Source organism: Pseudomonas sp. CAN1, from assembly GCF_030462585.1.
Lineage (GTDB): Bacteria > Pseudomonadota > Gammaproteobacteria > Pseudomonadales > Pseudomonadaceae > Pseudomonas.
Map to the genome: position 1 here is coordinate 1 of NZ_JASMRU010000003.1, position 55,324 is coordinate 55,324.

62 protein-coding genes, 1 tRNA gene and 1 riboswitch (1 of these 64 cut by a window edge) are annotated in these 55,324 nt (G+C 62.5%); of the genes, 52 read left to right on the forward strand and 11 right to left on the reverse strand.

Features of this window, described 5'->3' with window-relative positions; genetic code table 11:
- From QO207_RS05470 to bfr, 44 genes are all read left to right on the forward strand, one after another.
- Positions 1-198, forward strand: a 198-nt coding sequence (locus tag QO207_RS05470; RefSeq protein WP_301531539.1) for an elongation factor Tu, incomplete at its 5' end; no start/stop codon positions are given.
- Positions 199-251: 53 nt separating this feature from the next.
- Positions 252-327, forward strand: a tRNA-Trp gene (locus tag QO207_RS05475).
- Between the two features lie 44 nt (positions 328-371).
- Entirely contained in the window at positions 372-740 is a 369-nt protein-coding gene (gene secE, locus QO207_RS05480; RefSeq protein ID WP_184593952.1) for a preprotein translocase subunit SecE, read from the forward strand.
- Positions 741-749: 9 nt separating this feature from the next.
- Complete coding sequence (nusG, locus tag QO207_RS05485) at positions 750-1,283, forward strand: transcription termination/antitermination protein NusG (protein WP_081520875.1); 534 nt, start codon at positions 750-752, stop codon at positions 1,281-1,283.
- 119 nt (positions 1,284-1,402) lie between these two features.
- Positions 1,403-1,834 (forward strand): 50S ribosomal protein L11, encoded by a 432-nt coding sequence (rplK, locus tag QO207_RS05490; protein WP_253454221.1) that lies wholly within the window; start codon positions 1,403-1,405, stop codon positions 1,832-1,834.
- The gene (rplA, locus tag QO207_RS05495) at positions 1,834-2,529 is read left to right on the forward strand and encodes a 50S ribosomal protein L1 (RefSeq protein ID WP_015475312.1); all 696 of its coding nucleotides are present in this window, start codon (positions 1,834-1,836) and stop codon (positions 2,527-2,529) included. The genes rplK and rplA overlap by 1 nt, the downstream gene beginning before the upstream one ends.
- A 202-nt stretch (positions 2,530-2,731) precedes the next feature.
- Positions 2,732-3,232 carry a 50S ribosomal protein L10 gene (rplJ, locus tag QO207_RS05500; RefSeq protein WP_017516429.1) on the forward strand — a complete coding sequence of 167 codons (501 nt, stop codon included), beginning with the start codon at positions 2,732-2,734 and terminating at the stop codon, positions 3,230-3,232.
- 76 nt (positions 3,233-3,308) lie between these two features.
- On the forward strand, positions 3,309-3,677 hold the full coding sequence (gene rplL / locus QO207_RS05505; protein WP_017516430.1) for a 50S ribosomal protein L7/L12: 369 nt from the start codon (positions 3,309-3,311) through the stop codon (positions 3,675-3,677).
- Between the two features lie 223 nt (positions 3,678-3,900).
- Positions 3,901-7,974, forward strand: a complete 4,074-nt coding sequence (rpoB, locus tag QO207_RS05510) for a DNA-directed RNA polymerase subunit beta (RefSeq protein WP_192296375.1) — start codon at positions 3,901-3,903, stop codon at positions 7,972-7,974.
- Between the two features lie 66 nt (positions 7,975-8,040).
- On the forward strand, positions 8,041-12,240 hold the full coding sequence (gene rpoC / locus QO207_RS05515; RefSeq protein WP_054910990.1) for a DNA-directed RNA polymerase subunit beta': 4,200 nt from the start codon (positions 8,041-8,043) through the stop codon (positions 12,238-12,240).
- A 154-nt stretch (positions 12,241-12,394) separates the two neighbouring features.
- Entirely contained in the window at positions 12,395-12,766 is a 372-nt protein-coding gene (gene rpsL / locus QO207_RS05520; RefSeq protein ID WP_015475317.1) for a 30S ribosomal protein S12, read from the forward strand.
- An 85-nt stretch (positions 12,767-12,851) separates the two neighbouring features.
- Positions 12,852-13,322, forward strand: a complete 471-nt coding sequence (rpsG, locus tag QO207_RS05525) for a 30S ribosomal protein S7 (protein ID WP_015475318.1) — start codon at positions 12,852-12,854, stop codon at positions 13,320-13,322.
- Between the two features lie 30 nt (positions 13,323-13,352).
- Positions 13,353-15,488, forward strand: a complete 2,136-nt coding sequence (gene fusA / locus QO207_RS05530) for an elongation factor G (protein ID WP_301531540.1) — start codon at positions 13,353-13,355, stop codon at positions 15,486-15,488.
- 29 nt (positions 15,489-15,517) lie between these two features.
- Positions 15,518-16,711 (forward strand): elongation factor Tu, encoded by a 1,194-nt coding sequence (gene tuf / locus QO207_RS05535; RefSeq protein WP_054910987.1) that lies wholly within the window; start codon positions 15,518-15,520, stop codon positions 16,709-16,711.
- Between the two features lie 155 nt (positions 16,712-16,866).
- Positions 16,867-17,178, forward strand: a complete 312-nt coding sequence (rpsJ, locus tag QO207_RS05540; RefSeq protein ID WP_003243886.1) for a 30S ribosomal protein S10 — start codon at positions 16,867-16,869, stop codon at positions 17,176-17,178.
- An 82-nt stretch (positions 17,179-17,260) separates the two neighbouring features.
- On the forward strand, positions 17,261-17,896 hold the full coding sequence (gene rplC / locus QO207_RS05545) for a 50S ribosomal protein L3 (protein WP_024767389.1): 636 nt from the start codon (positions 17,261-17,263) through the stop codon (positions 17,894-17,896).
- Between the two features lie 14 nt (positions 17,897-17,910).
- Positions 17,911-18,513: a 50S ribosomal protein L4 gene (rplD, locus tag QO207_RS05550; RefSeq protein WP_017521904.1), complete on the forward strand. Its 603-nt coding sequence runs from the start codon at positions 17,911-17,913 to the stop codon at positions 18,511-18,513.
- Positions 18,510-18,809 (forward strand): 50S ribosomal protein L23, encoded by a 300-nt coding sequence (gene rplW / locus QO207_RS05555; protein WP_015475322.1) that lies wholly within the window; start codon positions 18,510-18,512, stop codon positions 18,807-18,809. Before rplD ends, rplW begins: the two co-directional genes overlap by 4 nt.
- A gap of 11 nt (positions 18,810-18,820) precedes the next feature.
- Positions 18,821-19,642 carry a 50S ribosomal protein L2 gene (rplB, locus tag QO207_RS05560; RefSeq protein ID WP_024767388.1) on the forward strand — a complete coding sequence of 274 codons (822 nt, stop codon included), beginning with the start codon at positions 18,821-18,823 and terminating at the stop codon, positions 19,640-19,642.
- A gap of 16 nt (positions 19,643-19,658) precedes the next feature.
- A complete protein-coding gene (gene rpsS, locus QO207_RS05565) occupies positions 19,659-19,934 on the forward strand; it encodes a 30S ribosomal protein S19 (protein ID WP_017521902.1) in 276 nt (91 codons plus the stop codon).
- A gap of 12 nt (positions 19,935-19,946) precedes the next feature.
- A complete protein-coding gene (rplV, locus tag QO207_RS05570) occupies positions 19,947-20,279 on the forward strand; it encodes a 50S ribosomal protein L22 (RefSeq protein ID WP_015475325.1) in 333 nt (110 codons plus the stop codon).
- 13 nt (positions 20,280-20,292) lie between these two features.
- The gene (gene rpsC / locus QO207_RS05575) at positions 20,293-20,979 is read left to right on the forward strand and encodes a 30S ribosomal protein S3 (protein ID WP_015475326.1); all 687 of its coding nucleotides are present in this window, start codon (positions 20,293-20,295) and stop codon (positions 20,977-20,979) included.
- Positions 20,980-20,990: 11 nt separating this feature from the next.
- Positions 20,991-21,404 carry a 50S ribosomal protein L16 gene (gene rplP / locus QO207_RS05580; protein ID WP_009617163.1) on the forward strand — a complete coding sequence of 138 codons (414 nt, stop codon included), beginning with the start codon at positions 20,991-20,993 and terminating at the stop codon, positions 21,402-21,404.
- Positions 21,404-21,595 carry a 50S ribosomal protein L29 gene (gene rpmC / locus QO207_RS05585; RefSeq protein ID WP_003093720.1) on the forward strand — a complete coding sequence of 64 codons (192 nt, stop codon included), beginning with the start codon at positions 21,404-21,406 and terminating at the stop codon, positions 21,593-21,595. Before rplP ends, rpmC begins: the two co-directional genes overlap by 1 nt.
- 2 nt (positions 21,596-21,597) lie before the next feature.
- Positions 21,598-21,864 carry a 30S ribosomal protein S17 gene (gene rpsQ, locus QO207_RS05590; RefSeq protein ID WP_009617165.1) on the forward strand — a complete coding sequence of 89 codons (267 nt, stop codon included), beginning with the start codon at positions 21,598-21,600 and terminating at the stop codon, positions 21,862-21,864.
- Between the two features lie 16 nt (positions 21,865-21,880).
- A complete protein-coding gene (rplN, locus tag QO207_RS05595) occupies positions 21,881-22,249 on the forward strand; it encodes a 50S ribosomal protein L14 (RefSeq protein ID WP_017521901.1) in 369 nt (122 codons plus the stop codon).
- Between the two features lie 12 nt (positions 22,250-22,261).
- Positions 22,262-22,576 carry a 50S ribosomal protein L24 gene (rplX, locus tag QO207_RS05600; RefSeq protein ID WP_045215317.1) on the forward strand — a complete coding sequence of 105 codons (315 nt, stop codon included), beginning with the start codon at positions 22,262-22,264 and terminating at the stop codon, positions 22,574-22,576.
- A gap of 19 nt (positions 22,577-22,595) precedes the next feature.
- Positions 22,596-23,135, forward strand: a complete 540-nt coding sequence (rplE, locus tag QO207_RS05605) for a 50S ribosomal protein L5 (RefSeq protein WP_017521899.1) — start codon at positions 22,596-22,598, stop codon at positions 23,133-23,135.
- A gap of 13 nt (positions 23,136-23,148) precedes the next feature.
- Positions 23,149-23,454 carry a 30S ribosomal protein S14 gene (gene rpsN / locus QO207_RS05610; protein WP_045215313.1) on the forward strand — a complete coding sequence of 102 codons (306 nt, stop codon included), beginning with the start codon at positions 23,149-23,151 and terminating at the stop codon, positions 23,452-23,454.
- 189 nt (positions 23,455-23,643) lie between these two features.
- Positions 23,644-24,036 (forward strand): 30S ribosomal protein S8, encoded by a 393-nt coding sequence (rpsH, locus tag QO207_RS05615; protein ID WP_015475331.1) that lies wholly within the window; start codon positions 23,644-23,646, stop codon positions 24,034-24,036.
- An 11-nt stretch (positions 24,037-24,047) separates the two neighbouring features.
- Positions 24,048-24,581 (forward strand): 50S ribosomal protein L6, encoded by a 534-nt coding sequence (rplF, locus tag QO207_RS05620; protein ID WP_015475332.1) that lies wholly within the window; start codon positions 24,048-24,050, stop codon positions 24,579-24,581.
- Between the two features lie 10 nt (positions 24,582-24,591).
- Positions 24,592-24,942, forward strand: a complete 351-nt coding sequence (gene rplR / locus QO207_RS05625) for a 50S ribosomal protein L18 (RefSeq protein WP_017521897.1) — start codon at positions 24,592-24,594, stop codon at positions 24,940-24,942.
- Positions 24,943-24,945: 3 nt separating this feature from the next.
- Positions 24,946-25,446 (forward strand): 30S ribosomal protein S5, encoded by a 501-nt coding sequence (gene rpsE, locus QO207_RS05630; protein ID WP_009617173.1) that lies wholly within the window; start codon positions 24,946-24,948, stop codon positions 25,444-25,446.
- A 2-nt stretch (positions 25,447-25,448) separates the two neighbouring features.
- Positions 25,449-25,625: a 50S ribosomal protein L30 gene (gene rpmD, locus QO207_RS05635; RefSeq protein ID WP_009617174.1), complete on the forward strand. Its 177-nt coding sequence runs from the start codon at positions 25,449-25,451 to the stop codon at positions 25,623-25,625.
- 3 nt (positions 25,626-25,628) lie between these two features.
- A complete protein-coding gene (rplO, locus tag QO207_RS05640; protein ID WP_045215310.1) occupies positions 25,629-26,063 on the forward strand; it encodes a 50S ribosomal protein L15 in 435 nt (144 codons plus the stop codon).
- Positions 26,064-27,395 carry a preprotein translocase subunit SecY gene (gene secY, locus QO207_RS05645; RefSeq protein ID WP_024767080.1) on the forward strand — a complete coding sequence of 444 codons (1,332 nt, stop codon included), beginning with the start codon at positions 26,064-26,066 and terminating at the stop codon, positions 27,393-27,395.
- A 24-nt stretch (positions 27,396-27,419) separates the two neighbouring features.
- Positions 27,420-27,536, forward strand: a complete 117-nt coding sequence (gene rpmJ / locus QO207_RS05650; protein WP_045215308.1) for a 50S ribosomal protein L36 — start codon at positions 27,420-27,422, stop codon at positions 27,534-27,536.
- Positions 27,537-27,666: 130 nt separating this feature from the next.
- On the forward strand, positions 27,667-28,023 hold the full coding sequence (gene rpsM / locus QO207_RS05655) for a 30S ribosomal protein S13 (RefSeq protein ID WP_024767079.1): 357 nt from the start codon (positions 27,667-27,669) through the stop codon (positions 28,021-28,023).
- An 18-nt stretch (positions 28,024-28,041) separates the two neighbouring features.
- Positions 28,042-28,431: a 30S ribosomal protein S11 gene (gene rpsK, locus QO207_RS05660; protein ID WP_003093689.1), complete on the forward strand. Its 390-nt coding sequence runs from the start codon at positions 28,042-28,044 to the stop codon at positions 28,429-28,431.
- Positions 28,432-28,447: 16 nt separating this feature from the next.
- On the forward strand, positions 28,448-29,068 hold the full coding sequence (rpsD, locus tag QO207_RS05665) for a 30S ribosomal protein S4 (RefSeq protein ID WP_054906702.1): 621 nt from the start codon (positions 28,448-28,450) through the stop codon (positions 29,066-29,068).
- 22 nt (positions 29,069-29,090) lie between these two features.
- Complete coding sequence (rpoA, locus tag QO207_RS05670; RefSeq protein WP_009617182.1) at positions 29,091-30,092, forward strand: DNA-directed RNA polymerase subunit alpha; 1,002 nt, start codon at positions 29,091-29,093, stop codon at positions 30,090-30,092.
- Positions 30,093-30,135: 43 nt separating this feature from the next.
- The gene (gene rplQ / locus QO207_RS05675; RefSeq protein WP_015475338.1) at positions 30,136-30,525 is read left to right on the forward strand and encodes a 50S ribosomal protein L17; all 390 of its coding nucleotides are present in this window, start codon (positions 30,136-30,138) and stop codon (positions 30,523-30,525) included.
- Positions 30,526-30,801: 276 nt separating this feature from the next.
- Positions 30,802-32,250: a catalase KatA gene (gene katA, locus QO207_RS05680; RefSeq protein ID WP_301531541.1), complete on the forward strand. Its 1,449-nt coding sequence runs from the start codon at positions 30,802-30,804 to the stop codon at positions 32,248-32,250.
- A gap of 125 nt (positions 32,251-32,375) precedes the next feature.
- Positions 32,376-32,840: a bacterioferritin gene (gene bfr, locus QO207_RS05685; protein WP_015475340.1), complete on the forward strand. Its 465-nt coding sequence runs from the start codon at positions 32,376-32,378 to the stop codon at positions 32,838-32,840.
- A gap of 217 nt (positions 32,841-33,057) precedes the next feature.
- Here bfr and uvrA read toward each other — a convergent pair whose 3' ends face one another.
- Positions 33,058-35,892 carry an excinuclease ABC subunit UvrA gene (gene uvrA, locus QO207_RS05690; RefSeq protein ID WP_301531542.1) on the reverse strand — a complete coding sequence of 945 codons (2,835 nt, stop codon included), beginning with the start codon at positions 35,890-35,892 and terminating at the stop codon, positions 33,058-33,060.
- 213 nt (positions 35,893-36,105) lie between these two features.
- On the opposite strand from uvrA, the gene QO207_RS05695 reads away from it, so the two are divergent.
- The 3 genes from QO207_RS05695 to QO207_RS05705 all read left to right on the forward strand — a co-directional run bounded on the left by QO207_RS05695 (position 36,106) and on the right by QO207_RS05705 (position 38,377).
- A complete protein-coding gene (locus tag QO207_RS05695) occupies positions 36,106-37,494 on the forward strand; it encodes an MFS transporter (protein ID WP_301531543.1) in 1,389 nt (462 codons plus the stop codon).
- An 18-nt stretch (positions 37,495-37,512) separates the two neighbouring features.
- A complete protein-coding gene (ssb, locus tag QO207_RS05700) occupies positions 37,513-38,013 on the forward strand; it encodes a single-stranded DNA-binding protein (protein ID WP_081517086.1) in 501 nt (166 codons plus the stop codon).
- 175 nt (positions 38,014-38,188) lie between these two features.
- Complete coding sequence (locus QO207_RS05705) at positions 38,189-38,377, forward strand: hypothetical protein (protein ID WP_301531544.1); 189 nt, start codon at positions 38,189-38,191, stop codon at positions 38,375-38,377.
- A 200-nt stretch (positions 38,378-38,577) separates the two neighbouring features.
- On the opposite strand, the gene QO207_RS05710 is transcribed toward QO207_RS05705, so the two are convergent.
- The 7 genes from QO207_RS05710 to cobG form a co-directional block, all read right to left on the reverse strand.
- Positions 38,578-41,022 carry a TonB-dependent siderophore receptor gene (locus QO207_RS05710; protein WP_301531545.1) on the reverse strand — a complete coding sequence of 815 codons (2,445 nt, stop codon included), beginning with the start codon at positions 41,020-41,022 and terminating at the stop codon, positions 38,578-38,580.
- 177 nt (positions 41,023-41,199) lie between these two features.
- Positions 41,200-42,174, reverse strand: a complete 975-nt coding sequence (locus QO207_RS05715) for a FecR domain-containing protein (protein WP_301531546.1) — start codon at positions 42,172-42,174, stop codon at positions 41,200-41,202.
- Positions 42,171-42,668: a sigma-70 family RNA polymerase sigma factor gene (locus QO207_RS05720; RefSeq protein WP_301531547.1), complete on the reverse strand. Its 498-nt coding sequence runs from the start codon at positions 42,666-42,668 to the stop codon at positions 42,171-42,173. Before QO207_RS05720 ends, QO207_RS05715 begins: the two co-directional genes overlap by 4 nt.
- A gap of 226 nt (positions 42,669-42,894) precedes the next feature.
- On the reverse strand, positions 42,895-44,556 hold the full coding sequence (gene cobJ / locus QO207_RS05725) for a precorrin-3B C(17)-methyltransferase (RefSeq protein ID WP_301531548.1): 1,662 nt from the start codon (positions 44,554-44,556) through the stop codon (positions 42,895-42,897).
- Positions 44,556-45,296 carry a precorrin-2 C(20)-methyltransferase gene (locus tag QO207_RS05730; protein ID WP_301531549.1) on the reverse strand — a complete coding sequence of 247 codons (741 nt, stop codon included), beginning with the start codon at positions 45,294-45,296 and terminating at the stop codon, positions 44,556-44,558. The genes cobJ and QO207_RS05730 overlap by 1 nt, the downstream gene beginning before the upstream one ends.
- The gene (locus tag QO207_RS05735) at positions 45,296-45,922 is read right to left on the reverse strand and encodes a precorrin-8X methylmutase (protein ID WP_301531550.1); all 627 of its coding nucleotides are present in this window, start codon (positions 45,920-45,922) and stop codon (positions 45,296-45,298) included. Before QO207_RS05735 ends, QO207_RS05730 begins: the two co-directional genes overlap by 1 nt.
- A complete protein-coding gene (cobG, locus tag QO207_RS05740) occupies positions 45,915-47,261 on the reverse strand; it encodes a precorrin-3B synthase (protein ID WP_301531551.1) in 1,347 nt (448 codons plus the stop codon). Before cobG ends, QO207_RS05735 begins: the two co-directional genes overlap by 8 nt.
- A gap of 88 nt (positions 47,262-47,349) precedes the next feature.
- A riboswitch (cobalamin riboswitch) is annotated at positions 47,350-47,590 on the reverse strand.
- A 68-nt stretch (positions 47,591-47,658) separates the two neighbouring features.
- Here cobG and cbiE point away from each other — a divergent pair.
- The 4 genes from cbiE (at position 47,659) to QO207_RS05760 (ending at position 51,455) form a co-directional block, all read left to right on the forward strand.
- Entirely contained in the window at positions 47,659-48,870 is a 1,212-nt protein-coding gene (cbiE, locus tag QO207_RS05745) for a precorrin-6y C5,15-methyltransferase (decarboxylating) subunit CbiE (protein WP_301531552.1), read from the forward strand.
- Positions 48,871-48,872: 2 nt separating this feature from the next.
- Entirely contained in the window at positions 48,873-49,970 is a 1,098-nt protein-coding gene (locus QO207_RS05750) for a cobalt-precorrin-5B (C(1))-methyltransferase (protein WP_301531553.1), read from the forward strand.
- Positions 49,967-50,695, forward strand: coding sequence for a cobalt-precorrin-6A reductase (locus QO207_RS05755; protein ID WP_301531554.1), 729 nt, complete (start codon positions 49,967-49,969; stop codon positions 50,693-50,695). Before QO207_RS05750 ends, QO207_RS05755 begins: the two co-directional genes overlap by 4 nt.
- A 136-nt stretch (positions 50,696-50,831) precedes the next feature.
- Positions 50,832-51,455, forward strand: coding sequence for a glutathione S-transferase family protein (locus QO207_RS05760; protein WP_301531555.1), 624 nt, complete (start codon positions 50,832-50,834; stop codon positions 51,453-51,455).
- 11 nt (positions 51,456-51,466) lie between these two features.
- Here QO207_RS05760 and QO207_RS05765 read toward each other — a convergent pair whose 3' ends face one another.
- The 3 genes from QO207_RS05765 to QO207_RS05775 form a co-directional block, all read right to left on the reverse strand.
- Positions 51,467-52,192, reverse strand: coding sequence for an NYN domain-containing protein (locus QO207_RS05765; RefSeq protein ID WP_301531556.1), 726 nt, complete (start codon positions 52,190-52,192; stop codon positions 51,467-51,469).
- Positions 52,193-52,374: 182 nt separating this feature from the next.
- Complete coding sequence (locus QO207_RS05770) at positions 52,375-53,049, reverse strand: VWA domain-containing protein (RefSeq protein WP_301531812.1); 675 nt, start codon at positions 53,047-53,049, stop codon at positions 52,375-52,377.
- Positions 53,031-54,038, reverse strand: coding sequence for an ATP-binding protein (locus QO207_RS05775; protein WP_301531557.1), 1,008 nt, complete (start codon positions 54,036-54,038; stop codon positions 53,031-53,033). Before QO207_RS05775 ends, QO207_RS05770 begins: the two co-directional genes overlap by 19 nt.
- 589 nt (positions 54,039-54,627) lie before the next feature.
- Here QO207_RS05775 and QO207_RS05780 point away from each other — a divergent pair.
- Positions 54,628-55,324 carry the 5' portion of a 3-deoxy-7-phosphoheptulonate synthase gene (locus QO207_RS05780; protein ID WP_301531558.1) on the forward strand. The gene runs 401 nt beyond the window's last position, so 697 of the gene's 1,098 nt are visible here — the first part of the coding sequence; it begins with the start codon at positions 54,628-54,630; its stop codon lies beyond the right edge, outside the window.

Below are 55,324 nucleotides of genomic sequence, written 5' to 3' on the forward strand. Positions count from 1 at the left end.
CAGTTCTACTTCCGTACCACCGACGTAACCGGCAACTGCGAACTGCCGGAAGGCGTTGAGATGGTAATGCCGGGCGACAACGTGAAAATGGTTGTCACCCTGATCGCTCCGATCGCCATGGAAGATGGCCTGCGCTTCGCGATCCGCGAAGGCGGCCGTACCGTTGGCGCCGGTGTGGTTGCCAAGATCATCGAATAATCGATTGATCTTTCCCTATCAGGCCGGCATAATGGTCGGCCTGACTTTGTTCTAGGCCAGTAGCTCAATTGGCAGAGCGGCGGTCTCCAAAACCGCAGGTTGGGGGTTCGATTCCCTCCTGGCCTGCCAGATTCCTCAAGATCTGGCACTTCTTTAAACGGGATTCCTAGCAGATGAATGCGAAGGTAGAAGCCAAAGAGTCGCGTCTTGATCTCTTGAAGTGGCTTGTGGTTGCAGTGCTGGTGGTGGTGGCTGTGGTTGCCAACCAGTATTATTCCGCGCAACCGATCTTCTATCGCGTTCTCGGTATCCTCGTCATGGCGGCTGCCGCAGGCTTTATCGCGCTGCAGACCGTCAAGGGGCGTGCGTTCTTTACTCTGGCTAAAGAAGCTCGCGCCGAGATTCGCAAGGTTGTATGGCCGTCTCGTCAAGAGACAACTCAGACCACGCTGATCGTAGTGGCAGTAGTGCTGGTAATGGCGCTGGTGCTTTGGGGGCTCGACTCCCTGCTGGGTTGGCTGGTTTCCATGATCGTAGGTTAAGGGTGTTCCGTGGCTAAGCGTTGGTACGTTGTGCATGCCTACTCGGGTTACGAGAAGCATGTCATGCGCTCGCTGATCGAGCGGGTCAAACTGGCCGGCATGGAAGACGGGTTTGGTGAGATTCTGGTCCCCACCGAAGAAGTGGTGGAGATGCGGAACGGCCAGAAACGCAAGAGCGAGCGCAAATTCTTCCCGGGCTATGTCCTGGTGCAGATGGATATGAACGAGGGTACCTGGCACCTGGTCAAGGATACTCCTCGCGTCATGGGTTTCATTGGTGGTACTGCCGACAAGCCGGCGCCGATCACCGATAAAGAAGCTGATGCTATCCTGCGTCGCGTTGCCGATAGCGGCGACAAACCGAAGCCGAAGACTCTGTTCGAGCCGGGCGAAACCGTCCGTGTCATCGATGGTCCGTTCGCTGACTTCAATGGCGTCGTCGAAGAAGTTAACTACGAAAAGAGCCGCATCCAGGTCGCTGTGCTCATTTTCGGTCGCTCTACTCCGGTAGAGCTGGAGTTCAGCCAGGTAGAGAAAGTCTAACCGGCACAATGAATCCCCCACCCCGCAGCCATAGGCTGCGGGGTTTTGTCGTCATTGGGATAAACGCGATAGCAACCGGGGAGCCCGAAAGGGCGCTTGACCCGCATTTGGAGTAGCAAATGGCTAAGAAAATCACGGCTTATATCAAGCTGCAAGTTAAGGCCGGCCAGGCCAACCCGTCGCCGCCCGTAGGCCCTGCTCTGGGTCAGCACGGCGTGAACATCATGGAATTCTGCAAGGCGTTCAACGCCAAGACCCAAGGCCAAGAGCCGGGTCTGCCGACTCCTGTGATCATCACCGTTTACAGCGACCGTAGCTTCACCTTCGAAACCAAGAGCACCCCGGCTGCCGTCCTGCTGAAAAAAGCAGCTGGCATCACCAGCGGTTCCGCTCGTCCTAACTCTCAGAAAGTCGGCACTGTTACCCGTGCTCAGCTGGAAGAGATCGCCAAGGCGAAGCAGGCTGACCTGACCGCTGCTGACATGGACGCTGCCGTACGCACCATCGCTGGCTCCGCGCGCAGCATGGGCCTGAACGTGGAGGGTGTGTAATGGCTAAGCTGACCAAGCGTCAAAAGGCTATCGCCGAGAAGATCGAAGCAGGCAAGCAATACGGCTTCGAAGATGCCGCCAAGCTGCTGGCTGAGCTGTCGACCATCAAGTTCAAGGAATCCGTAGACATCGCCATCAATCTGGGCGTTGATCCGCGTAAATCCGATCAGGTCGTACGTGGCGCCACCGTTCTGCCGAACGGTACCGGCAAATCCGTACGCGTTGCCGTCTTCACCCAGGGTCCTGGTGTTGAAGCTGCCCTGGCTGCTGGTGCAGACAAGGTTGGCATGGACGAGCTGGCTGCCGAAATGAAAGCCGGCGACCTGAACTACGACGTCGTCATCGCTTCCCCGGACGCCATGCGTGTTGTTGGCCAGTTGGGCCAGGTACTGGGCCCGCGCGGTCTGATGCCGAACCCGAAAGTCGGCACCGTGACTCCGGACGTCGCTACCGCTGTCAAGAACGCCAAGGCCGGTCAGGTACGTTTCCGTACCGACAAGAACGGCATCATCCACGCCTCCGTTGGCAAGATCGACTTCGAGCCGGTCAAGCTGAAGCAGAACGTGGAAGCGCTGCTGAGCGATCTGAAGCGCCTGAAGCCGTCCTCCTCGAAGGGCGTGTACGTTCAGCGCGTAACCCTGAGCACCACCATGGGCCCGGGTCTGCAGATCGATCAGGCTTCGCTGGAAGGCTGATGAACTAAGTCGAGCAGTGGGTTCGCCCGCTGCTCGCAGGTATTGGGGTCCCTGCCTGGCGGGGGCTATCCAAGACCGTAGGCGGCGCAAGCCTTAAACCTCAAGCCTACGCAGATGGTGCTCCCGATTCGTTTACCGAATCAGACACCAAAACGCCGTCCGGCTCCGGCTGGACGAATCGGTAACATCCAGGAGTAAACCCGTGGCAATTAAACTCGAAGACAAGAAGGCCATCGTCGCTGAAGTCAACGAGGCTGCCAAAGCCGGTCTGTCCGCTGTCGTGGTTGATGCACGCGGCGTGACTGTCGGCGCTATGACCGGACTCCGTAAAGAGGCCCGCGCAGCTGGTGTGTACGTGAAAGTCGTACGTAACACCCTGCTCAAGCGCGCCGTTGAAGGCACTCAGTTTGAAGTGCTCAACGACACGTTCAAGGGCCCGACCCTGATTGCTTTCTCCAACGAACATCCGGGCGCTGCCGCTCGTATCTTCAAGGAGTTTGCCAAGGGTCAGGACAAGTTCGAGATCAAGGCGGCCGCGTTCGAGGGTCAGTTCCTCGCAGCCAATCAGATCGACGTGCTGGCGACCCTGCCGACCTACAACGAAGCTGTTGCACAGCTGATGAGCGTGATCCAAGGCGCTACCAGCAAGCTGGCTCGTACTCTGGCGGCAATTCGCGATCAGAAAGAAGCTACCGCAGCCTAAGGCTCGGCAACTCCTTTCAACCTTTTTTGTTTAATTCGATGGCCTTAGGCCGTCACCCAATACAGGAATTAGAGTCATGGCTCTGACCAACGAAGACATCATCTCCGCCGTATCCGAAATGTCCGTCATGCAGATCGTTGAACTGATCAAGGCGATGGAAGAGAAGTTCGGCGTTACCGCTGCTGCCGCTACCGTTGCTGCTGCCGGCCCGGCTGCTGCCGCTGCTGAAGAGCAGACCGAGTTCACCATCGTCCTGGCCGAAGCTGGCGACAAGAAAGTGAACGTGATCAAGGTCGTTCGTGAACTGACCGGCCTGGGCCTGAAAGAAGCCAAGGCTGTCGTTGACGGCGCCCCGGGCGTGGTCAAGGAAGGCGCTTCGAAAGAAGAAGCCGAAGCTGCCAAGAAAGCCCTGGAAGAAGCAGGCGCCAAGGTCGAGCTCAAGTAAGTTCGTACCTTGCGTCGACAGCCCGAGCGTTAAGCGACAGGCTGATGGCTGGTGGCAATTGCCACCGGCCTTTTTCCGTTCTGGGTGGGGTGCCGTAGGTGCCTCCCAGGACGTGAAAATCCCGCCACGAGTGGCGGCGCAAACCTAGGGTTTGCACGATTTTTGGGCTGCTCCCCTGTGCGGGAGAGGCCAAACAAGCAGGTGACCAAGCTGGGGAACGCTGATGGCTTACTCATACACTGAGAAAAAACGTATCCGCAAGGACTTTAGCAAGTTGCCGGACGTCATGGATGTGCCGTATTTGCTGGCCATCCAGCTGGATTCCTATCGCGAATTCCTGCAGGCCGGCGCGAGCAAGGACCAGGTTCGAGACATCGGCCTGCATGCGGCCTTCAAGTCCGTTTTCCCGATTATCAGCTATTCCGGCAATGCTGCCCTGGAATACGTCGGCTACCGTCTGGGCGAGCCGGCCTTTGATGTCAAGGAATGCGTGCTGCGCGGTGTGACCTTCGCGGTCCCGCTGCGTGTGAAAGTGCGCCTGATCATTTTCGACAAGGAATCGTCGAACAAAGCGATCAAGGACATCAAGGAACAAGAAGTCTACATGGGGGAAATCCCCCTGATGACCGAGAACGGTACCTTCATCATCAACGGTACCGAGCGCGTCATCGTTTCCCAGCTGCACCGCTCCCCGGGTGTGTTCTTCGACCACGACCGTGGCAAGACTCACAGCTCCGGCAAGCTGCTGTACTCCGCTCGCATCATTCCTTACCGCGGTTCCTGGCTCGACTTCGAGTTCGACCCGAAGGACTGCGTGTTCGTTCGTATCGACCGTCGCCGCAAGCTGCCGGCCTCGGTACTGCTGCGTGCGCTTAACTACAGCACCGAGGAAATCCTCAACGCGTTCTATGACACCAACGTCTACGAGATCAAGGGCGAGACCCTGAATCTGGAGCTGGTGCCGTCGCGTCTGCGTGGCGAGATCGCCAGCTTCGACATCAAGGATGCTGCCGGCAAGGTCATCGTTGAAGCGGGCCGCCGTATCACCGCGCGTCACATCAACCAGCTCGAGAAGGCCGGCATCAGCCAGCTGGAAGTGCCGTTCGACTACCTGATTGGCCGTACCGTGGCCAAGGCTGTCGTGCACCCGGCTACCGGCGAGATCATCGCCGAGTGCAACACCGAGCTGACCGTCGATGCCCTGGCGAAGATCGCCAAGGCCCAGGTTGCCCGCCTGGAAACCCTGTACACCAACGACATCGACTGCGGTCCGTTCATCTCCGACACGCTGAAGATCGACTCCACCAGCAACCAACTGGAAGCGCTGGTCGAGATCTATCGCATGATGCGTCCCGGCGAGCCGCCGACCAAGGAAGCTGCCGAGACCCTGTTCGGCAACCTGTTCTTCAGCGCCGAGCGTTACGACCTGTCCGCCGTTGGCCGCATGAAGTTCAACCGTCGTATCGGTCGTACCGAGATCGAAGGCGCTGGCGTCCTGAGCAAGGAAGACATCGTCGAGGTCCTCAAGACCCTCGTTGCCATCCGTAACGGCAAAGGCATCGTCGACGACATCGACCACCTGGGTAACCGTCGCGTCCGTTGCGTCGGCGAGATGGCCGAGAACCAGTTCCGTGTTGGCCTGGTGCGTGTAGAGCGCGCGGTCAAGGAACGTCTGTCGATGGCCGAAAGCGAAGGCTTGATGCCGCAGGACCTGATCAACGCCAAGCCGGTGGCTGCCGCGATCAAGGAGTTCTTCGGTTCCAGCCAGCTGTCGCAGTTCATGGACCAGAACAACCCGCTCTCCGAGATCACCCACAAGCGCCGCGTCTCCGCACTCGGCCCGGGCGGTCTGACCCGTGAGCGCGCGGGCTTCGAGGTTCGTGACGTACACCCGACCCACTACGGCCGCGTGTGCCCGATCGAAACCCCTGAAGGTCCGAACATCGGTCTGATCAACTCCCTGGCCACCTACGCCCGCACCAACAAGTACGGCTTCCTCGAAAGCCCGTACCGCGTGGTGAAGGAAGGTCTGGTCAGCGACGACATCGTCTTCCTGTCCGCGATCGAAGAAGCTGATCACGTGATCGCCCAGGCTTCGGCAACCCTGAACGAAAAGGGCGAGCTGATCGACGAACTGGTAGCCGTACGTCACCTGAACGAATTCACCGTGAAGGCGCCGGAAGACGTCACCCTCATGGACGTGTCGCCGAAGCAGGTCGTTTCCGTCGCTGCCTCGCTGATTCCGTTCCTCGAGCACGACGACGCCAACCGTGCGCTCATGGGTTCGAACATGCAGCGTCAGGCTGTTCCGACCCTGCGCGCCGACAAGCCGCTGGTAGGTACCGGCATGGAGCGCAACGTCGCCCGTGACTCCGGTGTCTGCGTGGTTGCCCGTCGTGGTGGCGTGATCGACTCCGTCGATGCCAGCCGTATCGTGGTTCGTGTGAACGACGACGAAGTCGAGACTGGCGAAGCCGGTGTCGACATCTACAACCTGACCAAGTACACCCGTTCGAACCAGAACACCTGCATCAACCAGCGTCCGCTGGTGCAGAAGGGTGACCAGGTTTCGCGCAGCGACATCCTGGCCGACGGCCCGTCCACCGACATGGGTGAACTGGCTCTGGGTCAGAACATGCGCGTAGCGTTCATGCCCTGGAACGGCTTCAACTTCGAAGACTCCATCTGCCTGTCCGAGCGCGTGGTCCAGGAAGATCGTTTCACCACGATCCACATCCAGGAACTGACCTGCGTTGCCCGTGACACCAAGCTCGGCCCAGAGGAAATCACCGCGGACATCCCGAACGTGGGTGAAGCTGCGCTGAACAAGCTGGACGAAGCCGGCATCGTCTACGTCGGCGCCGAAGTACAGGCTGGCGACATCCTGGTCGGCAAGGTCACCCCGAAAGGCGAGACCCAGCTGACTCCGGAAGAGAAGTTGCTGCGCGCGATCTTCGGTGAGAAGGCGTCCGACGTGAAGGACACCTCCCTGCGCGTGCCGACCGGCACCAAGGGCACCGTCATCGACGTACAGGTCTTCACCCGCGATGGCGTAGAGCGCGACAGCCGTGCCCTGTCCATCGAGAAGATGCAGCTGGACGAGATCCGCAAGGACCTGAACGAAGAGTTCCGCATCGTCGAAGGCGCAACCTTCGAGCGTCTGCGTTCCGCTCTGGTCGGTGCCAAGGCCGACGGCGGTCCTGCCCTGAAGAAAGGCGCAGAGATCACCGACGAGTACCTGGACGGCCTCGAGCGCGGCCAGTGGTTCAAGCTGCGCATGGCGGAAGATCCTCTGAACGAGCAGCTGGAGAAGGCCCAGGCCTACATCAGCGATCGCCGTCAGATGCTCGACGACAAGTTCGAAGACAAGAAGCGCAAGCTGCAGCAGGGCGATGACCTGGCGCCGGGCGTACTGAAGATCGTCAAGGTCTACCTCGCTATCAAGCGCCGCATCCAGCCGGGCGACAAGATGGCAGGCCGCCACGGTAACAAGGGTGTGGTCTCGGTGATCATGCCGGTCGAAGACATGCCGCACGACGTGCATGGCACTCCGGTCGACATCGTTCTGAACCCGCTGGGCGTACCTTCGCGCATGAACGTCGGTCAGATCCTCGAAACCCACCTGGGCCTCGCGGCCAAGGGCCTGGGCGAGAAGATCAACCGCATGCTCGAAGAGCAGCGCAAGATCGCCGAGCTGCGTGTGTTCCTGAACGAGATCTACAACGAGATCGGCGGCCGCCAGGAAAGCCTGGACGAGCTGAACGATAACGAGATCCTCGCTCTGGCCAACAACCTCAAGGGCGGCGTGCCCATGGCTACCCCGGTGTTCGACGGTGCCAAGGAGCGCGAGATCAAGGCCATGCTGAAGCTGGCTGATCTGCCGGAGAGCGGTCAGATGCGTCTGTATGACGGCCGCACCGGCAACCAGTTCGAGCGTACGACCACTGTTGGTTACATGTACATGCTCAAGCTGAACCACCTGGTCGATGACAAGATGCACGCACGTTCCACCGGCTCTTACAGCCTGGTTACCCAGCAGCCGCTGGGTGGTAAGGCGCAGTTCGGTGGCCAGCGTTTCGGGGAGATGGAGGTCTGGGCGCTGGAAGCCTACGGTGCCGCCTACACCCTGCAGGAAATGCTGACCGTGAAGTCGGACGACGTGAACGGCCGTACCAAGATGTACAAGAACATCGTGGACGGGGATCACCGCATGGAGGCCGGCATGCCCGAGTCCTTCAACGTGCTGATCAAAGAGATCCGCTCGCTCGGCATCGATATCGAACTGGAAACCGAATAACACGTGACGTCAGAACGGTGCGGCTGGTCAAGGCCGGTCGCACCGGGTCCGTGAGGAGGAAAGGCCTTGAAAGACTTGCTTAATCTGTTGAAAAACCAGGGTCAGATCGAAGAGTTCGATGCCATCCGTATTGGCCTGGCCTCGCCCGAGATGATCCGTTCCTGGTCCTTCGGCGAAGTCAAGAAGCCGGAGACCATCAACTACCGTACCTTCAAGCCGGAGCGCGATGGCCTGTTCTGCGCCAAGATCTTCGGCCCGGTGAAGGACTACGAGTGCCTGTGCGGTAAGTACAAGCGCCTGAAGCACCGCGGTGTGATCTGCGAGAAGTGCGGCGTGGAAGTCGCTCTGGCCAAGGTGCGCCGTGAGCGCATGGGCCACATCGAGCTGGCCTCGCCGGTCGCCCACATCTGGTTCCTGAAGTCCCTGCCGTCCCGTATCGGCCTGCTGCTGGACATGACCCTGCGTGACATCGAACGCGTGCTCTACTTCGAGAGCTACGTGGTGATCGATCCGGGCATGACCACCCTCGAGAAGGGTCAGCTGCTGAACGACGAGCAGTACTTCGAAGCCCTCGAAGAGTTCGGTGACGACTTCGACGCCCGCATGGGTGCGGAAGCCGTTCGCGAGCTGCTCAACGCTATCGATCTGGAACACGAGATTGGCCGCCTGCGCGAAGAGATTCCGCAGACCAACTCGGAAACCAAGATCAAGAAGCTGTCCAAGCGCCTGAAGCTGATGGAAGCCTTCCAGGGCTCCGGCAACCATCCCGAGTGGATGGTGCTGACCGTCCTGCCGGTGCTGCCGCCGGACCTGCGTCCGCTGGTTCCGCTCGATGGCGGCCGCTTCGCGACTTCGGATCTGAACGATCTGTATCGCCGCGTGATCAACCGTAACAACCGTCTGAAGCGCCTGCTCGACCTGGCCGCTCCGGACATCATCGTGCGCAACGAAAAGCGCATGCTGCAGGAAGCCGTCGATGCCCTGCTGGACAACGGCCGTCGCGGCCGTGCCATCACCGGCTCGAACAAGCGCCCGCTGAAGTCCCTGGCCGACATGATCAAGGGCAAGCAGGGTCGCTTCCGTCAGAACCTGCTCGGCAAGCGCGTGGACTACTCCGGCCGTTCGGTAATTACCGTAGGTCCGACCCTGCGTCTGCACCAGTGCGGTCTGCCGAAGAAAATGGCCCTGGAGCTGTTCAAGCCGTTCATATTCGGCAAGCTGGAAGGTCGTGGCATGGCCACCACCATCAAGGCCGCCAAGAAGATGGTCGAGCGCGAGCTGCCGGAAGTGTGGGACGTTCTCGCTGAAGTGATCCGCGAACACCCCGTACTGCTGAACCGTGCGCCGACCCTGCACCGTCTGGGCATCCAGGCGTTCGAACCGGTACTGATCGAAGGTAAAGCCATCCAGCTGCACCCGCTGGTCTGCGCCGCGTACAACGCCGACTTCGACGGTGACCAGATGGCCGTGCACGTCCCGCTGACCCTTGAGGCCCAGCTGGAAGCGCGCGCGCTGATGATGTCGACCAACAACATCCTGTCGCCCGCCAACGGCGAGCCGATCATCGTTCCGTCGCAGGACGTGGTAATGGGTCTGTACTACATGACCCGTGAAGCGATCAATGCGAAGGGCGAGGGCATGGCTTTCGCAGACCTGCAGGAAGTTGACCGCGCCTACCGCAGCGGCCAGGTATCCCTGCACGCCCGCGTAAAAGTGCGCATCAACGAGAAGATCAAGAACGAAGACGGCAGTCTGACCGCCAACACTCGTATCGTCGATTCCACCGTCGGCCGTGCGCTGCTGTTCCAGGTTGTACCCGCAGGTCTGCCGTACGACGTGGTCAACCAGTCGATGAAGAAGAAGGCGATCTCCAAGCTGATCAACCACTGCTACCGCGTGGTGGGTCTGAAGGACACCGTCATCTTCGCTGACCAGCTGATGTACACCGGCTTCGCCTACTCGACCATCTCCGGTGTGTCGATCGGCGTGAACGACTTCGTCATCCCGGACGAAAAGGCTCGCATCATCGATGCCGCCACCGAGGAAGTGAAGGAGATCGAGAGCCAGTACGCCTCCGGCCTGGTAACCCAGGGCGAGAAGTACAACAAGGTGATCGACCTCTGGTCCAAGGCCAACGACGAAGTCTCCAAGGCGATGATGGCCAACCTCTCGAAAGAGAAGGTGACCGATCGCGAAGGCAAGCAGGTCGACCAGGAGTCCTTCAACTCCATGTACATGATGGCGGACTCCGGTGCGCGGGGTTCCGCGGCCCAGATCCGTCAGCTGGCCGGTATGCGTGGCCTGATGGCCAAGCCAGATGGCTCCATCATCGAGACCCCGATCACCGCGAACTTCCGTGAAGGCCTGAACGTACTCCAGTACTTCATCTCCACTCACGGTGCTCGTAAAGGTCTGGCGGATACCGCACTGAAGACCGCGAACTCCGGTTACCTGACTCGTCGTCTCGTCGACGTGGCCCAGGACCTGGTAGTGACCGAGATCGATTGCGGCACCGACCGTGGCCTGTTCATGTCCCCGCACATCGAAGGCGGCGACGTGGTTGAGCCGCTGGGCGAGCGTGTACTCGGCCGCGTGATGGCTCGCGACGTGCTCAAGCCGGGCAGCGACGACGTGATCGTCGAAGCCGGTACCCTGATCGACGAGAAGTGGGTCGATTTCCTCGAGCAGATGAGCGTCGACGAAGTCGTTGTGCGTTCGCCGATCACCTGCGAAACCCGTCACGGCATCTGCGCCATGTGCTACGGCCGCGATCTGGCCCGTGGTCACCGCGTGAACATCGGTGAGGCTGTCGGCGTTATCGCTGCCCAGTCGATCGGTGAGCCGGGTACCCAGCTGACCATGCGTACCTTCCACATCGGTGGTGCGGCCAGCCGTACTTCTGCCGTGGACAACGTACAGGTCAAGAACGGCGGCACCATTCGCCTGCACAACCTGAAGCACGTAGAGCGTGCCGACGGCGCCCTGGTAGCGGTTTCCCGTTCCGGTGAGCTGGCGGTAGCCGACGACTTCGGTCGTGAGCGCGAGCGCTACAAGCTGCCGTACGGTGCGGTGATTTCCGTGAAGGAAGGTGACAAGGTCGATCCGGGCGCCATCGTCGCCAAGTGGGACCCGCACACCCACCCGATCGTCACCGAGATGGACGGCACCGTGGCCTTCGTGGGCATGGAAGAGGGCATCACCATCAAGCGCCAGACCGACGAACTGACCGGTCTGACCAACATTGAAGTGATGGATCCGAAGGATCGTCCGGCTGCCGGCAAGGACATTCGTCCGGCCGTGAAGCTGATCGACGCCGCAGGCAAGGATCTGCTGCTGCCGGGTACCGACGTACCGGCCCAGTACTTCCTGCCGGCGAACGCCCTGGTCAACCTCAACGATGGCGCGAAAGTGCGTATCGGTGACGTTATCGCGCGTATCCCGCAGGAAACCTCGAAGACCCGCGACATCACCGGTGGTCTGCCGCGCGTTGCCGACCTGTTCGAAGCTCGTCGTCCGAAAGAGCCTTCGATCCTGGCGGAAATCAGCGGCACCATTTCCTTCGGCAAGGAAACCAAGGGCAAGCGTCGCCTGGTCATCACTCCCACCGACGGTAGCGATCCGTACGAGGAGCTGATTCCGAAGTGGCGTCACCTGAACGTGTTCGAAGGTGAACAGGTAAGCCGTGGTGAAGTGATCTCCGACGGCCCGAGCAACCCGCACGACATCCTCCGTCTGCTGGGCGTCAGCTCGCTGGCCAAGTACATCGTCAACGAGATCCAGGACGTTTACCGTCTGCAGGGCGTGAAGATCAACGACAAGCACATCGAGACCATCCTGCGCCAGATGCTGCGCAAGGTCGAAGTGGCCGAGTCGGGCGATTCGTCCTTCATCAAGGGCGACCAGGTCGAACTGGTTCACGTGCTGGAAGAGAACGAAGTACTGGGCACCCAGGACAAGTTCCCGGCCAAGTACGAGCGCGTTCTGCTGGGTATCACCAAGGCCTCGCTGTCCACCGAGTCGTTCATCTCGGCTGCATCCTTCCAGGAGACCACCCGTGTCCTCACCGAGGCGGCGGTCACCGGCAAGCGCGACTTCCTGCGCGGCCTGAAGGAGAACGTGGTCGTGGGTCGTCTGATCCCGGCGGGTACCGGTCTGGCTTACCACAGCGAGCGCAAGCGTCAGCGCGAACTCGGCAAACCGCAGCGTGTGAGCGCGAGCGAGGCCGAAGCAGCACTGGCCGAAGCGCTCAATCTGAGCGGTAACTAAGCCTCAAACGAAGCCCCGGTTGTCTTGACAACCGGGGCTTTGTCTTGACTGGAATCCGTAAGCTCTTTAGTATCTTGTACCCCGAAAATTGGCAGGGCGCATGCTCTGCCCATTTTCGTTTTTAAGTGTCGTAAGACAATCAGTGGAGCTATAGATGGCAACTATCAACCAGCTGGTGCGCAAACCGCGCAAGCGCCTGGTAGACAAGAGCGGCGTTCCTGCCCTGCAGAACTGCCCTCAGCGTCGCGGCGTATGCACCCGCGTATACACCACCACCCCGAAGAAGCCGAACTCCGCACTGCGTAAAGTGTGCCGTGTTCGTCTGACCAACGGTTTCGAGGTTTCCTCGTACATCGGTGGTGAAGGTCACAACCTGCAGGAACACAGCGTCGTGCTGATCCGTGGCGGTCGTGTAAAGGACCTTCCGGGTGTGCGTTACCACACCGTGCGCGGTTCGCTGGATACCTCCGGCGTTAAAGACCGTAAGCAGGGTCGTTCGAAGTACGGCGCGAAGCGTCCGAAGTAATTTTGTTTTCCTATTTGCTGAGTCGATAAGAGTAAGGTCGGGCATCGAGTCCCGGATTACCTGAAGACCGTTTGAGGGCTTATCAATGCCAAGACGTCGTGTAGCGGCCAAACGTGAGATCCTGGCCGATCCTAAATACGGAAGCCAGATTCTGGCGAAGTTCATGAACCACGTGATGGAAAGCGGCAAGAAAGCCGTTGCCGAGCGTATCGTTTACGGTGCTCTGGACAAGGTCAAAGAGCGCGGTAAAGGCGACCCCCTGGAACTCTTCGAAAAAGCACTCGACGCCATCGCTCCGCTGGTCGAAGTGAAGTCCCGCCGTGTCGGCGGTGCTACCTACCAGGTTCCGGTCGAAGTACGTCCGTCCCGTCGTAATGCACTGGCCATGCGCTGGCTGGTGGACTTCGCCCGCAAGCGTGGCGAGAAGTCCATGGCTCTGCGTCTCGCTGGCGAACTGATGGACGCCGCTGAAGGTAAAGGCGCCGCTGTCAAGAAGCGTGAAGACGTACACCGTATGGCCGAGGCCAACAAAGCGTTCTCGCACTACCGCTTCTAATTACGGCAACACTACTTCTGCGAGGGCTTTATGGCTCGTAACACAGCAATCAACCGCTACCGGAACATTGGTATCTGTGCCCACGTTGACGCGGGCAAGACCACCACCACCGAGCGGATCCTGTTCTACACAGGTCTCAGCCACAAGATGGGTGAGGTGCATGACGGCGCTGCCACTACCGACTGGATGGTGCAGGAGCAGGAGCGTGGTATTACCATCACCTCTGCTGCGATCACCACCTTCTGGGAAGGTTCGCGCGGCCAGTACGACAAGTACCGCGTAAACGTCATCGACACCCCCGGCCACGTAGACTTCACCATTGAAGTTGAGCGCTCCCTGCGCGTACTGGACGGCGCCGTCGTTGTGTTCTGCGGCACTTCCGGCGTTGAGCCGCAGTCCGAAACCGTATGGCGCCAGGCCAACAAGTACGGCGTTCCGCGTATCGTTTACGTGAACAAGATGGACCGCGCTGGCGCCAACTTCCTGCGCGTCGTCGGTCAGATCAAGAACCGCCTGGGTCACACCCCGGTTCCGGTTCAGCTGGCCATCGGTGCAGAAGATGACTTCCAGGGTCAGGTTGACCTGCTGAAGATGAAGGCCATCTACTGGAACGAAGACGACAAAGGCACTTCCTATCGCGAGGAAGAAATTCCTGCTGATATGGTCGAGCTGGCCACCGAGTGGCGCAACAACATGGTCGAGGCTGCTGCCGAAGCCAACGAAGAGCTGATGAACAAGTACCTGGAAGAGGGTGAGCTGTCGATCGAAGAGATCAAGGCTGGCCTGCGTCTGCGTACCATCGCCTGCGAAATCGTACCGGCTGTCTGCGGCTCGTCGTTCAAGAACAAGGGCGTGCCCCTGGTTCTCGACGCCGTCATCGACTTCCTGCCTGCTCCGACCGAGATTCCGGCGATCCAGGGTATCCACCCGGATCACATTGACGACGGCGACGATGCTCCGAAAGACGAGCGTCCGGCTGACGACAATGCTCCGTTCTCGGCTCTGGCATTCAAGATCGCTACCGACCCGTTCGTAGGTACTCTGACCTTCGTTCGCGTCTACTCGGGCGTTCTGGAGTCCGGTAACTCGGTTATCAACTCCGTGAAAGGCAAGAAAGAGCGCGTTGGTCGTATGGTGCAGATGCACGCCAACCAGCGTGACGAGATCAAAGAAGTACGCGCTGGCGACATCGCTGCTCTGATCGGCATGAAGGACGTCACCACCGGTGACACTCTGTGCGACATCGACAAGCCGATCATCCTCGAGCGTATGGACTTCCCGGAGCCGGTAATCTCGGTAGCCGTTGAGCCGAAGACCAAGGCTGACCAGGAGAAGATGGGCATCGCCCTCGGCAAGCTGGCTCAGGAAGACCCGTCGTTCCGCGTCAAGACCGACGAAGAAACCGGCCAGACCATCATCTCCGGTATGGGTGAGCTGCACCTGGACATCCTCGTCGACCGCATGAAGCGTGAATTCGGCGTTGAGGCGAACATCGGCAAGCCGCAGGTTTCGTACCGCGAAACCATCTCGAAGGACAACATCGAGATCGAAGGCAAGTTCGTTCGTCAGTCCGGTGGTCGTGGTCAGTTCGGTCACTGCTGGATTCGTTTCTCGACTCCGGACGTGGACGACAAGGGCAACATCACCGAAGGCCTGGTCTTCACCAACGAAGTCGTGGGCGGTGTGGTTCCGAAGGAATACATCCCGGCCATCCAGAAAGGCATCGAAGAGCAGATGAAGAACGGCGTTGTTGCCGGCTATCCGCTGATCGGCCTGAAGGCGACCGTCTTCGATGGTTCCTACCACGACGTCGACTCCAACGAGATGGCGTTCAAGATCGCTGCTTCCATGGCGACCAAGCAGCTGGCCCAGAAGGGCGGCGGCAAGGTTCTGGAGCCGATCATGAAGGTGGAAGTGGTGACTCCTGAGGACTACATGGGTGACGTGATGGGTGACCTGAACCGTCGTCGTGGTCTGATTCAGGGGATGGAAGACTCGGTTTCCGGTAAGGTTATCCGTGCCGAGGTTCCGCTGGGCGAGATGTTCGGTTATGCAACCGACGTGCGTTCCATGTCCCAGGGTCGCGCTAGCTACTCCATGGAATTCTCCAAGTATGCTGAAGCTCCGGCGAACGTCGTCGAAGCTCTGGCCAAAAAACAAGCTTGATTCAGCTCTTTTAGTAAGAGGTTACTCTCGTGGCTAAAGAAAAATTTGAACGTAACAAACCGCACGTCAACGTCGGCACCATCGGTCACGTTGACCACGGCAAAACCACTCTGACCGCTGCTCTGACCAAGGTCTGCTCCGAGACCTGGGGTGGTTCCGCTCGCGCTTTCGACCAGATCGACAACGCGCCGGAAGAGAAAGCTCGTGGTATCACCATCAACACCTCTCACGTTGAATACGACTCGCCGGTACGCCACTACGCTCACGTAGACTGCCCGGGTCACGCCGACTACGTGAAGAACATGATCACCGGTGCTGCCCAGATGGACGGCGCGATCCTGGTTTGCTCCGCTGCTGACGGCCCCATGCCGCAGACCCGCGAGCACATCCTGCTGTCCCGTCAGGTAGGCGTTCCTTACATYGTCGTGTTCCTGAACAAGGCYGACATGGTTGACGACGCCGAGCTGCTGGAACTGGTCGAAATGGAAGTTCGCGATCTGCTGAACACCTACGACTTCCCGGGCGACGACACTCCGATCGTGATCGGTTCCGCTCTGATGGCCCTSAACGGCCAGGACGACAACGAGATGGGCGTTTCCGCCGTGCGCAAGCTGGTRGAAACCCTGGACTCGTACATYCCTGAGCCCGAGCGCGCCATCGACAAGCCGTTCCTGATGCCGATCGAAGACGTATTCTCGATCTCCGGCCGTGGCACCGTGGTAACTGGCCGTGTTGAGCGTGGCATCGTCAAGATCCAGGAAGAAGTGGAAATCGTCGGTATCAAGGCGACTACCAAAACTACCTGCACCGGCGTTGAAATGTTCCGCAAGCTGCTCGACGAAGGTCGTGCTGGTGAGAACGTYGGCGTTCTGCTGCGTGGCACCAAGCGTGAAGACGTAGAGCGTGGCCAGGTTCTGGCCAAGCCGGGCACCATCAAGCCGCACACCAAGTTCGAATGCGAAGTGTACGTGCTGTCCAAAGAAGAAGGTGGTCGTCACACCCCRTTCTTCAAAGGCTACCGCCCRCAGTTCTACTTCCGTACCACCGACGTAACCGGCAACTGCGAACTGCCGGAAGGCGTTGAGATGGTAATGCCGGGCGACAACGTGAAAATGGTTGTCACCCTGATCGCTCCGATCGCCATGGAAGATGGCCTGCGCTTCGCGATCCGCGAAGGCGGCCGTACCGTTGGCGCCGGYGTGGTTGCCAAGATCATCGARTAATCGCTGATCCGCTCCAGGAAAAGGGACCCTTCGGGGTCCCTTTTTCGTTGAGTTGGTTAAATATTGACACCCTTCAGGCTCATCCGTACAATTGCGCCTCCTTTTAACGGGCGGAGTCCGTCCGTTGGGAATGGCAACTTGGAGTCTGAGGTCAAATGCAAAATCAACAAATCCGTATTCGGTTGAAGGCTTTTGATCACCGCCTGATCGACCAATCTACCCAGGAAATCGTGGAAACCGCGAAACGTACTGGGGCTCAGGTGCGTGGTCCGATTCCTCTGCCGACCCGCAAGGAACGTTACACCGTGCTGATTTCCCCGCACGTCAACAAGGACGCTCGTGACCAGTACGAAATTCGTACCCACAAGCGTGTTCTCGACATCGTTCAGCCGACCGACAAAACTGTCGACGCGCTGATGAAGCTCGACCTTGCTGCTGGCGTCGAAGTACAGATCAGCCTCGGCTAATGCCTTCGGCATTGGTCGTGTAACGCTCTGAAATGGGCGGCCATAGCGGGTGAAAGCCCCGTACACTAAAGAGGTTCTAAAGATGACAATTGGTGTTGTCGGTCGTAAGTGCGGCATGACCCGCATCTTCACCGAAGATGGTGTCTCCATTCCGGTCACGGTCATTGAGGTCGAGCCGAATCGCGTCACCCAGTTCAAAAACGAAGAAAGCGATGGCTATCGCGCTGTGCAGGTAACTGCTGGCGAGCGCCGTGCTTCTCGCGTGACCAAGGCGCAAGCCGGTCACTTTGCCAAGGCGAATGTCGCCGCCGGTCGCGGCGTGTGGGAGTTCCGTCTGGGCGAAGAGGAGTTCAAGGCAGGCGATTCCATCTCTGTCGATCTGTTCCAGGCAGGCCAGCTGGTAGACGTTACCGGTGAGTCCAAGGGTAAAGGCTTCGCCGGTACCATCAAGCGCTGGAACTTCCGTGGTCAAGATAACACCCACGGTAACTCCGTTTCCCACCGCGTCCCGGGTTCCATCGGCCAGTGCCAGACTCCTGGTCGAGTGTTCAAGGGCAAAAAAATGTCGGGCCACATGGGTGCTGAGCGCGTAACCGTTCAATCCCTTGAGGTCGTGCGTGTCGATGCAGAGCGCAATCTGCTGCTGGTCAAAGGTGCCGTTCCCGGCGCTACCGGTGGTGATGTGCTGGTGCGTCCGGCAGCCAAGGCTCGCGGTTAAGAGAGGAAGCTGAGATGCAACTGAATGTAAATGGCGCTCAGGCGATCGAGGTTTCCGAGCGTACCTTTGGTAGCGAATTCAACGAGACCCTGGTTCACCAGGCAGTCGTGGCCTACATGGCTGGCGGCCGTCAGGGCACCAAGGCTCAGAAGACTCGTTCCGAAGTCTCCGGTGGTGGCAAGAAGCCGTGGCGTCAGAAGGGCACTGGTCGTGCTCGTGCTGGCACCATTCGTAGCCCCATCTGGCGTGGCGGCGGCGCGACCTTCGCGGCCAAGCCCCAGGATCACTCCCAGAAGCTCAACAAGAAGATGTACCGCGCAGCTCTGCGCTCCATCCTCTCCGAGCTGGTTCGTCTGGACCGTCTGGTTGTCGTTGCCGACTTCGCTGTCGACGCACCGAAGACCAAAGGTCTGGTCAGCAAGCTGGAAGGCCTGGGCCTGAAAGATGTACTGATCGTCACCGAAGGCGTCGATGAGAACCTGTACCTGGCAGCTCGCAACCTGGCCCACGTCGATGTACGTGACGTCCAGGCTTCCGATCCGGTCAGCCTCATCGCCTACGACAAGGTGCTGGTCACCGTGTCCGCCGTGAAGAAGTTCGAGGAGCTGCTGGCATGAACCAGGAACGCGTATTCAAAGTGCTGCTGGGCCCGCATATCTCCGAGAAGGCCACTGGCCTGGCGGACGGCAACAGCCAATTCGTTTTCAAGGTTGCCACTGATGCAACCAAGCTGGAAATCAAGAAGGCCGTAGAAAGCCTGTTCGGCGTGAAAGTACGTCGCGTCACCACCCTGAACGTTCAGGGCAAGACCAAGCGTACCGTTCGCGGCCTGGGCAAGCGTAACGACTGGAAAAAAGCGTACATCGCTCTCCAGCCGGGCCAGGATCTCGATTTCGCAGCTGGCGCTGAGTAAAGGGGTGCATCATGGCAATCGTTAAATGCAAACCGACTTCCGCTGGTCGTCGTTTCGTCGTCAAGGTAGTGAACCAGGACCTGCACAAAGGTGCTCCGTTCGCTCCCCTGCTCGAGAAGAAGTCCAAGTCGGGCGGCCGTAACAACAACGGTCGCATCACCACCCGCCACATCGGTGGTGGTCACAAGCAGCACTATCGTCTGGTCGACTTCCGTCGCAACAAGGATGGCATTCCTGCCATCGTTGAACGCGTCGAATACGATCCGAACCGTACTGCTCACATCGCTCTGCTGAAATACGCGGACGGCGAGCGTCGTTACATCATCGCCCCCAAAGGCGTGGTGGCTGGCGATCAACTGATCTCCGGTATCGGCGCTCCGATCAAGGCCGGCAACAACATGCCGCTGCGCAACATTCCGGTTGGTAGCACCATCCACGGTATCGAACTGAAGCCTGGCAAAGGCGCTCAGATCGCTCGCTCCGCTGGCGCTTCGGCTCAGCTGGTTGCCCGTGAAGGTGCCTACGTAACCGTACGTCTGCGTTCCGGTGAGATGCGCAAAGTCCTGGCTGACTGCCGTGCGACCCTGGGTGAAGTCTCGAACTCCGAGCACAGCCTGCGTTCGCTGGGTAAAGCCGGTGCCAAACGCTGGCGTGGCGTTCGCCCGACCGTTCGTGGTGTTGCCATGAACCCGGTCGACCACCCGCACGGTGGTGGTGAAGGTCGTACCTCTGCTGGTCGTCATCCGGTGTCGCCGTGGGGTCTTCAGACCAAGGGTAAGAAGACTCGCGCGAACAAGCGTACCGACAACATGATCGTCCGTCGCCGCAAGTAAATAGAGGGATACGACAGTGCCACGTTCTCTGAAAAAAGGTCCTTTTATCGATCTTCACCTGCTGAAGAAGATCGAAGTGGCGGTGGAAAAGAACGACCGCAAGCCGATCAAGACCTGGTCGCGCCGTTCTATGATCATGCCGCACATGGTTGGTCTGACCATCGCTGTCCACAACGGCCGTCAACACGTGCCCGTTCTGGTCAACGAAGATATGGTCGGTCACAAACTCGGCGAGTTCGCTGCTACCCGCACTTATCGTGGGCACGCTGCGGACAAGAAAGCCAAGCGTTAAGGGGTAAGGAAGATGGAAGTAGCCGCTAAGCTCTCGGGCGCTCGTATCTCCGCCCAGAAAGCCCGCTTGGTCGCCGACCAGATCCGCGGGAAGAAGGTGGGCGACGCGCTCAACCTCCTGGCTTTCAGCAACAAGAAAGCCGCCGAGATCATGAAGAAAGTGCTGGAGTCGGCCGTTGCCAACGCCGAGCACAACGAAGGCGCCGATGTAGACGATCTCAAAGTCTCCACCGTCTTCGTCAACGAAGGTCGTTCGCTCAAGCGCATCATGCCGCGTGCCAAAGGCCGTGCTGATCGCATCGTCAAGCGGTCTTGCCATATCACTGTCAAGGTTGCGGACAAGTAACGGAGTCGATCAGATGGGTCAGAAAGTACATCCCAATGGCATCCGCCTGGGTATCGTCAAGGAGCACACCTCCGTTTGGTACGCAGATAAGCGCACTTACGCCGATTATCTGTTTGCCGACCTGAAGGTACGTGAGTATCTCCAAGACAAACTAAAAAGCGCGTCCGTCAGCCGTATCGACATCCATCGTCCGGCTCAGACTGCACGTATCACCATCCACACCGCTCGTCCCGGCATCGTGATCGGCAAGAAAGGTGAAGATGTTGAGAAACTGCGTCAGGACCTGACCAAGCAAATGGGTGTGCCGGTGCACATCAACATCGAAGAGATCCGCAAGCCGGAGCTCGACGGTATGCTGGTTGCGCAGAGCGTAGCTCAGCAGCTGGAGCGTCGCGTTATGTTCCGTCGCGCCATGAAGCGCGCTGTACAGAACGCCATGCGCATTGGTGCCAAAGGCATCAAGATCCAGGTAAGCGGTCGTCTGGGCGGCGCTGAAATCGCTCGTACCGAATGGTATCGCGAAGGTCGTGTGCCCCTGCACACCCTGCGTGCCGACATCGACTATGCAACCTACGAAGCGCACACCACCTACGGTGTGATCGGTGTGAAGGTTTGGATCTTCAAAGGCGAGGTCATTGGTGGCCGCCAGGAAGAGCTGAAGCCTGTAGCGCCCGCTCCTCGTAAAAAAGCTGCTAAGTAAGGAGTACGCAAATGCTGCAACCTAAGCGTACGAAGTTCCGCAAGCAAATGACCGGTCACAACCGTGGCCTGGCTCATCGCGGTTCCAAAGTCAGCTTCGGCGAGTTCGCCCTCAAGGCAACCAGCCGCGGCCGTCTCACCGCGCGTCAGATCGAGTCCGCACGTCGTGCGCTGACCCGTCACGTTAAGCGTGGCGGCAAGATCTGGATTCGCGTATTCCCCGACAAGCCTGTTACCAAGAAGCCCCTGGAAGTACGTATGGGTAAAGGTAAGGGCGGCGTCGAGTACTGGGTAGCCCAGATTCAACCGGGCAAGGTCCTGTACGAGATCGAGGGTGTATCCGAAGAGCTGGCGCGTGAGGCATTCGCCCTGGCTGCTGCAAAGCTGCCGCTCGCCACCTCCTTTGTTAAGCGGACGGTGATGTGATGAAAGCGAATGAACTTCGTGAAAAATCCGTTGAGCAGCTGAACGAGCAACTGCTCGGCCTGCTGCGCGACCAGTTCAATCTGCGCATGCAGAAAGCAACTGGCCAGTTGGGGCAGTCTCACCTGCTCTCGCAGGTTAAGCGCGACATCGCTCGCGTGAAAACTGTGCTCAACCAGCAAGCAGGTAAGTAATCATGGCTGAAGCTCAGAAAACCGTCCGTACGCTGACTGGCCGCGTCGTCAGCGACAAGATGGACAAGACCGTCACCGTTCTGATCGAGCGCCGCGTAAAGCACCCGATCTACGGCAAATACGTGAAGCGTTCGACCAAGCTGCACGCCCACGACGAAACCAATCAGTGCCGCATTGGTGACCTGGTCACCATTCGCGAGACCCGTCCTCTGGCCAAGACCAAGGCCTGGACTCTGGTTGATATCGTCGAGCGCGCGGTTGAAGTCTAAGGATCGGAGATAGAAGATGATTCAGACTCAATCCATGCTCGAAGTCGCTGATAACAGCGGCGCGCGTCGCGTAATGTGCATCAAGGTGCTCGGCGGTTCCCACCGCCGCTACGCCGGCATTGGCGACATCATCAAGGTCACCGTCAAGGAAGCAATTCCGCGTGGCAAGGTGAAGAAGGGCCAGGTAATGACTGCCGTGGTCGTTCGCACCAAGCACGGCGTACGTCGTACCGACGGTTCCATCATTCGCTTCGACGGCAACGCCGCCGTCCTGCTGAACAACAAGCAGGAGCCGATCGGCACCCGTATCTTCGGGCCCGTGACTCGTGAACTTCGTACTGAGAAGTTCATGAAGATCGTCTCCCTTGCCCCAGAAGTGCTGTAAGGAGTAGCCGTCATGCAAAAAATTCGTCGTGACGACGAAGTCATCGTCATTGCCGGCAAGGACAAGGGCAAGCGTGGCAAAGTGATCAAGGTTCTGGCTGATGACCGTCTGGTCGTTGGTGGTGTGAACCTGGTCAAGCGCCACACCAAGCCCAACCCCATGCTCAACCAGCAAGGCGGGATCGTCGAGAAGGAGGCGCCTCTGCACGTCTCCAACGTCGCCATCTTCAACGCTGAAACCAACAAGGCTGACCGCGTTGGTTTCAAAGTCGAAGACGGCAAGAAGATTCGTGTCTTCAAGTCGACCCAGAAACCGGTTCAGGCTTGAGGGAGCTAGGTAGATCACCATGGCACGATTGAAAGAAATTTATCGGAAGGAAATCGCTCCCAAGCTGAAGCAAGAGCTTCAGCTGGCGAACGTGATGGAAGTTCCGCGCGTTACCAAAATCACCCTGAACATGGGTCTTGGCGAAGCTGTCGGCGACAAGAAAGTCATCGAGAGCGCCGTAGCTGATCTGGAAAAGATCGCGGGTCAGAAGCCGGTTGTGACTTACGCTCGTAAGTCCATCGCTGGTTTCAAGATTCGTGAAGGCTGGCCGATCGGCGTGAAAGTCACCCTGCGTGGCGATCGCATGTACGAGTTCCTGGACCGTCTGCTGTCGATCTCTCTGCCGCGCGTTCGTGACTTCCGCGGTCTGAACGCCAAGTCCTTCGACGGCCGTGGCAACTACAGCATGGGCGTCAAAGAGCAGATCATCTTCCCGGAAATCGATTACGACAAGATCGATGCCCTCCGCGGTATGGATATCACTCTGACCACCACCGCGCGTTCGGATGATGAGGGTCGTGCACTGCTGCGCGCCTTCAAATTCCCGTTCCGCAACTGATTGGAGTAGGACCATGGCTAAAGAGAGCATGAAGAACCGTGAGCTGAAGCGTCAGCAAACGGTAGCCAAGTACGCCAAAAAGCGTGCCGAGCTGAAAGCGATCATCGCTAATCCGAGCACTTCCGCAGAAGACCGTTGGAATGCCCAGGTCGCCCTTCAGAAGCAACCGCGTGACGCGAGCGCCAGCCGCCTGCGTAACCGTTGCCGCCTGACCGGTCGTCCGCACGGTTACTACCGCAAGTTCGGCCTGAGCCGTAACAAGCTGCGTGAAGCAGCAATGCGCGGTGACGTACCGGGCCTGGTGAAAGCCAGCTGGTAAGTGCTAGACGGGGTCGGCAACGACTCCGTTGATCGCTTTGCGAAGCAAGCCCCCATGTGGGGCTTGATTCGTTTTTAAGCGATCTCTAGAATACCCGGCTCCCCCGAGTCCGGGTTTTAGTTCGTCCGGCGTTTTGAGGGCGAGTTGTGAAGTTGAAGGCTTATCTTTTGTATCAGGAGCATTAAGCCCATGAGTATGCAGGACCCGTTAGCAGACATGCTAACTCGCATCCGTAATGCCCAGATGGCTGAGAAGACCGTCGTGAGCATGCCGTCTTCCAAGCTGAAAGCGGCAGTCGCCAAAGTCCTCAAGGACGAAGGCTACATTGCGGATTTCCAAGTCACCGCCGAGGCCAAGCCTCTGCTGTCGATCGAGCTGAAGTACTTCGAAGGCAAGCCTGTCATCGAGGAAGTGAAGCGAATCAGCCGTCCTGGCCTGCGCCAGTACAAATCCGTAGACCAGCTGCCGAAAGTTCGTGGCGGCCTGGGCGTTTCGATCGTCTCCACCAACAAAGGTGTGATGACTGACCGTGCTGCCCGTGCCGCTGGCGTCGGTGGCGAAGTGCTCTGCACTGTGTTCTAAGGGGAATCAGCATGTCTCGCGTTGCTAAGAACCCCGTCATTCTGCCCGCTGGCGTTGAAATCAAGCTGGCTGGTCAGGAACTTTCGATCAAGGGTGCCAAAGGCGCTCTCGAGCTGAAAGTACATCCGTCCGTCGAAGTCATTCAGGACAACGGTGAGCTGCGTTTCGCTGCGCGTAACGGCGACCAGCAGACCCGTGCCATGGCCGGTACTACCCGTGCTCTGGTCAACAACATGGTAATCGGCGTCAGCCAGGGCTTCGAGCGCAAGCTCCAGCTGGTTGGTGTTGGTTACAAGGCGCAGGCCAAAGGCCAAGTGCTGTCCCTGGCTCTCGGCTTCTCCCACCCGGTTGATTACGAACTGCCTGCCGGCATCGTCGCGGAAACCCCCAGCCAGACCGACATCCTGATCAAGGGTATCGACAAGCAGCTGGTCGGCCAGGTTGCCGCGGAAATCCGCGACTTCCGTCCGCCGGAGCCGTACAAAGGCAAGGGCGTGCGTTACGCCGACGAAGTCGTCCTTCGTAAAGAAGCCAAGAAGAAGTAGGGCATAGCAAATGAGCGTCAAGAAAGAAACCCGTCTGCGCCGCGCTCGCAAGGCTCGCCTGAAGATGCGCGAACTGGAAGCCGTACGCCTCTGCGTGTACCGCTCCTCCCAGCACATCTACGCCCAGGTCATTGCAGCCGACGGCGGCAAGGTCCTGGCCAGCGCCTCGACCCTGGACAAAGAACTGCGCGAAGCTGCCACCGGCAACGTCGACGCAGCCAAGAAAGTTGGTCAACTGGTCGCGGAACGCGCCAAGGCTGCCGGCGTCACTCAGGTGGCGTTCGACCGTTCTGGCTTCAAGTACCACGGTCGTATCAAGGCCCTGGCTGATGCCGCTCGTGAAGGCGGTCTGGAGTTCTAAGTTATGGCAAACAACGATCAAAAGCGCGACGAAGGCTACATCGAGAAGCTGGTTCAAGTGAACCGCGTCGCCAAAACCGTAAAAGGTGGCCGTATCTTCGCCTTCACCGCGCTGACCGTGGTTGGCGATGGCAAGGGCCGTGTTGGCTTCGGTCGTGGCAAGGCGCGGGAAGTGCCTGCCGCTATCCAGAAGGCAATGGAAGCTGCTCGCCGCAACATGATCCAGGTTGATCTGAACGGCACTACCCTGCAGTACCCGACCAAGTCCGCCCATGGCGCCTCCAAGGTGTACATGCAGCCGGCTTCCGAAGGTACCGGCATCATCGCCGGCGGCGCCATGCGCGCTGTCCTGGAAGTTGCTGGTGTGCAGAACGTTCTGGCGAAGTGCTACGGCTCCACCAATCCGGTGAACGTGGTCTACGCAACCTTCAAGGGCCTGAAGAACATGCAGTCCCCTGAGTCGGTAGCGGCCAAGCGTGGCAAGAGCGTCGAGGAGATTCTCTAACCATGGCAACTGTCAAAGTTACCCTGATCAAGAGCCTGAACGGCCGTCTGGCCAATCACAAGGCTTGCGTCAAAGGCCTCGGCCTGCGTCGCATTAATCACACCGTCGAAGTTCAGGACACTCCTGAAAACCGCGGCATGATTAACAAGGCCTACTACCTGCTGCGTGTGGAGGGTTAATCCATGCAACTGAACGATCTGCGTTCCGCGCCGGGTGCCCGTCGCGAAAAGCACCGTCCGGGCCGTGGCATCGGTAGCGGTCTGGGCAAGACTGGTGGCCGTGGTCACAAAGGTCAAACCTCCCGCTCCGGTGGCTCCATCGCTCCGGGCTTCGAGGGTGGTCAGCAACCGCTGCACCGTCGTCTGCCGAAGTTCGGCTTCAACTCGCTGAAAGCCATGGATCGCGCAGAAGTGCGCACTTCCGAACTGGCCAAGGTCGAGGGTGATGTCGTAACCGTGCAGTCCCTGAAGGATGCCAACGTGATTAACCAGAACGTACAGCGTGTGAAAGTCATGCTGTCGGGCGACGTTACTCGCGCAGTCACCCTGAAAGGCATCGGCGCCACCAAGGGCGCTCGTGCGGCTATCGAAGCAGCTGGCGGCAAAATCGAGGACTAAATGGCTAAGCAAGGTGCTCTCTCTGCGCTGAGCAACGGTGGTGGTTTGTCCGAGCTCTGGGCACGTCTGCGTTTCCTGTTCCTGGCGATCATCGTCTATCGGATCGGCGCGCATATCCCAGTCCCGGGCATCAACCCCGATCGCTTGGCGGCACTGTTCCGGCAGAACGAGGGGACCATTCTTAGCCTCTTCAACATGTTTTCCGGCGGCGCGCTGGAGCGCATGAGTATCTTTGCACTGGGGATCATGCCGTACATCTCGGCATCGATCATCATGCAGCTCATGACCGCTATCAGCCCGCAGCTGGAGCAGTTGAAGAAAGAGGGTGAGTCTGGGCGTCGCAAGATCAGCCAGTACACCCGCTACGCAACTCTCGTCCTGGCACTCGTCCAGGCCATTGGCATGTCCATTGGTCTGGGTAGCCAGGGCGTGGCCTTCTCCAACGACTTCGGCTTCTACTTCGTGTCGGTCACCACCTTCGTGGCGGGTGCACTGTTCATGATGTGGCTGGGTGAGCAGATCACCGAGCGGGGTGTCGGCAACGGCATCTCCATGTTGATCTTCTCCGGTATCGTCGCAGGCCTGCCCCGAGCAATCGGTCAGTCCTTCGAGTCCGCGCGTCAAGGTGACATCAACATCTTCGCCCTGATCGCCATCGGCCTGCTGGCCGTGGCCATCATCGCGTTCGTGGTGTTCATCGAGCGTGGTCAGCGTCGTATCGCCGTGCATTACGCCAAGCGCCAGCAAGGTCGCAAGGTGTTTGCCGCCCAAACGAGCCATCTGCCGCTGAAAGTGAACATGGCGGGTGTAATCCCTGCGATCTTCGCCAGCAGCATCCTGCTGTTCCCGGCATCCCTGGGTGCCTGGTTCGGTCAGTCGGAAGGCCTGGGTTGGCTGCAGGACGTCGCGCAAGCGATCGCTCCTGGTCAGCCGCTGAACATTCTGCTGTTTAGTGCAGGGATCGTTTTCTTCTGCTTCTTCTACACAGCGCTGATGTTCAACCCGAAGGACGTGGCGGAAAACCTCAAGAAGTCCGGTGCATTTATTCCGGGTATTCGTCCGGGCGAACAGTCGGCTCGCTACATTGATGGCGTTCTGACCCGTTTGACCATGTTCGGTGCCCTGTACATGACGGCTGTGTGCCTGCTGCCCCAGTTCCTGGTCGTAGCTGCCCACGTACCGTTCTACCTTGGCGGGACCTCGTTGCTGATCGTGGTCGTGGTTGTGATGGACTTTATGGCTCAAGTACAATCGCACCTCGTTTCGCACCAGTACGAATCCCTCATGAAGAAAGCCAACCTGAAGGGCTATGGCAGCGGTCTGCTGCGCTGACCCGTAAGGTTCGAGGAGTCACTGATGAAAGTTCGTGCATCGGTTAAGAAGCTGTGCCGTAACTGCAAGATCGTCCGTCGCGAAGGCGTCGTTCGTGTGATCTGCAGCTCGGAGCCGCGTCACAAGCAGCGCCAAGGCTGAGTGTGAACCACGCGTTATAACCCGGCAGCTAGTGTGCTGCCGGGTTGATTATTTGTTTTTACAGCGCTAATATCCGCGCCCTTTCTTGGCTCCCTGGGCGCCGGGTAGCTGTCAATTGGAGTTTTTCTGAATGGCCCGTATTGCAGGCGTAAACATTCCGGATAACAAGCACACTGTTATCTCGCTGACCTACATCTATGGTGTTGGTCGCACTACCGCACAGAGCATCTGTGCAGCCACCGGCATCAGCCCGGCTGTAAAGATCAAAGAGCTGAGCGAAGAGCAGATTGATTCGCTGCGTACCGAGGTGGCCAAGCTGACCACCGAAGGTGACCTGCGTCGCGAAATCAACATGAACATCAAGCGTCTGATGGACCTCGGTTGCTACCGCGGTCTGCGTCATCGTCGTGGTCTGCCGGTTCGCGGTCAGCGCACCAAGACCAACGCGCGCACCCGTAAGGGCCCGCGTAAGCCGATCCGCAAGTAATCGCTTAGGAATCTAGTCATGGCAAAACCTGCTGCTCGTCCTCGCAAGAAAGTCAAAAAGACGGTGGTCGACGGGATCGCGCATATCCACGCGTCCTTCAACAACACCATCGTTACCATCACTGATCGTCAGGGCAACGCTCTGTCCTGGGCTACCTCCGGTGGTTCGGGCTTCCGCGGCTCGCGTAAGAGCACCCCGTTCGCTGCCCAGGTAGCGGCCGAGCGTGCCGGCCAGGCTGCTCTGGAATACGGTCTGAAGAACCTTGACGTAAACGTCAAAGGCCCGGGCCCGGGTCGCGAGTCGGCTGTTCGTGCGCTGAATGCCTGCGGTTACAAGATCGCCAGCATCACCGACGTAACCCCGATCCCGCATAACGGCTGCCGTCCGCCGAAAAAGCGTCGCGTGTAATAGGAGACAGTGAGAAATGGCTCGTTACATTGGTCCCAAGTGCAAACTGTCCCGCCGCGAAGGCACTGACCTCTTCCTGAAGAGCGGCGTTCGTGCCCTCGACTCGAAGTGCAAGGCAGAACAAGTTCCCGGCCAGCATGGTCAGCGTCGTGGTCGCCTGTCCGACTACGGTCTGCAGCTGCGCGAGAAACAAAAAGTTCGCCGCATCTACGGCGTTCTGGAACGTCAATTCCGTGGCTACTATCAGGAAGCGTCCCGCCGCAAGGGCTCCACAGGTGAAAACCTGCTGCAGCTGCTTGAGTGCCGTCTGGACAACGTCGTCTACCGTATGGGCTTCGGTTCCACTCGTTCCGAATCCCGTCAGCTGGTGTCCCACAAGACCATCAGCGTCAACGGTCAGACCGTAAACGTACCGTCCTACCAGGTCAAAGCTGGTGATGTGGTTGCTGTTCGCGAGAAATCGAAGAACCAGCTGCGTATCGCCCAAGCTCTGGACCTGTGCGCCCAGCGCGGTCGCGTTGAGTGGGTCGACGTGGACACCGACAAGAAAGCTGGCACCTTCAAAAGTGTCCCGGCTCGTGCCGATCTGTCCGCCGACATCAACGAAAACCTGATTGTCGAGCTCTACTCCAAGTAAGGGCTAGAAAATAGGTGCATCCATGCAGAGTTCGGTAAATGAGTTCCTGACCCCCCGCCACATCGATGTGCAGGTGGTCAGCCAAACCCGCGCCAAGATCACCCTCGAGCCCCTCGAGCGTGGTTTCGGCCATACCCTGGGCAACGCGCTGCGTCGCATCCTGTTGTCCTCCATGCCCGGCTGCGCAGTAGTCGAGGCCGAGATCGACGGCGTACTCCACGAGTACTCCGCCATCGAAGGTGTACAGGAAGACGTCATCGAGATCCTGCTCAACCTGAAAGGCCTGGCTATCAAGCTGCACGGTCGTGACGAAGTGACGCTGACCCTGGCGAAAAAGGGCTCGGGTGTGGTGACCGCTGCCGATATTCAGCTGGATCATGATGTCGAGATCGTCAACGGTGACCATGTTATCGCCCACCTGGCCGATAACGGCGCGCTGAACATGAAGCTGAAAGTCGCTCGTGGCCGTGGCTACGAGCCGGCTGATGCCCGCTCGAGCGATGAAGACGAAAGCCGTAGCATTGGCCGTCTTCAGCTCGATGCCTCGTTCAGCCCCGTACGTCGTGTTGCCTACGTGGTCGAGAACGCCCGTGTCGAACAGCGTACCAACCTGGACAAGCTGGTCCTCGATCTGGAAACCAACGGCACCCTGGACCCTGAAGAGGCTATTCGTCGCGCCGCTACCATCCTGCAACAGCAGCTGGCAGCGTTCGTGGACCTCAAAGGCGACAGCGAGCCTGTTGTTGAAGAGCAGGAAGACGAGATCGATCCGATCCTGCTGCGTCCGGTCGATGACCTTGAGCTGACCGTCCGTTCGGCCAACTGCCTGAAGGCAGAGAACATCTACTACATCGGTGACCTGATTCAGCGCACCGAAGTAGAGCTGCTCAAAACGCCGAACCTGGGTAAGAAGTCCCTGACCGAAATCAAGGACGTTCTGGCCTCTCGCGGTCTGTCCCTCGGTATGCGCCTCGACAACTGGCCGCCGGCAAGTCTCAAGAAAGACGACAAGGCTACTGCCTGATCGTCGTAGCTACCGAACGTAAAGTTTGGAAAGGAATTGAACCATGCGCCATCGTAAAAGTGGTCGTCACCTGAGCCGCACCAGCGCGCACCGCAAGGCTATGTTCCAGAACATGGCTGTGTCGCTCTTCGAACACGAACTGATCAAAACCACCCTGCCCAAGGCCAAGGAACTGCGTCGCGTTGCCGAGCCGCTGATCACCCTGGCTAAAGTGGATAGCGTTGCCAACCGTCGTCTCGCTTTCGACCGTACCCGTTCGAAAGAAGCCGTAGGCAAGCTGTTCAACGAACTGGGCAAGCGCTACGCCAACCGTCCGGGCGGCTACCTGCGCATCCTGAAGTGCGGCTTCCGTGCCGGCGACAATGCCCCCATGGCATACGTCGAACTGATTGACCGCGCTGTTGGCGGCCAAGCAGTAGAAGCTGCAGAGTAAGGTTTACCCCTTACTTATAAGAAACCGGGCCTTGTGCCCGGTTTTTTATCGCCTATTGAAAAGTTTTTCTCTATCGATCAGCCCGAATCAATTAATTGGCTGATCCATGCCCTTGTCACCGATCCTTAACGACGTCGACTTCTACTGCTTGCTGAGCTGGATCAACAGCCACCAAGCCGATGGAGGCGCTTAATTGTCCGATTGGGATGTCGGGCCGCGCTCACCGCCATGGTGATCCGCCGGCCTTCGAACACCCCGCCGTTGAGGAGAGTAACGATGAGCGACAACACCCGCCTGACGACCGCTGCCGGAGCGCCGGTCGCCGATAACCAGAACGTCCAGACCGCCGGCCCGCGGGGCCCGATGCTGCTGCAGGACGTCTGGTTTCTGGAGAAACTGGCGCACTTCGATCGCGAAGTGATTCCTGAGCGCCGCATGCATGCCAAAGGCTCCGCCGCCTACGGCACCTTCACCGTCACCCACGACATCACCCGGTACAGCCGCGCCAAGCTGTTCTCCGAGGTCGGCAAGCAGACCCCGCTGTTCTTGCGCTTCTCCACCGTGGCTGGCGAGCGCGGTGCGGCGGATGCCGAGCGCGATATCCGCGGCTTCGCCATGAAGTTCTACACCGAGGAAGGCAACTGGGACCTGGTGGGCAACAACACCCCGGTCTTCTACTTCCGTGACCCGTTGAAATTCCCCGACCTGAACCACGTGGTGAAACGCGATCCGCGCACCAACCTGCGCAACGCCACGCTGAAGTGGGACTTCTTCTCGCACCTGCCAGAAGCGCTGCACCAGCTGACCATCGACTTCGGCGACCGAGGCCTGCCGCGCAGCTACCGTCACGTGCATGGCTTCGGTAGCCATACCTTCAGCTTCATCAACTCCGGCAACGAGCGCTTCTGGGTCAAGTTCCACTTCAAGACTCAGCAGGGCATCGAGAACCTGAGCAACGAAGAAGCTGCCAAGCTGGTCGGTGCCGACCGCGAAAGCTCGCAGCGTGACCTCTACGACGCCATCGAGCGCGGTGATTTCCCGCGCTGGAAGATGTACGTGCAGGTGATGCCGGAGAAGGAAGCGGCGACCTACCGCTTCAATCCGTTCGACCTGACCAAGGTCTGGCCGCACGGCGACTACCCGCTGATCGAAGTGGGCTACTTCGAGCTCAACCGTAATCCGGCGAACTACTTCGCCGAGGTCGAGCAGTCCGCCTTCAGCCCGGCGAACATCGTCCCCGGTATTGGCTTCTCGCCGGACAAGATGCTCCAGGGCCGCCTGTTCTCCTACGGCGACGCGCACCGCTACCGCCTGGGCGTGAACCACCACCAGATCCCGGTGAACGCCGCGCGCAACAACCCGCGCATCTACCACCGCGACGGCGCCATGCGGGTGGACGGCAACAACGGCGACATGACCGTCACCTACGAACCGAACAGCTTCAACCAGTGGCAGGAGCAGCCGGATTACTCCGAGCCGCCGCTGACCCTGGAAGGCAGCGCGGATCACTGGAACCACCGCGTCGACGGCGACTACTTCAGCCAGCCCGCCGCGCTGTTCCGCCTGTTCGACGAAGCCCAGCGCCAGCGTCTGTACGAGAACATCGCCGGTGACATGGCGGGCGTGCCTGAAAGCATCCAGCGTCGCCAACTCGGCCTGTTCCTGCAGATCGACCCGGCCTACGGCGAAGGCGTCGCCAAGGCGCTGGGTCTGAAGCTCGACTAAGCTCAAAACGCACCACCAGCCGCCCTCTTCGGAGGGCGGTTGTGTTTCCGGTGCTTGACCTCGGTCATGGCCAGTCGCGACCATAGCGCCGTTTAATTCGCTGTCACGTCCCAGGGAGAAGGCTGATGCAAGGCCACGCCGAGGTTATCGATTATCTCAACACGCTGCTGACCGGTGAGCTGGCCGCTCGCGACCAGTACTTCATCCACTCGCGCATGTACGAGGACTGGGGCTTCACCAAGCTCTACGAGCGCCTCAACCATGAAATGGAAGAGGAAACCCAGCACGCCGACGCACTGCTGCGCCGCATCCTGCTGCTCGAAGGCACCCCGCGCATGCGCCCGGACGACATCCACCCGGGCAAGACCGTGCCGGAGATGCTGGAAGCCGACCTGAAGCTGGAGCGCCACGTACGCGCCGCCCTGGCCAAGGGCATCGCCCTGTGCGAGAAGCACAAGGACTTCGTCACCCGCGACATCCTGCGCGTGCAGCTGACCGATACCGAGGAAGACCACGCGTACTGGCTGGAGCAGCAGCTCGGTCTGATCCAGAAGATGGGCCTGGAGAACTATCTGCAATCGCAGATCTGATCCATAGCTCCGCTTCGTCAAAGCCCCCGGCGCTCGTGCTCCGGGGGCTTTTGCTTTTTGTAGGAGGGAGGGGGACGCCCAGTCCTTGCTCGCGAACAGAGTTATCCGGTAACTCCAGCTTGGAGCTGTTCGCGAGCAAGCTCGCTCCTACGAAGAGCCCACAAAAAAGCCCCTGCGCCGGTGTGGGCAGCAGGGGCTTTTTTCATACCGGTACGGATCAGGCCCGATCGCGCTCCAGCAGCGGCTTGAGGAAGTGCCCGGTGTGCGACACCGCCAGCTCCGCGACCTGCTCCGGCGTGCCGGTGGCGATGATCTGGCCGCCCTTGGAGCCGCCCTCGGGGCCGAGGTCGACCAGCCAGTCGGCGGTCTTGATCACGTCCAGGTTGTGCTCGATCACCACCACGGTGTTGCCGTGGTCGCGCAGGCGGTGCAGCACGTCGAGCAGTTGCTGGATATCCGCGAAGTGCAGGCCGGTGGTCGGTTCGTCGAGGATGTACAGGGTCTTGCCGGTATCGCGCTTGGACAGCTCGCGGGACAGCTTGACCCGCTGGGCCTCGCCGCCGGACAGCGTGGTCGCGCTTTGCCCCAGCTTGATGTACGACAGACCGACGTCCATCAGCGTCTGCAGCTTGCGGGCGATGGCCGGCACGGCGTCGAAGAACGCGCGGGCGTCCTCGATGGTCATGTCCAGCACCTCGGTGATGCTCTTGCCCTTGTAGCGGACTTCCAGGGTCTCGCGGTTGTAACGCTTGCCCTTGCAGACGTCGCAGGGGACGTAGATGTCCGGCAGGAAGTGCATTTCCACCTTGATCACGCCATCGCCCTGGCAGGCCTCGCAGCGGCCACCCTTGACGTTGAACGAGAAGCGCCCCGGACCGTAGCCGCGCGAGCGGGCTTCCGGCACGCCGGCGAACAGCTCGCGGATCGGCGTGAACAGCCCGGTGTAGGTCGCCGGGTTGGAGCGCGGGGTGCGGCCGATCGGGCTCTGGTCGATGTCCACCACCTTGTCCAGGTGCTGCAGGCCGTCGAACGAGTCGTAGGGCGCGACTTCCAGGGTGGTGGCGCCGTTCAGCGCGGTGGCGGTGATCGGGAACAGGGTGTTGTTGATCAGCGTCGACTTGCCCGAGCCGGACACGCCGGTGATGCAGGTGAACAGGCCGACCGGGATTTCCAGGTTGACGTTCTGCAGGTTGTTGCCGCGGGCGCCCTTGAGCTTGAGCAGCTGCTTCTTGTTGCGCGGGGTGCGCTCGGCGGGTACGACGATCTTGGTGCGGCCTGACAGGTAGGCGCCGGTGACCGAGTCCGGATGGTCCATGACCTGTTGCGGCGTGCCTTCGGCAACAATCTGCCCGCCGTGCACGCCGGCGCCGGGACCGATGTCGACGACGTAGTCGGCGAGGCGGATGGCGTCCTCGTCGTGCTCGACCACGATCACCGTGTTGCCCAGGTTGCGCAGGTGGGTGAGGGTGCCCAGCAGGCGCTCGTTGTCGCGCTGGTGCAGGCCGATGGAGGGTTCGTCGAGGATGTACATGACGCCCACCAGGCCGGCGCCAATCTGGCTGGCCAGGCGGATGCGCTGGGCCTCGCCGCCGGACAGGGTGTCGGCGCTGCGGTCCAGGGTCAGATAATCCAGGCCGACGTTGACCAGGAACTGCAGGCGCTCGCGGATCTCCTTGAGGATCTTCGAGGCGATCTCGCCGCGGCGGCCGGTGAGGGTCAGGCTCTCGGCGTACTCACAGGCGGTGCCCACCGGCATCGAGGTGATCGCCGGCAGGGTCTTGTCGCCGACCCACACGTGGCGCGCTTCGCGGCGCAGGCGGGTGCCGTGGCAGTCCGGACAGGGCTGGGTGCTGAGGAACTTGGCCAGTTCCTCGCGTACGGTGGCCGACTCGGTTTCGCGGTAGCGGCGTTCCAGGTTCGGCAGAATGCCCTCGAACGGGTGCGCGCGCTTGACGATGTCGCCGCGGTCGTTGAGGTAGCGGAACTCGACGTTCTCGCGGCCCGAGCCGTTGAGGATGAACTTCTGGTGATCCGCATCGATGTCCTGGAAGGGCTCTTCGAGGCTGAAGCCGAAGTGCGCGGCCAGCGAGCCGAGCATCTGGAAGTAGTAGACGTTGCGCCGGTCCCAGCCGCGGATCGCGCCTTCGGCCAGGGTCAGCTCGCCGTTGACCACCCGACGCGCGTCGAAGAACTGCTTCACGCCCAGGCCATCGCAGGTCGGGCAGGCGCCGGCCGGGTTGTTGAAGGAGAACAGCTTGGGTTCCAGCTCGCTGATGGAGTGGCCGCAGATCGGGCAGGCGAAGCGGGCGGAGAAGATCATCTCTTCGCCTTCTTCATCATCCATCGGGGCGACGAGAGCGATGCCGTCAGCCAGGTTGATCGCCGTCTCGAACGATTCCGCCAGGCGCTGCTGCAGGTCGCCACGCACCTTGAAGCGGTCGACCACGATGTCGATGGAGTGCTTGAACTTCTTGTCCAGCTTGGGCACTTCATCCAGCTCGTAGAGCTTGCCGTTGACGCGGGCGCGGACGAAGCCCTGGGCGCGCATTTCCTCGAACACCGCCAGGTGCTCGCCCTTGCGCTCGCGGATCACCGGGGCCAGCAGCATCAGCTTGCGGCCTTCGGGCAGGGCCAGCACCTGGTCGACCATCTGGCTGACGGTCTGGGCTTCCAGCGGGATGTCGTGGTCCGGGCAGCGCGGAATACCCACGCGGGCATAGAGCAGGCGCAGGTAGTCGTAGATCTCGGTGATGGTGCCCACAGTGGAGCGCGGGTTGTGGGAGGTGGATTTCTGCTCGATGGAGATGGCCGGCGACAGGCCTTCGATGGTGTCGACGTCGGGCTTTTCCATCATCGAGAGGAACTGCCGGGCGTAGGCCGACAGGGATTCCACGTAGCGGCGCTGGCCCTCGGCGTAGAGGGTGTCGAAAGCCAGGGAAGATTTGCCGGAACCCGACAGGCCGGTGATCACGATCAGCTTGTCGCGCGGCAGGGTCAGGTCGATGTTCTTCAGGTTGTGGGTACGTGCCCCACGGATGAGGATCTTGTCCACTGCGGCCTCGCATGGCGGGCGAAAACTATCGATTATACGGGGCGTTTCCGGCACGCGGCAAAGTAGCGCGTGTGTGCCCTTGGACCGTTGGGCTGGTAGAATGCGCGGCTATTTTTCGGCGTTGGCGACAACCGGCCCTGCAAGGCCCGGATGGCGCGATGCCACGGGGGCAATCCAGCGCATTCCCGTTATTCGTCTTTTCATGAGGGGCCTATGCACGATTCCCACACTGAGCGCATGAGTGGCACCGAAACCCGCGCGGCCGCTGGCCTGTCCCTGGTCTTCGCATTCCGCATGCTCGGCATGTTCATGGTCCTGCCGGTGCTCGCCACCTACGGCCAGGACCTGGCCGGCGCCACCCCGGCACTGATCGGCCTGGCCATCGGTGCCTACGGCCTGACCCAGGCTATCCTGCAGATTCCGCTGGGCACCCTGTCCGACCGCATCGGCCGCCGGCCGATCATCGTCGTCGGCCTGCTGGTGTTCGCCGCCGGTGCCGCGCTGGCGGCCAACGCCGACTCCATCTGGGGCATCATCGCCGGCCGCGTCCTGCAGGGCGCCGGGGCGATCTCCGCGGCGGTGATGGCGATGCTTTCCGACCTCACCCGCGAGCAGCACCGCACCAAGGCCATGGCCATGATTGGCATGAGCATTGGTGTGTCCTTCGCGGTAGCGATGGTCGCAGGGCCGGTGCTGACCCACTGGTTCGGCCTGCACGGGCTGTTCTGGTTCACCGCCGGCATGGCCCTGGTGGGCATGCTGATCATCCTGTTCTTCGTGCCGACGCCCGACCACCGCATGCAGCATCGCGAATCCAGCGTCGCCAAGCAGTCGCTGCTGCCGACCCTGAAGAACGGCGAGCTGCTGCGCCTGGATGCCGGCATCCTGGTGCTCCACGCGATCCTCATGGCCAGCTTCGTCGCCCTGCCGCTGGCACTGGTGGAGCGCGCCGGGCTGCCCAAGGAAGAACACTGGTGGGTCTACCTGACCGCACTGCTGGTGGGCTTCTTCGGCATGGTTCCGTTCATCATCTACGCCGAGAAGAAGCGTCAGATGAAGCGCGTGCTGACCGGCGCCGTGGCGACCCTGATGCTCTGCGAACTGTTCTTCTGGGAGTTCGGCAACAGCCTCAAGGAACTGGTGTTCGGCATCATCGTCTACTTCACCGCGTTCAACCTGCTGGAGGCCTCGCTGCCTTCGCTGGTGAGCAAGGTTTCGCCGGCCGGCGGCAAGGGCACGGCGATGGGCGTGTACTCCACCAGCCAGTTCCTCGGCGCCGCCGTAGGCGGCATCCTGGGCGGCTGGATGTTCCAGCACGGCGGGCTCGACGGGGTGTTCATCGGCTGCGCGGTGCTGGCTGCCATCTGGCTGGCGATTGCTGTTACCATGCGCGAACCGCCTTATGTAACAAGTATTCGCCTGCCTCTGTCCGATGAGGCGCTGCGCGATGCTTCGTTGGTTGAGCGTTTCAAGGCATTGCCCGGTGTGAGCGATGTGATGGTGGTCGCTGAAGAAGCGGCCGCTTATGTCAAAGTGGATTCCCAACAAGTTGATCGCACGTCCCTCGAGCGCCTCGCCGGCGCCGAGCAGGCGACGTGCTGAAGCCTTTAGGAGAGCGTCATGGCCCGTGGGGTTAACAAAGTCATTCTGGTCGGTAACGTTGGTGGCGATCCGGAAACCCGCTACATGCCCAACGGCAACGCGGTGACCAACGTCACCCTGGCCACCAGCGAGAGCTGGAAGGACAAGCAGACCGGCCAGCAGCAGGAGCGTACCGAGTGGCACCGCGTGGTGTTCTTCGGTCGCCTGGCGGAAATCGTCGCCGAGTACGTGCGCAAGGGTTCGCAGATCTACGTCGAAGGCAGCCTGCGCACCCGCAAGTGGCAGGGTCAGGACGGCCAGGACAAGTACACCACCGAAATCGTGGTCGACATCAACGGCAACATGCAGCTGCTGGGCGGCCGTCCGGGCGCCGGTGGTGACGACGCCCCGCGCGCTCCCCGCGAGCCGCAGCAGCAGCGTCCGCAGCAGGCCCAGCGTCCTGCGCCGCAGCAGCAGTCCCAGCCCGCGCCGCAACCGGCTCCGGACTACGACAGCTTCGACGACGATATCCCGTTCTAAGCCGAACGGATCGTCACCAAGAGCGCAGCCTTCGAGCTGCGCTTTTGCGTTTCTGGGACGCTCGTTTTGGCGAATGCCGGTAAAAGTCTTTATCGAAAGCGAGTATTTAATTAGCTAGCTAATTAAATGATTCTGGAATTGCCTTGATGTACGGCAAAACCGGAGAAGAAAAGACATGAGCATTACAGTGACCGAGCGTGACGACGACCATAAATCCCGCGAGTTCCGCGCCCATGGCGGGCGTTGCTGGGATGTGCACCAGGAAGGCCAGCTGGTCGGCATCTTCCATACCGAAGGCGAGGCGCAGGCCTACCGTGTTTCCCTGGAGCTGGAGGCGCGCTACCGCCACGCGGCGGACTTCTAATACGAGAAAGCCCCGTGGCGACGGCCGCGCCACGGGGCTTTTCAGTTTGGATTGTCGGTAGGGCGAATAACCTGGAACAGGTTATCCGCCGGCCTCTTTTGCGGCGGATAACGCTGGCGCGTTATGCGCCCTACGTAGCTTTCGGCAAGTCTGTTCGCGAGCAAGCTCGCTCCTACGAAAAAGCGCTGTCCGGATGGCGATCAGAACTGGTAGTTCACCGTCGCGGTGACGTTGCGCTTCTCGCCGAAGTAGCAGAAGTCCAGGCTGTAGCAGGACGCCACGTAGTCCTTGTCCAGCAGGTTGTTGGCGTTGAGGCTGACGTCCAGGCCCTTCAGGCCGACGCGGGACAGGTCGTAGCCGATGCGGGCATCCACCAGGGTGTAGTCCGGCACGCGCAGGGTATTTTCCTTGTCCGCCCAGGTCTCGCCGACGTAGCGGGCGCCACCGCCGAGTGTCAGGCCGTCCAGCGGGCCGGCGTTGAAGCCGTAGTCGGCCCACAGCGAGGCCATGTGCTTGGGCGCCTGGTTCGGGGTATGGCCTTGGTTGCCGTCCAGCGACTTGGTGTAGGTGATGTCGGTGTAGGTGTAGCTGCCGAGCACCTTGAGGTTGTCGGTGACCTGGGTGTGGGCTTCCAGCTCCAGGCCCTGGGAGCGCACTTCACCCACGGAGGTGTAGAAGTTGTCCTGCGGTTCCTTCGAGGCGACGTTCTCCTGGGTGATGTGGAAGATCGACGCGGTGTACAGGCTGCGGCTGCCCTCGGGCTGGAACTTCAGGCCGGCTTCCCACTGCTTGCCCTCGGTCGGCTCCAGCGGCGTGCCGGACTGGTCGGAGTAGGCGTTGGGGTTGAACGACTCGGAGTAGCTGATGTACGGCGCGATGCCGTTGTCGAAGAGGTACAGCGCGCCGATGCGGCCGGTGAATTTCTTCCAGTCGTCGTCGGCCTTGCTGCCGCTGCTGCGGTTCTTGTCCTCGACCGTCACCCAGTCCTCGCGCATGCCCAGGGAGAAGCGCCAGTTGTCGATGTCGATCAGGTCCTGCAGGTAGACGCCGGTCTGTTCCAGGCGACGGGTGTGGTTGTCGTCGGGGTAGTAGCTGATGGCGTCGTTGCCGTAGTGCGGGTCGAACGCGTCCAGCGGCTGCGCCGAGCCGGAGCGCCAGTCCACGGTGGTGCGGCGGCGCTGGTAGTCGAGGCCCATCAGCAGGGTGTGTTTCGCCGCGCCGGTATCGAACTCGGCCTGCGCCATGTTATCCACGATGTACGCCTGCAGGTGCTCGCGGGCGCCGGAGAAGTAGCGGTTCAGGGTGTTCTCGTCCGGCGCGGTCCAGCCGTAGGCATAGACCTGCGAGAGATCGACGTCGGAATCCAGGTAGCGGAAGTTCTGCCGCGCGGTCCAGACGTCGTCGAAGCGGTGCTCCAGCTGGTAGCCGAACATGCGCTGGGTGCGGTCGAAGTCGTCCTTGCTCGGCTCGCCGTCGAAGAACTCGCGGGAGATCTTCTGGCCGTTGTGGTGGAACAGTGCGCCGTCCGCCGGCACGCCGCCGTGGTAGCCGCCGTTCGGGTCGTGCTGCAGGTAGCCCTGCAGGGTCAGGGTGGTGTCGTCGGTGAAGTCGATGGCCAGGGTCGGGGCGATGGCGTAGCGCTCTTCCTTGACGTGGTCGAACTGGGTGTCCGAACCCTTGCCGAGGCCGACCAGGCGGTAGGCGATGCGCTTCTCCTCATCCAGCGGACCGCTGAAGTCGAAGCCCATTTCCTTCTGGCCCATGTTGCCGACGGTGCCGGTGATCTGGTGGTAGTCCTCGTACAGCGGCTTCTTGCTGGTCAGCGCCACCAGGCCGCCGGGCAGGCTGCGGCCGTAGAGCACCGAGGACGGGCCCTTGAGCACGTCGATGCGTTCAAGGAAGTACGGGTCGATCTGCATCGAGCTGAAAGTGCCGCTGTCGCCCATGGCCTTCAGGCCGTCGAGGTAGATGTTGTCCACGCTGTTGTCGGCGAAGCCGCGCATCACCACGTAGTCGTAGCGGTTCGAGGCACCGACCTGGCCGGTGAAGATACCGGGGGTGTAGCGCATGGCTTGCTGCACGGTCTTGGAGGCGGTGTCGTCGATCTGCTCGCGGGTGATCACCGAGACGCTCTGGCTGGTTTCCAGCAGGGACTTGGAAGTCTTGGTGGCGATCTGGCTGTGAGTCGCCAGGTAGCCGTCTTCCTCGCCCAGCGCGTTGCCGAGGGCGAACACGTCGCTGGACGGCATGGCCAGCACGTCGCTCGGCGCGGCCGCGCGCAGCACGTAGTTGCCGTCGCCCTGGTCCAGGGCTTCCAGCGGAGTGTCCACCAGCAGGCGCGACAGGCCCTGGTCCACCGAGTAGGTGCCGTTCAGCCCGGCCGAGTTCAGGCCCCGGGTCTGCTCCGGTGTGGCCGACAGGGTGATGCCGGCCTCGCGGGCGAAGCTGTTCAGCACCTCGCCCAGGGGCCCGGCGGGAATCGCGTAGGCGCGGCTGCTGGTAATGGCGGCGGCGTCAGCAGCAAAGGCGCTCAGCGGCAGGCTGGCTCCCAGGCTGGCGCACAGCAGCGCGCCGCGCACGGCATGGGCCAGCCGGCTGGCACGGGGCAGGGCGGGGGAGGGCTTCGGGGCGTGGGCGGCTGGCATGCGGGGGCTTCCGTGGGCAGGGGAAATGATCGGGTTATTCCTCCTTGCCGGACCGGGCGGCGAAACCCGACAAAAATAATTCTCGTTTGAGAAATAAAACTGTTTGGCGCTGATTTGGAGGAGCGGGCCACGCCCGCGATTGCACCCATGGGGCGCTCCTACAGGTGGATACGGCCGTCAGCCTCGGGCGCTCACCGTCACCCACCAGTCCGTGCGCTTCTCCACCCGCACCGGCAAGGTCTGCGGCAGCAGGGCCAGCAGCTTGTCGGTGTCGTCCAGGCGGAACACGCCGGAGAGGCGCAGGTCAGCCACGCTGGCATCGCAATGCAGGTGGCCGTGACGATAGCGGCCGATCTCGGCGAGGAAGTCCGCCAGGCGCATGTCGCGGGTGACGATCAGGCCGTCGGCCCAGGCGGCGCTGTCCATGTTGCCAGGCTCGGCCAGCAGCGCGCTGTCGCCGTTGATCTCGTAGCTCTGCCCGGCTTCGGCGATGGCGGTGGTCTGGCCGCGTACGCGCGGGGCGATGGCCACCGAACCGTCCTCGACGCTCAGACGCGTGGAGCGTTCGTCCTGGCGCAGCACGAAGCGGGTGCCCAGGGCTTCGAACAGGCCATCGCGGTTGCGCACCCGTAACGGGCGCGTGGCGTCCCTGGCGGTGCTGACGAGAATCTCGCCGCGCTCCAGTACCAGCAGGCGCTGGCGCGGATCGAAGCGCACGTTCACTGCGCTGTCGGTGTTCAGCTGCAGCAGGCTGCCGTCGGCCAGGGTGAAGCGCTGGCGCTCGCCGGTGGCAGTGCGGTAGTCAGCCATCCAGCTTTGCCAGGGCGCGACGTCGCGGGCCAGCCATAGCGCAGAGGCGCCGATGGCGAAGGTCGAGAGCAGCTTGAGCGCCTGGCGCCGCTGCAGGCGCTGGCTGGTGTTCTCCAGCGTCTCCAGCGCCACGCGGGCGCCGGGCACGGCCTGGTAGCCGGCGGCCAGTTCGCTGTTCAACGCCTGCACCCGCAGCCAGGCGGTTTCGTTCTCGGGGCTGGCCTGGCGCCAATGCTCGCAGGCACTGAGCAATTCGGGATCGGCATTGCCGCTCAGGCGCAGGGTCCACTGGATCGCCTGCTTCACCACCCGCGGATCGGGCGTGGCGCTGGCGCCGCTCACTCGGCGTACCGCAGCTGGTAGCAGTGGAACAGCGCTTCAGCGATGTAACGCTCCACCGAGCGCACCGAGACGCCCAGTTCTTCGGCGATCCGCGCATGGGGCATGCCTTCGCACTGGGCCAGCAGGAACGCGCTGCGCACCTTCGGCTTGAGGCCGTCGAGCAGGCGGGCGATGTTCTCAAGCAACTGCAGGATGGTGTGCCGCTCTTCCGCCGAAGGCACCTGCGCTTCCGGCAGATGGGCGATGGAGTCGAGGTAGGCGCGCTCCAGCTCCTGGCGGCGCCAGTGGTCGATCACCAGGCCACGGGCGACGGTACGCAGGAAGGCACGCGGGGTGTGCAGTTCGACGCGCTCGGGTCTGAGCAACACGCGCAGGAAGGTGTCCTGGGCCAGGTCGGCGGCATCGGCGGCATTGCCCAGCCGGCCGCGAAGCCAGTTGTGCAGCCAGCCGTGATGGTCGCTGTAGAGCGACTGGACGTCGAAGGTCGAGGACATGGGCGCGCGAAGCTTGCAAATGATAATTTATCGCATTTTCAACAAGGCGATGGCCATTTGCAAGATATGTCTGAAGCTCCGGTGTTTCCTGTAGGAGCGGGCCATGCCCGCGATCACGCCCATGGGGCGTTCCTACAGGTCGCTCGGTTCGTCGGATGGATATCGCTTCGCTCCACGCCATCCGACGTCGGCATTCGCAGGCGATTCCGGCGTGAGAATTGTCTGGTCAGCGATACCAGCGCGGCGTGTACACCCAGTCACCGCCGCCGGCACGGGGGAAGCGCCGGGTCAGGGACGAGCCGATGATCACCAGGGTGCGCATGTCGACCATCTCCGGCACCAGCTCGCCAAGGGTGACGACGCGCAGCGCTTCCGCCGGGCGGCCGATGTCGCGGCCGAGCACCACCAGGGTTTCCGGTGTGCGGTGGCGGCGGACGATCTCCAGCGCGCGCCCGAGCTGCCAGGGGCGGGCCCTGGAGATCGGGTTGTAGAAGGCCATGGCCAGGTCGGCGGCGCCGGCATGGTCCAGGCGCTTCTCGATGGTTTCCCAGGGCTTGAGGTTGTCCGACAGGGAAATCAGACAGAAATCATGCCCCAGCGGCGCGCCGGCCTTGGCGGCGGCGGCCAGCGCGGCGGAAACCCCCGGCAGCACCTCCAGCTCCACACCATGCCAGTGTGGGTCGCTGCTTTCGTGCAGGGCCTCCATCACGGCGGCGGCCATGGCGAACACGCCAGGGTCGCCAGAGGAAATCACCACCACGCGGCGGCCGCTCGCGGCCAGTTCGAAGGCGTGGCGGGCGCGCTGCATTTCCTCGCGATTGTCGGTGCAGTGGCGCACCTGGTCGTCGCGCAGCGGTTCGGCCATCTTCACGTAGGTCTCGTAGCCGAGCAGGTCCTGGGCTTCGTCCAGCGCGTGGCGCACGGCGGGGATCATGAAGTCGCTCGCGCCGGGGCCCAGACCGATCACGCTGAGTCGCCCGCGCGGGCGGCCTATGCCTTCGGCTTCAGCTGGCGTGGCGGCGCGGTGCAGGTGGAAGGAGTCGCCATGCAGCACCGCCGCCGGCAGCTCGTCATCGCTGTGGATAAATCGCAGCGGCACACCTAGTTCACGGGCGGCCTCTGCGAGTGCCGGATCGGCCATGCGGCAGCGCGGTGCTACCAGCGCGGCCAGCGATGCGGCGGCCAGTCCGGCCTGCGCCAGGCCCTGGCGGATGCGCTCGGGCAGTTGCGAGTCCACCAGCGTGATGTGGGCGAGGACGATGCGCGGATGGATGCGCAGTTCGTTCTGCGCGATGCCCTCGGCACGGGCGTCGATGCGCAGAGTGTGCGCGGCATCATCGGCCAGCGGCAGGTCCAGTTTGTCCAGCCAGGGCGCGTCGCCTTCGATGCGCAGGGTATCGCCGCCCAGCAGGTCGGAGACGAAGCGCTTGCCCTGTTCGATGTCCGCCAGCGCATAGCCCGGCGGCGGGTCGAGCAGGCAGGCGCCGAAACGCAGTTCGCCACTGGTGGTGATGGCGGGTGCCACCTCCAGTGCGGCGGCCAGCTCGCGGGCGATGCGGTTCACCCCGCCCAGCCCGCCGAGCAGCGGCACCACGGCGCTGCCGTCTTCGGCGATGGCCAGCACCGGCGGCTCCGCGCCCTTGTCTGCCATTGAGGGGACCAGCAGCGGGGCGAGGGTGCGGATGACGATGCCGGCGGCGCACAGGGCGATGATCGGGGTGTCGTCGCGGTAGAGCTGGCGCAGGGTGTCGCCGAAGTTCGCGTAGGACTCATCGGCGCCTTCGACGCGGTCCTTCAGACCCAGCACGCGCGCCTGTGGATAAATCCCCTGCAGGCGTCGCGCCGTGACCAGCGCACCCTGGCCGAGAATGACGATGGCAGCGCGCATCAGCCGTTCCACCGCTGGCCGGGGATGACGATCATCGAGAAGTACGGCGAGGCCATCGGATCGACCTCGTCCAGTGCGACGATGCGCTGCTCGCGCATGGTCGCGCGCTCGACGTAGTGGGCGCCGCCGTCACGACCCAGCTCGCGCAGCACGCGGCGGACCTTGTCGAAGTTGCGGCCGAGCTTCATCACCACCGCCGCATCGGCGTCGGCCAGGCGGCGCTTGAGTTCGTCCTCCGGCAGCACACCCGAGAGCACCGAAAGGCTCTGATTGCGGTACACCAGCGGCACGCCGAGCACCGCCGCGCTGCCGAGCATCGAGCAGACGCCGGGTACGACTTCGGTGTCGTAGCGGTGCGCAAGACGGTCATGCAGGTACATGTAGGAGCCGTAGAAGAACGGGTCGCCCTCGCAGATCACTGCCACATCACGGCCGGCATCCAGGTGCATCGCCACCTGCTCGGCAGCGGTGTCGTAGAAGTCGCTGATCACGCCTTCGTAGGTCAGCGGCGGCTCCAGCTTTTCGGTGGTCACCGGGTAGACCAGCGGCAGGCGCTGCTGCTCATCGAGCAGGTGCTGCTCGATGATGGCGAAGGCGTTGCCGCCCTGGCCGGCGTGGTGCTTGGCCTTGGCCACGAAGTAGCCGATCACCGGGGATGCGCGCAGCAGGCGCAGGGCCTTGAGGGTCAGCAGTTCCGGGTCGCCGGGGCCGACGCCCAGGCCGATGAGGCGGCCGGTCATCACTCCACCTCCGTGGCCAGGGCGTTCACCGCGGCGGCGGCCATCGCGCTGCCGCCACGGCGGCCGCGGACGATCACGTAGGGCACGCCACGGCTGTCGGCGGCGAGGGCGTCCTTGGATTCCATGGCGCCGACGAAGCCCACCGGGAAGCCGAGGATCAGCGCCGGTTTCGGTGCGCCGGCATCGAGCATTTCCAGCAGGTAGAAGAGCGCGGTCGGCGCGTTGCCGATCACCACCACGCTGCCTTCCAGGTGCTCGCGCCAGTGCTCCAGCGCCACCGCCGAGCGGGTGTTGCCCAGCTCGCGGGCAAGCTCCGGGACATCTGCATTGTTGAGCGTGCAGATCACCTCGTTGTTCGCCGGCAGGCGAGCGCGGGTGATGCCCTCGGCGACCATCCGCGCATCGCAGAGGATCGGCGCGCCAGCGGCCAGCGCGGCACGGCCGATGGCCCCGGCGCCGGCGGAGAAGCGCAGGTCCTGCACGACGTCGACCATGCCGCAGGCGTGGATCACCCGCACGGCGAGTTTCTCGAGATCGGCGGGGATGCCGGACAGGTCGGCTTCGGCGCGGATGGTGGCAAACGACTGGCGGTAGATCGCCTGGCCGTCGCGGATGTAATCAAGCATCAGTGGAGACTCCGGGTGCGGCCAGCAGGTCGCCGGCGGCATCGAGGGAAAGGTTGCGCGCCAGCGGCTGGCCGAAGCCGGCCACGCCATCGGCGCGACGGAACAGGTCATAGCGGCCGTCGGCGACGGCCAGCAGGGTGTAGGGGGCGATGTGGGCGGCGGCGCAGGAACGCGGACAGCCGCACAGATGCACGCCGGCCGGCGGCGCGTGGCGCAGGCGTTCGGCCAGAGGCAGGGCATCTGCCTTGGTGTCGGCCAGCCCGCGCGCGCACCCGCTGGAACCGCTGCACGCGACCAGGCGCGAAAGCGGCTGCGCGGCGTCGATCACCAGACCGAGGTTGGCCAGCGCGCCGAGCACGACGGCGGCATCGGTTTGTGCCACATCAGGGAAGATCAGACTCTGCCAGGGCGTCAGACGCAGCTGTCCGCCGCTGAAGCGCTCGGCGAGATCGGCTAGGCCGAACAACGTGGCGCTGTCCAGGCGTCCGAGGACGAATCCTGCACCGACCATGGCGCGTTCCGGCTGGCGCTGGGGATGAATCCCGAGATGGCCGAAAGCCTGTGGTGCAGGACGTCGCCAGTTATCCACAACCGCCCCGTGTTGCAGCGGGAAGGGCAGGCGTTGCTGCAGGCGCTCCAGCAGCACTTCATCGCGAAGCATCTCGCGCAGGTGGCGCATGCGTGTCTGGCCGTCGCCGGCGAGGTCGAGGAACAGGTGCAGCAGGGTTTCCACCAGCAGCGGTACCTGCTCGGCGGACACGGCGGCAAGGGCGGGGCGATCGGTCTCGCGTTGCGGCGGGCAGCCGGCCAGGCCGAAGGCGAACCGTGGCGTCGCTTCGTCGGACATGGCTGACAGCCAGAGGTCGTTGGGGTGCTCCAGCATCGCCAGTGCTTCGCCGGCGTCCAGCTGGATGCCGAACTTGGGTGACAGGTCGTGGAAGCGTGGGGTGCGTTCCAGCAGCTCGAGCAACTGGCGCGCCAGCGAGCCCGCATCGAAAGCACTGCCAGTGCCCAGGCCCATTGCCGGGCTGACCAGCAGGTTGCGCACGTCATCCGACGCCAGTTCGCGCGGGCCGAGGCCGGCGGCCAGCAGTTCCCGGCTCAGCGCATTTTCGGCACCGGCATGCACGCCGCGAATCTGCAGATTGGCGCGGTTGGTCGCTTCCAGCACGCCGTCGGCATGCCGTTCGGCAGCCATCGCGATGGCGCGCGCGGCGCGGGCGTCGAGTTGCCCACAGGGCAGCTTGATGCGGCAGATGCCGCCATCGCGGGAGGCCACGATGCGCAGCAGGCCGGGGCAGGCATGCGGGCGAACGGGCAGGGCTGAGGAGTCTTGCACGGAGGTCACCAGGGCTGGGTCGCGGTGACCTGCGAATCCCCCAGAAAGGGGATTTCACGACACCGATACACCCCGCTCGATGTCTGCACGCGCGACTGGTTTCGTCGGCAGGTCTCCTGGCTGGCAGGTCCTCATCCAGCGCGGCCTTCCCGGTTGCCCAGTGGCCTGGCCGGCGGCACGGAACCTCGTTCTCGTGTCGCCGCATTGCGCGGACTCGCTGCTTACAGTTGCGGGGGCAGCCACGGCTTAACCGTGTTCCCTCTTCGGCTCTGAGAAACCTCACCGTAAAAGGCGAAGCGTCCTACGAGCACCGACGAAGCGGGTATTATGCCTGCTTTGCCCGAGGTCAGGAAAAGCCTGCCCGTCGGATCGATCGTCGCACCCCTGAGGACATTTCATGACGCCCTGGCTGACCATCGTCGGCATCGGCGAGGACGGCTATGCCGGCCTCGGCAAGGCCGCACGCCGCGCACTGCTCGCCGCCAGCGAAGTGATTGGCGCGCCACGCCAGCTGGAGCTGCTGCCGCACTGCCTGGGCGCCCGGCGCCAGGCCTGGCCGAGCCCGTTCAGCCTGGAGCCGGTACTGCGCCGCCGTGGTGAGCCGACCTGCGTACTGGCCAGCGGTGACCCGATGCTGTTCGGCGTCGGCGCGAGCCTTGCCCGGCAGATTCCGTCCGAGGAAATGCTCGTGCTTTCCGCGCCGTCGTCCGCCTCGCTCGCGGCGGCACGAATGGGCTGGGCGTTGCAGGACTGCACGCTGCTGTCGCTGGTGGCGCGCCCATTGGCCGCCCTCAATGCGCAGATCCACGACGGCGCGAAGCTGCTGGTCCTCAGCAACGATGGCAGCAGCCCGGTCGCCATTGCTGCGTTGCTGCGCGAGCGGGGCTTCGGCGCGAGTCGCCTCAGCGTGCTGGAGCACCTGGGCGGCGAGGCGGAGCGCCGTATCGACGGGCTCGCCAGCGACTGGTCGCCGAGCGAGACCGCCGCGCTGAATCTCGTTGCGGTGCACTGCGTGGCGGGTGCCGACGCCGTTCGCCTGCCCCTGACCATCGGCCTGCCGGACGATGCCTACCGCCATGACGGCCAGCTGACCAAGCGCGACGTGCGCGCCGTGACGCTGGCGCGGCTGGCGCCGAAGCCTGGCGAGCTGCTGTGGGACGTCGGCGCCGGCTGTGGCTCCATCGGTATCGAGTGGATGCGCGCGCATCCGAGCTGCCGCACGCTGGCCATCGAAGCCAACGACGGGCGCCAGGAACACATCCGCTTCAACCGCGACGCCCTCGGCGTGCCGGCGCTGCAACTGGTCTGCGGCGCCGCGCCGGAAGCCTTGCAGGGGCTGGAGCGCCCCGACGCGATCTTCATCGGCGGCGGCGTGACCCTGCCCGGCGTGTTCGAGCAATGCTGGGAGCAACTCAAGCCCGGCGGCCGACTGATGGCCAACGCCGTTACCCTGCAGAGCGAGTCCATGCTGCTGAGCTGGCGCGCCCGCATCGGCGGCGAGCTGACCCGCTTGTCGGTGTCCCAGGCCCAGCCGCTGGGCGGCTTCGATACCTGGCGCGCGGCGTTGCCGATCACCCTGCTGGAAGTGCGCAAGCCCCTGGCCGACTGACGATGCGCGAAGAGACCTCCGAGGAACCCCGCCCGCTGCGCAGTGGCTACACCACCGGCAGCTGCGCCACCGCCACCAGTCTGGCGGCGGCGCGCCTGCTGCTCACCGGCGAAGCGCTGGACGCCGCGCAGATCGCCCTGCCGAAAGAGCGCCGCGCGACCCTGCGCCTGGAGTTCTGCCGGCTCACCGCTGAAGGCGCCGAAGCCGGCACGCTGAAGGATGCCGGCGATGACCCGGACGTGACCCACGGTGCGCTGGTCTTCGCCCGCGTAGCGCTGAGCGACGAGCCCGGCGTGCGCTTCCACGCGGGGGAGGGCGTCGGCACTGTCACCAAGCCGGGGCTGGTGCTCGCGGTGGGCGAGCCGGCGATCAACCCGGTACCGCGACAGATGATGCAGGGCAACCTCGCTGCGCTGGCGGCCGAGTGCGGCTATGCCGGCGGCTTCGATGTCACCATCAATATCGAGCGTGGCGCCGAGCTCGCGCTCAAGACCATGAACCCGCGCCTGGGCATCCTTGGCGGCCTGTCGATCCTCGGCACTACCGGCATCGTCCGGCCGTTTTCCTGCTCGGCGTACATCGCCTCGATCCAGCAGGGCATCGACGTCGCCCGCGCCAACGGCTTTCGCCACCTGGCGGCGTGCACCGGCAACGCCAGCGAGGACGCCATGCGCCGTCGTTACGGCTTCGACGACACCGCGCTGATCGAGATGGGCGACTTTGCCGGCGCCGCGCTCAAGCACCTGCGCAAGGTGCCGGTGGAGCGCTTCAGCGTCTGCGGCGGCTTCGGCAAGATCAGCAAGCTCGCCGCCGGCCACATGGACCTGCACAGCCGCCACTCCAGCATCGACCTGCCGCAGCTGGCCGAGTGGGCAGCGGACATTGGCGCGACGGCGGATCTGCAACAACGCATGCGCGAGGCCAACACCAGCCAGCAGGCGCTAGCGCTGTGCCGCGCCGAGGGCATCGCTCTCGGGGATGCTGTCTGCGCCCGCGCGCTGGCCTTCGCCCGGCGCATCGTGCCCCCTGAAGTGACGCTGGAAGTCTTCGCCATCGACCGCCAGGGCAACCTGGTGGGCGAGGCGCTGGAGGTGCGATGAAACGTGTATTGCTGCTGGGCGGCATCGGCGAGGCACTGGCCATCGCACGCCGTCTCGGTCCGCAACACCTGTACAGCCTCGCCGGCCTCGGCAAGGTGCCGGATGACCTCGCCTGTGAAGTTCGGGTGGGTGGTTACGGCGGCGCCGAAGGCCTTGCGCAGTTCATCCGCGAACGCGGTTTCGACCTGTTGCTCGACGCCACCCATCCCTACGCCGCGCAGATCAGCGCCAATGCAGCCCGCGCCGCGCAATTGGCTGGCGTGCCCTGCTGGGCGTTGCGTCGTCCCGGTTGGCAGGCAGGTATCGATGATGACTGGCGCGAGGTGGCCGGCTGGCCGGAACTGATCGCGGCGCTGGAGCCATTCGGGAATCCGCTGTTCACGATGGGCCGTGAGCCGCTGGAACATCTCGAAGAAATCCCCGCCCACCAGCACTGGACCGTCCGCTGCCTGCAAAGCCTGCCCGGCAACGCGCGAGCCGACGTGCTCGGCGCGCGCGGGCCGTTCACCCTGGAGGGCGAGCGCGAGCTGTTCACCCGCCTGGGCACCGACGTGCTGGTCAGCAAGAACAGCGGCAGCCAGGCCACCGAACCGAAGTTGCAGGTCGCCCGCGAGCGCGGTGTGCCGGTGCTGATCCTGGCGCGTCCGGCGCTGCCCGAAGTGGACCGCGAGTTCGCCAGTATCGACTCGCTCTGGCAGGCGCTGGAGCCCCTCGCAGCCGATTGACGGAACGTCCTGTGTAGCCGCTGTTCATAGCTTCGTAGCGCTTTGCGGGCAAGCTCGCGATTGCGTCAAGAACGCGCTTCTCCGCCGTCTTGCCAGGCTCTATGCTGAGCCCCGGTTTTCACAGGGAGTGACCACCATGCTGCGAATCCTCGGCCGCGCTTCATCGATCAACGTGCGCAAGGTGCTCTGGACCTGCGCCGAACTGAACCTGCCCTACGAACGGGAAGACTGGGGTACGGGCTTTCGCTCCACCGCCTCGGCGGAGTTCATCGCGCTCAACCCCAATGCCATGGTGCCGGTCCTGGTCGACGGCGACTTCGTGCTCTGGGAATCCAACGCCATCTGCAGCTATCTCTCCACCCAGTACCCGCAGGGCGAACTGCTACCCAGCGCACCCCGCGAGCGCGCGCTGGTGGAGCAGTGGATGGGCTGGCAGGCCACCGAATTGAACAACGCCTGGCGCTACGCGTTCATGGCCAGGGTGCGCAACAGCCCGAGCCACACCGATGCCTCCGCCATCGCCCTGAGCGAGGCGCAGTGGAACCACTGCATGGCCCTGCTGGATCGACAGCTGGCGCACACCGGCGCGTTCGTTACCGGCGCCTGCTTCAGCCTCGCCGACGTGGTGCTCGGCCTGTCTGTGAACCGCTGGTATCTGACGCCCATGCAGCGCCCGGAGCTCCCGGCCGTGGCGGCTTACTACGAGCGGCTCAGCGAGCGGCCGGGATTTTTGTTGCATGGGCGCAATGGGGAGCCTTGAGGTTCGCTCGATCAGGCTGTCGGGCTGGGGAGGGATACCTTTCTGGGCGTTGGTTTCGGGCAGGTGGAGCGCAATCCGTCGATGTGTTCCATGAGGCCATCGGGGATGGATTGCCACATCGGGTCGAGGACAAAGTCGATACCCTCGCGCCGCGCCATCTTGGCCGCTGGAACGAAGTCGGCGTCGCCGGCGAACAGGACTATCTGATCCACCTGCTGTTTGAAGGCCAGTGACGCGACGTCGATGCCGATGCGCATATCGACGCCTTTCTGCTTGGTGTCTATGCGCACGTCGTCTTCCGTGAGGTCAGCAATCTGCAGCTGCCCGCGCAGCAGCAGGGCAATCCTGTCCGGCTTGATCGTCCAGCGGACGTCCTTGGAAAGATGCCCCAGGCGCAGGGCGAGTTTTCGTTTGCTGCGCAGGCGCTTATGCAGTTCGACTCGGAAGGTGGCTTCTCGCGATTTGGAGAAATCGATGGCCAGCTTGCTGATCGGATTGTGGTGCTTGAGCAGCAGTGGCGGGCAATCGTAGAAGAAAATCCGGTAAAGCTCGCGGCGGGGGCGGCTGTCCGGGCGAGGCGTGCCGCTTTGTGCCGGACGCATCGACGGGAGGAGGWGCGCGGTCGCCCAGCGGTGCACCAGGTCAGCGGCGCGCTCGGCGTCGTAGGCGTTATCCGGTTCGATCTGGCGGAAGCGTTTGATGAAATAGGCCCCGTCCACAAGGATCGCAGTCGACATCCCCGGCCTCCTGAAAGCAAAACGCCCAAGGGTTCGGCGCGTCCGGGATGAGTTGGACGGCTTACTGCCATGGGCGGGATGGGGTGAGAGTAAGTTTCCACCCGGACGGGGTCAAGTCGGACAAATCTGCCGGTTGCCAAAGAATCCTGATGGGGCTATGCAAGGCGCGGGTAGGTCGATTCTCAGATCTCGCCGATCTGCCGATAGTCGGCGTCGAGCTCTTCCGCCAGCTTCCTGGCCCTGCCAAGCCGTACGGCTCCACCCTCGATATCCACCAGCACCGTCGGGCAGTTCAGTGGCTGCAGCGCCGGCCAGTCGCGCAGGCGGCCGTCGGTCAGCACTAGCAGGCGCTGGTGTTCGCCCGGCTTCTGGCGCTGGCGCTTGCCCAACCATTCGCGGGCTTGTTGCAGCGCCTCGATCAGTGGGGTGCCGCCGCCGGCGCCGAGTTGCTCCAGCCAATCCTGCAATTGACTCGAAACCTTCTGGCCCTGCCAAAACCAGCGCGGTTGTGCGCCGGTGGCGTGCAGCACGGCGAGGCGTGTGCGTTGCCGGTAGGCCTGTTCGAAAGTGTCGGCGAGCAGGCCCTTGGCCTGGGTGAGGGCGCCGTGGCGGCGGGTGCTGGCGGAGGCGTCGACTATCACCAGCCAGAGTTCACCGGGCTTGCGGCTGCGGGCGCGCAGCACCAGGTCGGCGCGGCGTTGTGGGCGGCCGTTGCGCAGGCTGGCGGGCCAGTCGATGCGGCCATGTGCACCCGCCTGGCGGGCGCCGCTGCGGCCGCCGGCGAGCTGGCCGGGTCGGGGGTTGGCATCCGCGCCAGGGGCCGGGCGCGGGCGGATGCTCAGGGCTTTTTTGGCCAGCCCGTCAGTTGCCGGCGCTCGCCCATGGCGACGCTCTGCGCGGGCAGTTCGCCCCACTGGCCCTCGCCGTTGGGGGCGTTGGACGGTGCCTTGGATTGGCTGGAAGAAGACTGCGGCGGCGTGCTCGATTGCGGTGGCGCATGGCGACGGCGATGGGCGAGGGCGAAGTGCTCGACCGCATCGATGTCCTGCGCCTCGATGGCGTTGGCGCCGCGCCAGGCAGCATGGGCGCGAGCGGCGCGCAGCCAGACGAGGTCGGCGCGCAGGCCGTCGACGCCGGCGGCGTGGCAGCGCTCGGCGATGGTTTCCAGCGCGGCATCGTCCAGGGGAATTGCAGCCAGTTGCAGGCGTGCATCACCGCAGCGTTGTTGCAGGGCCTGCTGCGTGGCTTGCCAGTGCGCGAGGAACGCCTGTGGATCGGCATCGAAGGCCAGCCGGCGGCGGACGATCTCGGCGCGTTCGCTCGGCGCGGGCGTTCCTTCCAGCTGCACCTTGAGGCCGAAACGGTCCAGCAGTTGCGGGCGCAGCTCGCCTTCCTCGGGGTTCATCGTGCCGATCAGCACGAAGCGCGCCGGGTGGCTTTGGGACAGGCCGTCGCGCTCGATCAGGTTGACCCCGCTGGCGGCGACGTCGAGCAGCAGGTCGACGAGGTGGTCGGGCAGCAGGTTCACTTCATCCACATAGAGCACGCCGCCGTGGGCATGGGCCAGCACGCCGGGGGAGAACTGCGCGCGGCCTTCGCCCAGCGCGGCGTCCAGGTCGAGGGTGCCGACGATGCGTTCCTCGCTGGCGCCCAGTGGCAGGGTGACGAAACGCCCGCCGTCCAGCAGGTCGGCGACGCCGCGCGCCAGGGTGGACTTGGCCATGCCGCGCGGCCCTTCGATCAGCACGCCGCCGATGGCCGGGTCGATGGCCGCCAGGCACAGGGCCAGCTTCAGCTCATCGGCGCCGACGACGGCTGCCAGTGGGAAATGGGTAAGGGCGCTCATAGGGATTTCCTGCGGATTTCGTCCGTGCATGGTAGCGAACCGGATGAAGGAGGTGCGACCAATGTCCATCGGATCGATAGACTCAAGTCATTGATCGGCGCTGCGCGATGCAGTACCTTGGCTCCACTTCCACGGAGAACATCATGCCGTCCAGCCTGTCCATCCWGTCCCTCGCCTGCCTCGGTGCCATCGGCTCCGCAGCTGCTCGCGCGCAGGTTCTGGCCGCTGCTGCCGGCTATTGCTTCTATGGGTATTGGTTTAGCCAAAGGCGCGCCTGATACCCCACAGGCGCCCTAGCAAGCAGGGTCGCCAACCAGACAGTTTCCTAAAACCCCGGTCGGCAACCCGACCGGGGTTTTTGTTTTTCCGGCCCACAAGGCCAACACATTGCCAACGAATTGAATCGGGCGAAAACGCCCGGACAGAGGATCGAGACATGACTGCTTACACCACTGATTACCGCTATTACCGCAACTCCGACTGGCGATTTAGCAGCGCGCTGCGTGCCACCCAACGAGCCTTGCCACGAACACCTAGATAGAGCGCCGAGCGCGGAAAGACTACCGCGCCGGCCAAGGATGCCAGTCAGATGAACGCTTCCACCTCCGCCCTGATCCGCCCCGAACACGCAGCCTCCGCCGAAGTCCTCGACCTGCCGCTGCCCTCCGCCCGCCGCCGCGAACAGCCGCTGCCGAGCCCCGCCGAACTGCGCCAGCGCCTGCCGCTGTCCGCCGCCATGGCCCACCGCGTCCGCGAAGGCCGCGAGGCGATCCGCGCAGTCCTCGATGGCCGCGACTCGCGCCTGCTGGTCGTCATCGGCCCGTGCTCGCTGCACGACCCCGTCTCCGCCCTCGAATACGCCGACCGCCTCGCCGAACTGGCGCCGCAGGTGAGCGACCAGCTGCTGCTGGTGATGCGCGCCTACGTCGAGAAGCCGCGCACCACCATAGGCTGGAAAGGCCTGGTCTACGACCCGCAGCTGGACGGCACGGGCGACATGGCTGGCGGCCTGGAGCTGTCGCGCCGGCTGATGCTGGGCATGCTCGAACGCGGCCTGCCGATTGCCACCGAGCTGCTGCAACCGCTGGTGGCCGGCTACTTCGACGACCTGCTGGGCTGGGCCGCCATCGGCGCGCGCACCAGTGAATCCCAGGTGCACCGCGAGATGGTCAGCGGCCTCGACCTGCCGGTGGGCTTCAAGAACGGCACCGACGGCAGCATCGGCATCGCTACCGACGCCATGCGTTCGGCGGCGCACCCGCACCAGCACTTCGGCATCGATGCGC

Coding starts and splice junctions, on each gene's coding strand:
- secE (WP_184593952.1), top strand. CDS start 372: ATGAATGCGAAGGTAGAAGCCAAAGAGTCGCGTCTTGATCTCTTGAAG.
- rplK (WP_253454221.1), top strand. CDS start 1,403: ATGGCTAAGAAAATCACGGCTTATATCAAGCTGCAAGTTAAGGCCGGC.
- rplA (WP_015475312.1), top strand. CDS start 1,834: ATGGCTAAGCTGACCAAGCGTCAAAAGGCTATCGCCGAGAAGATCGAA.
- rplL (WP_017516430.1), top strand. CDS start 3,309: ATGGCTCTGACCAACGAAGACATCATCTCCGCCGTATCCGAAATGTCC.
- rpoB (WP_192296375.1), top strand. CDS start 3,901: ATGGCTTACTCATACACTGAGAAAAAACGTATCCGCAAGGACTTTAGC.
- rpsL (WP_015475317.1), top strand. CDS start 12,395: ATGGCAACTATCAACCAGCTGGTGCGCAAACCGCGCAAGCGCCTGGTA.
- rpsG (WP_015475318.1), top strand. CDS start 12,852: ATGCCAAGACGTCGTGTAGCGGCCAAACGTGAGATCCTGGCCGATCCT.
- fusA (WP_301531540.1), top strand. CDS start 13,353: ATGGCTCGTAACACAGCAATCAACCGCTACCGGAACATTGGTATCTGT.
- rpsJ (WP_003243886.1), top strand. CDS start 16,867: ATGCAAAATCAACAAATCCGTATTCGGTTGAAGGCTTTTGATCACCGC.
- rplC (WP_024767389.1), top strand. CDS start 17,261: ATGACAATTGGTGTTGTCGGTCGTAAGTGCGGCATGACCCGCATCTTC.
- rplD (WP_017521904.1), top strand. CDS start 17,911: ATGCAACTGAATGTAAATGGCGCTCAGGCGATCGAGGTTTCCGAGCGT.
- rplW (WP_015475322.1), top strand. CDS start 18,510: ATGAACCAGGAACGCGTATTCAAAGTGCTGCTGGGCCCGCATATCTCC.
- rplB (WP_024767388.1), top strand. CDS start 18,821: ATGGCAATCGTTAAATGCAAACCGACTTCCGCTGGTCGTCGTTTCGTC.
- rplV (WP_015475325.1), top strand. CDS start 19,947: ATGGAAGTAGCCGCTAAGCTCTCGGGCGCTCGTATCTCCGCCCAGAAA.
- rpsC (WP_015475326.1), top strand. CDS start 20,293: ATGGGTCAGAAAGTACATCCCAATGGCATCCGCCTGGGTATCGTCAAG.
- rplP (WP_009617163.1), top strand. CDS start 20,991: ATGCTGCAACCTAAGCGTACGAAGTTCCGCAAGCAAATGACCGGTCAC.
- rpmC (WP_003093720.1), top strand. CDS start 21,404: ATGAAAGCGAATGAACTTCGTGAAAAATCCGTTGAGCAGCTGAACGAG.
- rpsQ (WP_009617165.1), top strand. CDS start 21,598: ATGGCTGAAGCTCAGAAAACCGTCCGTACGCTGACTGGCCGCGTCGTC.
- rplN (WP_017521901.1), top strand. CDS start 21,881: ATGATTCAGACTCAATCCATGCTCGAAGTCGCTGATAACAGCGGCGCG.
- rplX (WP_045215317.1), top strand. CDS start 22,262: ATGCAAAAAATTCGTCGTGACGACGAAGTCATCGTCATTGCCGGCAAG.
- rplE (WP_017521899.1), top strand. CDS start 22,596: ATGGCACGATTGAAAGAAATTTATCGGAAGGAAATCGCTCCCAAGCTG.
- rpsN (WP_045215313.1), top strand. CDS start 23,149: ATGGCTAAAGAGAGCATGAAGAACCGTGAGCTGAAGCGTCAGCAAACG.
- rpsH (WP_015475331.1), top strand. CDS start 23,644: ATGAGTATGCAGGACCCGTTAGCAGACATGCTAACTCGCATCCGTAAT.
- rplF (WP_015475332.1), top strand. CDS start 24,048: ATGTCTCGCGTTGCTAAGAACCCCGTCATTCTGCCCGCTGGCGTTGAA.
- rplR (WP_017521897.1), top strand. CDS start 24,592: ATGAGCGTCAAGAAAGAAACCCGTCTGCGCCGCGCTCGCAAGGCTCGC.
- rpsE (WP_009617173.1), top strand. CDS start 24,946: ATGGCAAACAACGATCAAAAGCGCGACGAAGGCTACATCGAGAAGCTG.
- rpmD (WP_009617174.1), top strand. CDS start 25,449: ATGGCAACTGTCAAAGTTACCCTGATCAAGAGCCTGAACGGCCGTCTG.
- rplO (WP_045215310.1), top strand. CDS start 25,629: ATGCAACTGAACGATCTGCGTTCCGCGCCGGGTGCCCGTCGCGAAAAG.
- secY (WP_024767080.1), top strand. CDS start 26,064: ATGGCTAAGCAAGGTGCTCTCTCTGCGCTGAGCAACGGTGGTGGTTTG.
- rpmJ (WP_045215308.1), top strand. CDS start 27,420: ATGAAAGTTCGTGCATCGGTTAAGAAGCTGTGCCGTAACTGCAAGATC.
- rpsM (WP_024767079.1), top strand. CDS start 27,667: ATGGCCCGTATTGCAGGCGTAAACATTCCGGATAACAAGCACACTGTT.
- rpsK (WP_003093689.1), top strand. CDS start 28,042: ATGGCAAAACCTGCTGCTCGTCCTCGCAAGAAAGTCAAAAAGACGGTG.
- rpsD (WP_054906702.1), top strand. CDS start 28,448: ATGGCTCGTTACATTGGTCCCAAGTGCAAACTGTCCCGCCGCGAAGGC.
- rpoA (WP_009617182.1), top strand. CDS start 29,091: ATGCAGAGTTCGGTAAATGAGTTCCTGACCCCCCGCCACATCGATGTG.
- rplQ (WP_015475338.1), top strand. CDS start 30,136: ATGCGCCATCGTAAAAGTGGTCGTCACCTGAGCCGCACCAGCGCGCAC.
- katA (WP_301531541.1), top strand. CDS start 30,802: ATGAGCGACAACACCCGCCTGACGACCGCTGCCGGAGCGCCGGTCGCC.
- bfr (WP_015475340.1), top strand. CDS start 32,376: ATGCAAGGCCACGCCGAGGTTATCGATTATCTCAACACGCTGCTGACC.
- QO207_RS05695 (WP_301531543.1), top strand. CDS start 36,106: ATGCACGATTCCCACACTGAGCGCATGAGTGGCACCGAAACCCGCGCG.
- ssb (WP_081517086.1), top strand. CDS start 37,513: ATGGCCCGTGGGGTTAACAAAGTCATTCTGGTCGGTAACGTTGGTGGC.
- QO207_RS05705 (WP_301531544.1), top strand. CDS start 38,189: ATGAGCATTACAGTGACCGAGCGTGACGACGACCATAAATCCCGCGAG.
- QO207_RS05710 (WP_301531545.1), bottom strand. CDS start 41,022: ATGCCAGCCGCCCACGCCCCGAAGCCCTCCCCCGCCCTGCCCCGTGCC.
- QO207_RS05720 (WP_301531547.1), bottom strand. CDS start 42,668: ATGTCCTCGACCTTCGACGTCCAGTCGCTCTACAGCGACCATCACGGC.
- cobJ (WP_301531548.1), bottom strand. CDS start 44,556: ATGCGCGCTGCCATCGTCATTCTCGGCCAGGGTGCGCTGGTCACGGCG.
- QO207_RS05730 (WP_301531549.1), bottom strand. CDS start 45,296: ATGACCGGCCGCCTCATCGGCCTGGGCGTCGGCCCCGGCGACCCGGAA.
- QO207_RS05735 (WP_301531550.1), bottom strand. CDS start 45,922: ATGCTTGATTACATCCGCGACGGCCAGGCGATCTACCGCCAGTCGTTT.
- cbiE (WP_301531552.1), top strand. CDS start 47,659: ATGACGCCCTGGCTGACCATCGTCGGCATCGGCGAGGACGGCTATGCC.
- QO207_RS05750 (WP_301531553.1), top strand. CDS start 48,873: ATGCGCGAAGAGACCTCCGAGGAACCCCGCCCGCTGCGCAGTGGCTAC.
- QO207_RS05755 (WP_301531554.1), top strand. CDS start 49,967: ATGAAACGTGTATTGCTGCTGGGCGGCATCGGCGAGGCACTGGCCATC.
- QO207_RS05760 (WP_301531555.1), top strand. CDS start 50,832: ATGCTGCGAATCCTCGGCCGCGCTTCATCGATCAACGTGCGCAAGGTG.
- QO207_RS05775 (WP_301531557.1), bottom strand. CDS start 54,038: ATGAGCGCCCTTACCCATTTCCCACTGGCAGCCGTCGTCGGCGCCGAT.